Raw genomic sequence first — 56,570 nt, 5'->3', positions numbered from 1 at the left:
TGCACTCGGTGCTCGGCGATGCGGGCGACCGCACGGCCGTGCTTGAGCGCTTCGTCGGCGGAGTCTCCGCCGAGGACGCGGCCGTGCTGCGACAGCTGCTCGGCCGATCCGGCTGACCGTCCACCCCATGCCGAACGCCGAGCGATGCTGAGCGCCGAACCATGCTGAATGCCGTGCCATGCTGAGCGCCGTGTCCGCCGCCGCGCAGAACGGCGCTCTGGTGATCCCGCACGGGGTCGTCATCTTCGGCGCGGTCGCCTTGGGGCTGATCGCCATCGGCCTCGCCTGGCCGGCCCCCGTCGCACTGTCGCGCGCCTCATGGCCGATGCGCGCTCCCGTGATGGCCCTGCTGCTGTGGCAGGCCATCGGCCTCGCCGGCGGGCTGTCGATGATCGGTGCTCTCGCCCTGACCGGGTACGCCACCCTCCCCGGGCATCCGTGGCTCGCGCCCGTCCCCGCTGTGCTTTTCACGGTCTACCTGCTCACCCATCTGGGCGTCACGATCGTGCAGGTGACGAGGCAGCGCCACCGCCACCTCGCTCTGCTCGAGATGCTCACCTCACCGCATCCCACCCGCGCCCGCACCCGCGTCATCGACGACGCCGTGCCGATGGCCTACTGCCTGCCGAACGGACCGCGTTCGGTGACCGTGCTCTCGCAGGGGCTTCTCGATCGCCTCGACCCCGACGAGCTGGTCGCGGTGATCGCACATGAGCGGGCGCACGTCGAGCAGCGTCATGACCTGCTGCTGCTCGCCTTCCGCGCATGGCGCTCCGCCCTGCCGTGGTTCCCGATCGCAGCACGGGCCGAGGTCGAGGTCGCAGCCCTCGTCGAGATGCTCGCCGACGACCACGCCCGGCGCGAGGTGCGCGACGAGGTGCTGGCGAGGGCGATCCTGCAGGTCGGCGCGAGCGGGGTGCCCGGTGCCGATCAGCCTGTCTCCGGGTCGACGCGCGTGAGCGACCGGTTCCGCCGGCTCGCCGGTTGACTGCGCCACAGGCAGCGCGCCGACACAGGCCATCACGCGAGAACAGGACGTTCAGCCGGAATCCGTCCTGTTCTCGGATGTTCGCCTGTTCTCGGATGTTCGCCTGTTCTCGATGAGCCGCGCGGATCGGCTCATGCGGATGTGCGGTCGCCCGCAGCCGCGACAGCGGAGCTGCCGAGATGCACCAGCTCGTCGTCGCCCCGCCTGTCCGCCCGGCGATGCGAGACGAGCACGACGATCCGATCGGCGGTCGCCTCGCGGATGTCGGCCATCATGGCTGCGGCGGTCGGCTGGTCGAGGTGCGCGGTGGGCTCGTCGAGCAGGACGATCTCGGCCCGGGTGAGCAGCGCCCGAGCGACGGCGAGACGCTGACGCTCACCCCCGGACAGGGCGGATCCGCCAGGGCCGACCCGCGCGCCGAGGTCGTCGCCGAGCTCGTGCAGCAGGTCGGTTAGCCCCGCCTGCGCGAGCGCGGCGCGCAGTACGTCGTCGTCCGGGGCGTCGTCGCGAGCGCGCGCGAGCAGCAGATTGCCGCGCAGCGTCGAATCGAAGACGTAGGCGTCCTGTGGGCACCAGGCGACTCGATCACGCCAGGCGCGCTCGTCCAAGGTCGTGAGCGGCCGTCCGTCGGCGAGGATGGCCCCGGATGCCACGGGAAGAGCGCCCATCATCGCCGAGAGCAGCGTCGACTTGCCTGAGCCGGACGGGCCGTCGAGCACGAGCCACCCGCCCCTCCTGACCTCGGCGGTGACGTCTTCGACCGCCGGGCGCGGGGCCCCCGGATACCGGATCGTCACCCTGTCGAGCGTGAGTCGGATCAGGGCATCCGGACGCGCCTGGCCCCACTGCGGTGCCGGTGACGGACGCAGCACTGTGTCGAGGCGCTGCAGCAGCGCACGCAGCGCCGGCAGGCGGTGCACGGCGCCGACGAGTGCGGCGAGCGGCTCGAGCAGGGCCAGCGACAGCAGTGCGACGACCGACGCGGACTCGGCCGGCAGGCCGGGCGACAGCACGGGGACGAGCACCGCGAGCAGGGTCGTCGAGACGGTGATCACGGCTGCACCGAGGCCTGCCGACCACGCCGCGCGCCGCTCGGCGGCGGCCAGCCCCATGGCGTGCCGGTCGAGTGCTCCGAGAGCGTCACCGGCGACTCCGTTGCTCCGCAGGTCGTCGGCGGCGGAGGCGAGGGCCGCGGTCCCGCGCACGATGGCCGACCGGGCCTCGACACGGTCGGCTGAGGCGTCGCGCTCGCTGACGATGGCCAGGATGGTCGCGAGCGCGACCGCTGCGACGAGCGTCGCGGCGATGAGGACGACGATGTGCGGGGTGACGAATGCGGCAGTGATGATGGTGCCTGCGACGACCAGCACACCGGCGCCGATCGGCGGCACGACGCGCGGCAGCTGATCGCGAAGATCATCGGCGAGGGTGACGAGGTAGTCGAGCGGGGCACCGCCCTCGAGCAGACGTCGGGAGCCCGCTCCGCGGGCGGCGATGGCACGCCACAGGCGAAGGCGCAGCGCATCGACGACGAGGAACGTGGCCCGGTGCGTGACAAGGCGATCGGCGTACCGTCCGGCCGCCCGGCCGATGCCGAACGCGCGCACGCCGACGATCGCGACGAGCAGGTACATGATGTACTCCTCGACGCTGGCGCGCACGATCAGCCAGCCCGACACCGCGGTGAGCGCGACGGCGAGACCGGCAGCGAGCGCCGACAGAGCAGTGGAACCGGCCCAGAGCCAGGCGTGCGGGCGCAGCAGGCCTGCGAGGGTCAGCGTGCGTCGCGAGCGCGGCTCACCTCCGAAGGCCGGAGACGATCCTGCAGGATGCCCTGGTTCGGTCCGCCCTTCAAGATCGGCGTCACCCTCGATTCCCGGCCGATCTTCGCCAGCCGGAAGCCCGCCAGCAGGGACACCGGCGGCGCGCGCGTCACCGGCCGGCGTGTCGACCGAGATGACGCGGTCGGCGAGGGCGAGCGTCTCGGGTTCGTGAGTGGCGAGCACGATCGCGCAGCGATCGGCGCGGCGCAGCACCGCGTCGCGCACCAGTCGAGCAGCCACGCGGTCGAGGTGGGCCGTCGGCTCGTCGAGCACGAGCAGCCGGGCTCCCGCGTCCACGCGTGCGAGCGCCCGCGCGACCGCCAGACGTCGCAGCTCTCCTGGGCTCAGTTCGGCGGTCGCCGCGTCGGCCAGCCCCCCGAGACCCAGCTCGTCCAGCGCGTCCGTTCCGGTGCCGTACAGCGCGAGCTCCTCCCGGGGTGTCGCGGCGAACATGCGCGGCGCCTGGGGAGCCCAGGCCACGGCATCCGCATCCACTCCGCGAACCGCACCCGCGATCTCGGCGTCGGCCGGAAGCACGCCGGAGAGCGCGCCGAGCAGCGTCGACTTGCCGGCCCCGCTGCGTCCCGTGACGGCTGTGATGCCGGCGAGGTCGCCCGTCACGGCGCGCAGCGCGGGCATCCGGCGACCCGGATAGGCCACGCTCAGCGCGTCGATGCGCATCGGACCGCCCGTCTCGGCTCTGGCGTCACGACGTGCCGGTTCGTCGACGATTCTCTTCGCGCGCTCGAGGGCGGAGAGTCCGTCCTGCGAGGCGTGGAAGGCGGTGCCGACCTCGCGCAGGGCGGTGAAGCACTCGGGTGCCAGGATGAGCGCTATGAGAGCGGGCTCCAGCGTCATCGTGCCGTTCAGCAGCCGCAGACCGAGGAAGACGGCCACGACCGCGACCGAGATGGTCGCGATGAGCTCGAGGGCCAGTGCCGACAGGAACGCCCAGCGCAGCGTCTCCTCTGTGCGGGCCCGATAGCGGCGCTGGATGCCGTCGAGCGCGCGGGTCTGCTCGTCGACCCGTCCGAGACCGACGAGCACGGGCAGTCCGCGGGCGAGCTCGGTGAGGTGGTCGGCGAGGCGGGTGAGCGCGGTGAGCGCCGCGTCGGTGCGCTGCTGCGTGTGCTTGCCGATCAGGATCATGAACAGCGGCACGAGCGGCACGGTGATCACGATGATCAGGGCGCTGAGCCAGTCGGCGCCGAGGATCCGCACGCCGACGAGCAGCGGCACGACCGCCGCCGCGATGAGTGCAGGCAGCGACTGGATGAAGTAGTCGTCGAGGTCGTCGAGTCCGTCGGCTGCGAGCACCGCGGTGCCGCCGCCTGTCCGCCCGCCTTCGGCGATACGACGCCAGAGTCGTCGGCGCAGGTCGCTCTTGACCGACGTCGCGATGCGGCGCGACGCCACTGACGTGGCCCACTCCGCTCCAGCGCGCAGCAGTGCGCCTGCCACGCCCACGATGAGGATCGTGCGGGTCGCATCGGGAGTGAGTCCGGATGCTGCGAGGCCGGCGACGCCGCGCGCAACGGCCTCGGCGATGAGCACGAGCCCGAGCGCCCGCAGGGCTGCGAGCATGCCGAGCCCGTAGAGCGCCGGTCGTGGCACCGACGAGAGGTCGGGTCGGCGCGTCGGCGTCTTCGGACGCGACGCCTCCCGCACCCATGGGTCGTCCGGATCGTCAGCACTCACACCATAATTCTACCGCGCGTAGAAGTCGTGGCGCGCCGTGCCGGCAGCCCGCTCAGACGCCCGCGGGCTGCGCCTTCACCGGCTCAGGGAACATCGCGGTGAACAGCTGCCCGACCCATTCGATCAGGTCTGAGTCGACAGGCATCGGCACGACCAGCGCCTCACCCCCGCCGACCAGCTTCGCCTTCGGATACAGGCGCTGCAGGCGCACCTTCATCGAGTCCTCGAAGCGCGCCGGCGCGACACGCAGGTTCGAGCCCATCGCGACGACGTCCGAGAGCCCTGCCCGCGCCGCCCTGCGGCGCAGCCGCGCGACCTTCACCAGCGTGGTCACCTCGTCGGGGAACACGCCGTAGCGGTCGACGAGCTCTTCGACGACGAGATCGATGGCGTCATCCGCGGCGGATGCCGTGGCCGCCGACGAGAGCTTCTGGTACGCCTCCAGGCGCAGCCGCTCACTGTCGATGTAGTGCTCGGGGATGCGGGCATCCACCGGAAGCTCGAGGCGCAGCTCGATCTCGGAGCTGGTGTCTTCGCCGCGGAACGTGGCCACCGCCTCGCCGATCATGCGCAGGTAGAGGTCGAACCCGACCCCCGCGATGTGGCCGGCCTGCTCGGCACCGAGCAGGTTGCCCGCCCCGCGCAACTCGAGGTCCTTCAGCGCCACCTGCATGCCCGAGCCGAGGTCGTTGTTGACCGCGATGGTCTGCAGCCGGTCGGCGGCCGTCTCGCTGAGCGGCTTCATATCGTCGTAGAGGAAGTACGCGTACGCCCGCTCGCGCCCTCGACCCACGCGTCCGCGCAGCTGATGCAGCTGCGAGAGACCGTACTTGTCGGCCCGGTCGATGATGATCGTGTTCGCGTTCGAGATGTCGAGGCCGGTCTCGATGATGGTCGTCGAGACGAGCACGTCGTACTTGCGCTCCCAGAAGTCGTCGACGACCTGCTCGAGCTGGTGCTCGCCCATCTTGCCGTGCGCGACCGCGATCCGGGCCTCTGGCACCAGCTCCGCGAGCTCGGAGGCGACCCGCTGGATCGACTGCACGCGGTTGTGGACGAAGAAGACCTGTCCCTCGCGCAGGATCTCGCGGCGGATCGCCGCCGCGATCTGCTTGTCGCTTCGCGGGCCGACGAAGGAGAGGATCGGATGCCTGTCCTCCGGCGGTGTCTGCAGTGTCGACATCTCGCGGATGCCTGTGACCGCCATCTCGAGCGTGCGCGGGATGGGCGTGGCGCTCATCGCGAGGATGTCGACGTTCGTCTTCATCTTCTTCAGCGCATCCTTGTGCTCGACTCCGAAGCGCTGCTCCTCGTCGATGATCATCAGGCCGAGGTCTTTGAAGATCACCTGATCGGTGAGGATGCGGTGCGTGCCGATGACCATGTCGACCGATCCGTCGACGAGACCCTGCAGCGTGAGCCGCGCCTCTTTGTCGGTCTGGAATCGCGAGAGCGGACGCACCTTCACCGGGAAGCCGGCGAACCGCTCGGTGAAGGTCTCGAGGTGCTGCTTGACGAGCAGGGTGGTCGGAACCAGCATCGCGACCTGCTTGCCCTCCTGGATCGCCTTGAACGCGGCACGCACGGCGACCTCGGTCTTGCCGAAGCCGACATCTCCGGAGAGCAGGCGGTCCATCGGGATGGGCCGCTCCATGTCGGCTTTGATCTCTTCGATGGTCTGCAGCTGGTCGTGCGTCTCGGCGAACGGGAACGCCTCCTCCAGCTCGCGCTGCCACGGCGTGTCCGGGCCGAACGCGTGACCCTTGGAGTTCATCCGCGCCGAGTAGAGCTTCACGAGCTCGACGGCGATGTCGCGCACCGCCCGGCGCGCCTTGCCCTTGGCCGCAGCCCAGTCGCTGCCGCCCATCTTCGACAGCGTCGGCGCCTCGCCGCCGACGTACTTCGAGAGCATGTCGAGCTGGTCGGTGGGCACGAAGAGCTTGTCGCCGGGGTAGCCGCGCTTCGATGGCGCGTACTCGAGCACGAGGTACTCGCGCGTCGTCTTGACGGCGTTCCGCCCGCCCGACGACACCTCGCGCTTGGTCATCTCGACGAAACGGCCGATGCCGTGCGTCGAATGCACGACGAAGTCGCCCTGCTTCAGCTGCAGCGGGTCGACGACGTTGCGGCGACGCGACGCCAGCTTCTTGACCATGCGCTGGTCGCCGCCGATCGTGCGGCCGTAGAACTCGTTGTCGGTGAGGACGGCGATCCTGGCATCCGGAACCTGGAAACCCGACTCGACGGACCCGGCGACCAGCGTCGCCACCCCGCCCTCGGGCTCGTCGACGACGTGATCGACGATGCGCGCGGCCAGGCCGCGGTCGCTCAGCACGTCGCGGGCGCGCTCGACGAGGCCCTGCCCCGACGAGATGATGACGACCCGCCAGCCTTCGCCGAGGCGCGCCTCGACGAAGGCGATCGCGCCGTCGACGTTGCCGTGGAACGACGGGATGGCCGAGGAGTCGAGGTGCTCAGCGGCGTCGTCGTCGGTCGCGAACGGCGTGACCCTCCACCACACGCCGTCGCGCTCGTGCATGATCTCGCGCATGCGAGCGAGGCTGATGAAGTCGCCTGCGCCCAGGTCGATCGGCGCAGAGGCGCCCGACGTCGCCGCGCTCCACGCCGCGTCGAGGAACTCGCGGTTCGTCTCGCCCAGATTCTGCGCACGGGCGCTGGCGCGCTCGGGATCGACGACTGCTGCGGCGGAGCCCTCGGGAAGGTACTCGGCGAGCGTCACGAGGGGGCCGGCGACGACCGGAAGCAGCGACTCCATGCCCTCGACGGGGATGCCCTGCGACATCTTCTCGAGCATCGCGGACATCGCCGGGAACCGAGCGATCAGCTCGCCCGCGCGCTCGCGCACCTCGGCGGTGAGCAGCAGCTCGCGGCTCGCCGCGAGGGAGACCGATTCGACATCTCCCGGCAGCGAGCGCTGGTCGGCGACCGAGAAGGCGCGGATCTGATCGACCTCGTCGCCGAAGAACTCCACGCGCAGCGGGTGGTCGGCGGTGGGAGGGAAGACGTCGAGGATGCCGCCGCGCACCGCGAACTCGCCACGGCGCGAGACCATGTCGACACGCGAGTAGGCGCGCTCGACGAGCTGCTCGACGGCGTCTTCGAGTTCGACGCCTCGTCCGCCGACGCGCAGCTCGAGAGGTGCGGCGTCACCGAGGTTCGCGGCGATGGGCTGCAGGGCCGCTCGCACCGAGGCGACGACGACGAGCGGCTTCTCACCGGTCCACGTCACGATGCGCCGCAGCGTCTCGAGTCGCCTGCCTACCGTGTCGGGGCTGGGGCTGAGCCGCTCGTGCGGCAGCGTCTCCCAGGCCGGGAAGGTGAGGATCTCGGCATCGGCGAGGTAGGCGGCGAGCGCCGCCGCGACGGATTCGGCGCGACGACCGGTGGGGGCCACGACGAGAGCGGATGCCGGCCTGCCCCCCGACGCGCGCTTGCGCAGCAGCCCCGCGATGATCGGGGCGTCGAGCCCGTCGACGGCCGAGATCTCGGCATCGGTCTGCGCCCAGGTGAGGGCGTCGCGATAGAGGTTCGCCTCTTCCAAGGCGCGCAGGATCCCCGGAACAGTCACCGGAGAAGTCTACTCACCGGCCACCGACACTGAGCCGGAGCCGTCGAGGGTGGGCGCTGCCCGCACCGCGCGGACCCGTCGGAATCTGACTCAGCGCGATCGGCGTCCGGCGCGGAATCCCTCGAACGCCAGCAGGGCGAGCGCGACGGCGAGGATTCCGTAGACGAGCAGGTCGGCACCCTGCATCCGTTCGCCGAGCAGCACCGCGACGACGACCAGCAGGACGGGCTCGACGTAGCTGAGCAGCCCGAAGACGGGCATCGAGAGCAGGTCTGAGGCGGCGAGGTAGAGCACCATCGCGATGCCGCCGATCACGCCGACGGCGAGCAGGCCCGTCGTCTCGAGGGCGGACTGCGGCCCCGATCCGGCCGAGACCAGGAGCCAGAGGGCCACCGGCACCATGGCCGTCAGCTCGAGGCCGAACGACATCGGCTCGTCGAGACCGAAGCGCTGACGCAGCACGAAGTAGACCGCGTACGGGATGCAGATCGCCCATGTCACCCATGACAGCTGGGGCGTCGCGATGATCTTGATGGCCACGGCGACCACGGCGAGCGCGACCACCGCCCACTGAAGCGGAGTCACGTGGGCATGCATGAGGAAGCGGCCGCACAGCACCAGGCTGATGGGCAGCAGCAGGTACCCGAGCCCCGCGTCCAGGCCGTGGCCGTGGATCGGCGCCCACATGAACAGCCACAGCTGCACGCCGACGATCGAGGCGAGCAGCAGCGCCAGCAATGGCATCCACCAGCGCGTGCGCAGCCGCCGCCAGAGGATCACCACGCCGAGACGCGCCGCAGGGTGGCACAGCGCGAGCACGTACAGCGCGAGCGTCACCACGACCCGCCAGGCGTAGACGACCTCGGCCGAGGACTGCAGCTGGGCGGCGATGAAGAAGATCGCACCGAACATCGCCGATGCCACGAGCGAGGCCACGACGCCTCTCGGCGATGAGCGCTGCACGGTCACGGCTCGTCCTCCTCTGCTGCCACAGCGACGGGCCGCGGAATCCAGCCTACCGAGCGCCATTACGCTGGTGCGATGCAACCCGTCATCCTGCGGACCGAGAGGCTCGTGCTCAGCATCCCGGCCGAAGCCGACATCGACGCGATCACCGCCGCCTGCCAGGACCCGGAGGTGCCGAGGTGGACGACGGTGCCCAGCCCGTACACCCGTCAGAACGCGGTCGAGTTCGTGGAGCTGGTGGCGAAGTGGTGGGCTGATGGCGTCGAGACCGTGTGGGCCATCCGGAAGGACGGCGTGCTCGCCGGCATGATCGGCCTGCACCGGATAACCGAGCACGCGCACGGCGGCGATGCGGAGATCGGATACTGGGGTGTCGCCGAGTTCCGCGGACAGGGCGTGATGGGAGAGGCGGCTCGAGCCGTCGTCGACTTCGCGTTCGACGAGCTGACGCTCGCCCGGCTCGGCTGGCGCGCGGTCGTGGGCAACATCCCCTCCGCCCGCACGGCGCGATCGCTCGGGTTCCGGTACGAGGGGACGCTGCGGCAGGGCCTCACCGGCGCGCGAGGCCGAGACGACGGCTGGATCGCGGGTCTGCTCGCGACAGACGACCGGACTCCGGTCGAGTGGCCGGTGCTCTGATCGGGACTCACCGGCATCCGGCATCCGGCATCCGGCATCCGGCATCCGTCGGGGGTCTCGGACCGAATGCCCGCAGCGCGGCGCGCCGCCGACCGACACGCCGCAGGTGCACCGGATTGTCCGGGATGCCCGACATCCGGCATCCGGCACCCGGCATCCGTCGGGGGTCTCGGACCGAATGCCCGCAGCGCGGCGCGCCGCCGACCGACACGCCGCAGGTGCACCGGATCGTCCGTGAAGCCCGACATCCGGCCCCGACCTCGGCGACCCGTGACAGGATGACGGCATGCCCGAGATGCCTGAGGTACAGGGACTCGTCGATTTCCTCGCCGCGCGGACGGCGGGGCGGACGGTCACGCGCGTCAGCGTCGCGGCGATCGCGGCGCTGAAGACCTTCGACCCGCCGGTCACCGCGCTGCAGGATGCCCGGATCGCGGCAGCCTCGCGGCACGGCAAGTTCATCGACCTCTCCCTCGGCGACGACCTCCACCTCGTCTTCCACCTCGCGAAAGCAGGCTGGCTGCGCTGGTACGACGCGCTGCCGACGACGCTCATCAAGCCCGGCCGCAGCCCGATCGCCATGCGCGTGGCGCTGGACGACGGCAGCGGCTTCGACCTCACCGAGGCCGGCACGAAGAAGTCGCTCGCGGTGTACGTCGTTCGCGATCCGGCCGACGTGCCCGGCATCGCCCGCCTCGGACCGGACCCGCTCGACGACGATTTCACCCGGGATGCCTTCGCCGCCCTGCTGGCCGGGCGCCGCACCCAGATCAAGGGGCTGCTCCGCGACCAGGGCCTCATCGCGGGCATCGGCAATGCGTACAGCGACGAGATCCTGCACGCCGCGAAGATGTCGCCCTACGCGCCGGCCGCGAACCTCGACGACGCGGAGATCGACCGCCTCTACGACGCCATGCAGCGCACTCTCCGCGAGGCGGTCGACGAGGCCGCAGGCAAGCCGCCCGCGGATCTTAAGGACGCCAAGCGCCGCGGCATGCAGGTGCACGCTCGACGCGGCGAGGCATGCCCTGTGTGCGGCGACACGGTGCGCAGCGTGTTCTTCGCCGACAGATCGCTGGAGTACTGCCCGACGTGCCAGACCGGCGGCAAGGTGCTGGCAGACCGCCGCCTGTCGCGGCTGCTGAAATGAGCGGTTCGTATTACAGGGAATGAATCGCCGGAGCGCACGTTGAGTAGACTCTGAGCATCAACGTGCTCCGGGGTCGGTGAGAATCCGAACCGGCGGTGACAGTCCGCGAACGCCTGGCGACAGGCGCCGATCCGGTGGAACTCCGGGACCGACGGTGATGCGAGCATCCGCTCGCTAGTCCGGAGGAGAGGCAGCACGTGGCGTACGCGCGCGCTGCAGACCCCGGGAACCCAGAGAAGGATGACCGATGGCAGTGACCGAGGCCGAACGCGGAGCGATGACCCGCGCCCTCGCGCTCGCCGCGAACGGCCCGCGCGGCATCAACCCGCAGGTGGGCGCCGTCATCCTCTCCCCCGCCGGCGAGGTGCTGGCCGAGGGCTGGCATCGCGGTGCGGGCACTCCTCATGCCGAGGTCGACGCCCTCTCGAAGCTCGCACCGGGGCAGGCGGCCGGTGCGACCGCCGTCGTCACCCTCGAGCCCTGCAATCACACCGGACGCACCGGGCCGTGCGCACAGGCGCTGATCGATGCCGGCGTCAGCCGCGTGGTCTACGCGGTCGATGACCCGGGCGATGCGTCCAGCGGCGGTGGCGATCGTCTGCGCGCCGCCGGCGTCGAGGTCGTCGCAGGAGAGCAGGCGGATGCCTCGCGCCACCTCATCGCCGACTGGCTGACCGTTCAGCGACTGAACCGCCCGCACGTCACCGTGAAGTGGGCGCAGAGCCTGGACGGCCGCGCCGCGGCATCCGACGGATCCAGCCAGTGGATCACCGGTCCCGAGGCCCGCGCGGACGTGCACCGGCGGCGCGCGGAGGCGGATGCGATCGTCGTGGGCACGGGGACGGTGCTGGCCGACGACCCCGCTCTCACCGCTCGCGACGGGCAGGCGCTCTACGCACGCCAGCCGATCCCCGTCGTGATCGGCTCGCGCCCCACTCCGCCCGGCGCTGCGGTGCACCGGCATCCGCACGCTCCGCTGTTCTACGACACCCGTGACCTGACCGCCGTCCTCGCCGACCTGCGCGACCGCGGCGTGCAGCGGGTGTTCATCGAGGGCGGTCCGACGATCGCGAGCGCCTTCGTCGCCGCAGGGTGCGCCGACACCGTGCTCGCGTACATCGCACCGGTGCTGCTCGGCGGCGACCGCCTCGCGCTCACCGACATCGGCGTCTCGTCGATCGGCGACGCCGTGCGGCTGCAGGTCGACGAATGGCTGCCCGTGGGCGTCGACCTGCTCGCGATCGCTCGTCCCGCGACGGATCCCGCCGCGGGGAAGGAAGGAAGCTGATGTTCACCGGAATCATCGAGGAGATCGGCGAGATCGCCGGCATCTCGGCCTCAGGAGACGGGTGGCGGCTGACGGTGCACGCGCCGAAGGCCGCAGCGGATGCCGTGCACGGCGAGTCCATCGCCGTGAGCGGCGTGTGCCTCACCGTGGTCGGCTCGACCGCGACCACCTTCGACGCCGACGTCATGAAGCAGACGCTGGACGTCTCGGCGCTGGGCGCCGTCGAGGTCGGCTCGCGGGTCAACATCGAGAAGGCGATGCCCGTGGGCGCGCGTCTCGGCGGCCACATCGTGCAGGGTCACGTCGACGGCGTCGGCACCGTGCTCGAGGTGCGGCCTGGCGAGCAGTGGCGCGTGCTCAGGATCAGCCTCCCCGCCGATCTCGCGCCGCTCGTCGTCGACAAGGGCTCTGTCAGCGTCGCCGGCACCTCCCTCACCGTGAGCGCGGTGAGCCCGGCCGCCGGCGACGCCGATGACCACTGGTTCGAGGTCTCCCTGATCCCCGAGACGCTCGAGGCGACCATCCTCTGCTCCCTCGAGCCGGGCGACGTCGTCAACCTCGAGACCGACATCCTCGCCCGTCACGTGGAGCGACTTCTCGCGTTCCGCGCCCTCACAGAAGGAGGCTCGCGATGAGCCTGTCCCCGCTGTCCGACGCTCTCGACGCGCTGCGCGCCGGCAGGCCGATCATCGTCGCCGACGACGAGAACCGCGAGAACGAGGGCGACATCATCATCTCCGCCGAGCTCGCGACGGCCGAGACGATGGCCTGGATGGTGCGCTGGACGTCTGGCCTGATCTGCGCCCCGATGCCGGCCGACCTCGCCGACCAGCTCAACCTGCCGCCCATGGTCGAGACCAACGAGGACGCCCGCACCACCGCGTACACCGTGAGCGTCGACGCCGCCGAGGGCGTGACCACCGGCATCAGCGCCCACGACAGGGCACTCACCCTGAACGTGCTGGCGAACCCGGCATCCACACCATCGAGCCTCATCCGTCCCGGCCACATCCTGCCGCTGCGCGCCGTCGACGGCGGCGTGCGCGAGCGCGGCGGCCACACCGAGGCGGCCGTCGAGCTGATGCGCCTGGCCGGCCTGCAGCCCGTCGGCGCGATCGCCGAGGTCGTCGCCGACGACGGCAGCATGATGCGTCTGCCCGCACTCATGGAGCTCGGCGCCCGCGAGAGCGTGCCGGTGATCACGATCGAGCAGCTGATCGCGCACCTCAACGAGGTCGACCCGCGCGACGAGGCCGACTGCCTCGCCCAGCGCACCGGAAGAAGGGTCAGCCTGCGCGCCGATGCCAACGTGCCGACCGACCACGGCACCTTCCGCTTCCTCGCCTACAAGGACCGCATCAGCGGAACCGATCACATCGCCGTCGTCTCGGGCACGCCCGGCGAGACGGCGCTGGTGCGCGTGCACTCGGAGTGCCTCACCGGCGAGGCGTTCGGCTCGCAGAAATGCGAGTGCGGACCGCAGCTGCAGGCTGCCCTCGAGCGCATCGACGAAGAGGGCGGCGTCGTCATCTACATGCGCGGCCATGAGGGCCGTGGCATCGGTCTGATCAACAAGCTGCGCGCGTACGCGCTGCAGGAGGAGGGCCTCGACACCGTCGACGCCAACCTCGCCCTCGGACTGCCGGCCGACGCACGCGAGTACGCGGCCGCAGCAGGGATCCTCACCGACCTCGGCATCTCGAAGGTGCGCCTGCTCACCAACAACACCGACAAGGTGACGAAGCTGCGCGATCTCGGCCTCGACGTCGTCGAGCAGGTGCCGCTGATCGTCGGCGTCGGCCCCAACAACCACCAGTACCTCGAGACCAAGCGCGACCGCATGGGCCACATCATCGGCGCGGCCGAGCTGGCCGACGCGCTCAGGAAGGACGACGCATGAGCGGCGCAGGAGCCCCCACACCGACCACCCCGATCGACGGCAGCGGACTGCGCGTCGTCGTGATCGCGGGCACATGGCACGAGACGATCTCGAACGGTCTCATCGCCGGAGCGCAGCGCGTGCTCGACGAGGCGGGGGCCGCGCACACCCTCGTGCGCGTGCCCGGTTCGTTCGAGCTGGCGGTCGCGGCTCAGGCCGCTTTCGCCGGAGGGGCGGATGCCGTGGTCGCGCTCGGCGTGATCATCCGCGGCGGCACCCCGCACTTCGAGTACGTCTCCGCCGCCACCACCGACGGGCTGAGCAGGGTCGCGCTCGATGCCGGCAAGCCCGTCGGATTCGGCGTGCTGACCCTCGACGACGAGAAGCAGGGCATCGACCGGGCGGGACTGCCGGGGTCGAAGGAGGACAAGGGCGCCGAGGCCGCGGACGCGGCTCTGCGCACCGCACAGGTGGTCCGCGCGCTGCGGGGCTGACGCGCTAGCCTGGGGTCATGGAGACCCTGCGCCATCTCGTCCTGTTCGTGCACCTCATCGGCTTCGCCGTGCTGTTCGGAGCCTGGGCGGTGCAGGCTTTCGGCGGCAAGCGCGAGATCACGCGGCTGATGCAGATCGGCATCTCGATCGCCGCGGTCGCCGGACTCGCACTCGCTGCGCCATGGGGCCTGCCCGACGGAGTCGAGATGAACTACGCGAAGATCGGCACCAAGCTCGTCGTGCTGCTCATCATCGGCGCGTTCCTCGGCATCGGCCAGGCGCGTCAGCGCAAGACCGGTCAGGTGCCGCCCGCGCTCTTCTGGGGCGCCGGCCTGCTGACACTGCTGAACGCGGGCATCGCCGTCCTCTGGTGAGCCCGAACCGGGCCGCGATCGACGGGACATGGTCTGACGCCGGCTGGCGACTGCACCTGCCACCACGGAACCGATCGAGTTCTCCGGTCTGGCGCTCCTCCGCCCGGCATCCTCGCCGATAGACGTCAGTAGCGTGCGGTGACGGTCCGTGCTGCTCCGTCGAGCGTCATCTCGCCGCCGTAGGGCAGGATCCACTGCGGACGCGTGTGCCCGAACGGCACGCCCACGCAGACCACGGCATCCGGGTTGTACCGTCCGACGACCTCGATGACGACATCACGCTGCGCGGCGCGCAGCCGCGCCCGCTCGCCGGGGGTCGGCAGCACGTCGAACGTGCTCACCGGCGTGCGGGCCACGAGCACGCCGGCCACCGCGTTCAGCAGCCCGCGCTCCCCGAACGAGCGCAGGTGCTCGGCGACGTCGTGGGCGGGAGTCAGCCGCTCGCTGGTCTCGAGCAGCAGGATGCCGCCCGCGAGCTCCTCGTTCGCCGGCAGCCGGTCGGCGAGGGCGAGCTGCACGAGCACCTCGAGGCAGCCGCCCCAGGTGCGGCCGGTCACCCGCACGGCCGGTCCCGCCCACGTCCACGGCTCGGTGACGGAGCGCTCGCCGAACTCGCGCAGCGAGTCTGCGCTCGCCCAGCGGCGGCCGAAGTCCTCCGACTCACCCGGCTCGGTGATCTCGGGCTCGCCGCCGTCGAGCAGCGCCGCCCGGAGAGAGGCTGCGTGGATGTCGTCGACCGCGGGTCCCGCCCCGAGGTGCACCTGCGTGGAGCCGCCGTGGAAGCCGGCGACACCGTGCCGCCAGAGCCAGTTGAGGATGTTCGTGTTGTCGCTGTACCCGAGGAACGGCTTGGGGTCGGCTGCCGCGAGCGAGGGATCGAGGTGCCGGGTCACGAGCACCTGGTCGTCGCCGCCGATCGTGGCGAGGATCGCCCGGACGCCCGGGTCGGCGAACGCCGCATCCACGTCGGCCGCCCGCGCCTCGGGAGGCGCGTCGAGCATCCGGGTCGTCGGGTACTCGACCGGGATCAGACCGGTGAGCTCGGTGAGACGCCTCATCGCCTGATCATGCAGCTCAGGGCCCGCGGCCGGTGCGGCGAACGCCGGAGAGAGGATGGCGACACGATCACCGGGACGGGCCTTGGGCGGCAGCAGCATCCGTCCATCCTGCCGGATGCTCTGGCCCGGGCATCCGCGACCCGCTACCCCGCCGTGCTTTTCCCGTCAAGCGGGTGTCGAGCGCCTCATCGGCCGCGTAGACCGATACCGCACCCTCTGCCGGGGACAGTCCGCGGCGGACCGAAAAGGGGAGGTAGACCCATGGATTGGAACGGACTGGGAGGCCTGCTGGCCGGAATAGGACATTTCCTGCTGCAGCTGCTCGTCTTCTTCATCATCCTGCTGATCGGATGGCTGATCGCGAAGAGCATCGCCAAGGGACTCGAGTTCCTGTTCAAGAGACTCGGCTTCCAGCGCCTGCTCGAGAGGGCGGGCATATCCCGGCTTCTCGCACCGACAGGCATCGACCCGCTGACCCTGGTCGTCAAGCTCGTCTACTACTTCATCCTGCTCATCGCCCTTCTGCTGGCACTCGGCGCCTTCGGCCCGAGCAACCCTGTGGCAGGTATCGTGCAGGACATCATCGCGTGGCTGCCGCGCCTGTTCGTCGCGATCGTGATCGTGATCGTCGTCGCCGCCATCGCGAACTTCGTCGGGGATCTCATGCGGCCGGCCCTCTCGCGGTTCCGATTCGGTGCACTGCTCACCCGCATCGTCACCATCACGATCATCGCGATGGGCGCGATCGCCGCGCTCAACCAGATCGGCGTCGCGGTGACCGTCACCATGCCGATCCTCATCGCCGTGCTCGCAGCGCTCGCAGGCATCGCGATCGTGGGGATCGGCGGCGGCCTGATCGAGCCGATGCGCACACGCTGGGAGAAGTGGCTGGGCAGCATGGAGTCCGAACTCGCGGCGCCGTCCGGCGCATCGGCACCTCCGCGGGCGTCGGACGCGCCGCAGTCGGCATCCGTGCCGCCTGCTCCTCCGGCACCGCCCTCCGCACCTCCGGCACCGCCCTCCGCACCTCCGGCACCGCCCTCCGCACCTCCGGCACCGCCGACGGCGCCGCCGGCAGCTCCGGCACCCTGATGGATCGAGGATCCCCGCAGGCCACGGCCTGCGGGGATCCTCTCCGTGTGCGTCAATATAGGTTGACAACGGTCCCCGCGTCAACGAATATTGACGCATGAGCGTTCACGTCGCATCGAGCACCGCCCCCGAGGGCGAGCCCATCGCCGAGCTGCACAGGCTCACCGCCGCCCGGCGCGAGCTGTCGCGCGCAGAGGAGGCGCAGGTGCGTCGCGCCAGGCTCGCCGGATACTCATGGCAGGCGATCGCCGGCGCCCTCGGCATCTCCAAACAGGCCGCGCATAAGAAGTTCGGCAGACAATAGGAAGCGGATGCCAGGGCTTCCGCATGCCCTGGCGCCTGAGCCCCCTGAGATCGAGGTCCCATGTCTCGCACGGCGCCGTCACGCCGACGGGGACGCGGCGCGCAGCCCGACGGCCCGCGTGCCACGTTCCGCCAACTGCTCCCCTTCCTGTTCGAGCACAAGAAGGTGCTCGCCGTCGTCGCAGTGCTCAGCATCATCGGCGCGGCCGCCTCGCTGGTGCAGCCCCTCCTGGTCGGTCAGGTCATCGCGAGGGTTCAGGACGGCGACGGCCTCGGCGGACTCGTCTGGCTGCTGATCGCCTTCGTGATCGCGGCATCCGTGATCTCCGGCTATCAGCACTACCTGCTCCAGCGCACCGGGACGGCGGTGGTGTACTCCAGCCGCCGCAAGCTCATCGCGCGCATCCTGCATCTGCCGATCAGCGAGTTCGACGCGCGACGCACCGGCGATCTCGTCTCGCGCGTCGGCACCGACACCACGCTGCTGTACGCCGTGCTCACCCAGGGCCTCGCCGACGCCGTCGGAAGCGCGATCCTGTTCGTCGGCGCGCTCATCGCGATGCTGATCATCGATCCACTGCTTCTGCTGCTGATCGTGCTCGTGATCGGCGTGTCGGTCGTCGTGGTCGTTCTGCTCAGCGGGCGCATCCGCACCGCATCAGCCGCGCAGCAGCAGAAGGTCGGCGAACTGGCATCCGGGGTCGAACGCGGCATCTCCTCGATCCGCACCGTGCGCGCCTCCGGAGCCGCCGACCGCGAGACGGCGGCGGTCGAGGGCATCGCAGGCGAGGCATACGGCCTCGGCGTCCGGATCGCGAAGATCTCGTCGATGGTCGTCCCGGTGGCCGGCGTCGCGCTACAGCTGTCGCTGCTCGTGGTGCTCGGCGTTGGTGGCTTCCGGGTGGCATCCGGGGCCCTCACGATAGCCGCGCTGGTCACCTTCATCATGTTCCTGTTCATGCTGGTGATGCCCCTCGGGCAGGCTTTCGGTGCCATCACCTCGGTGAATCAGGCGCTCGGCGCTCTCGGACGGATCCAGGAGGTGCTCGACCTGCCTACAGAGACGCAGGACGACGAGCCGGATGCCGGAGTCACCGCAGCCGCGGTCGTCGGGGCGCCCGCGATCGAGTTCCGGGATGTGCGCTTCCGCTACCCCGACGCCGTGATCGCCGCCCGTGAGGCGGCAGCGAAGGAGGCTCAGACGCTGCTGGTCGACGCGCACCTCGAGCACGCGTCGGACGACATCGCGACCGAGATCGACCGGGACGTGCTCAAAGGCGTCTCGTTCGCGGTCCCGCGCGGCGCGCGAGTCGCCCTGGTCGGACCGAGCGGCGCAGGCAAGAGCACGATCCTGTCGCTCATCGAGCGCTTCTACGACCCGACCGGCGGGTCGATCCGGCTCGCCGGGCATGATGTGCGCACCTACCCGCGCGAACAGCTGCGCGCGCAGTTCGGCTACGTCGAGCAGGACGCCCCCACGCTCGCCGGAACGCTGGGCGAGAATCTGCGCCTCGCGGCTCCAGAAGCCACGGACGCCGACTGCGAGCGCGTGCTGCGCTCGGTGAACCTCGGCGACGTGCTCGAGCGCAGTCCGCTGGGCCTCGCGGCGCCCGTCGGCGAAGACGGCGTAATGCTCTCCGGCGGCGAGCGTCAGCGGCTGGCCATCGCACGCGCCTTGCTCACCGAGGCCCCGATCCTGCTGCTCGACGAATCGACCTCGTCGCTCGACGGGGTGAACGAGCAGCGCATGCGAGAGGCGATCGATGCCGCCGCCGCCGACCGCACGCTGCTCGTGATCGCCCACCGCCTCTCGACCGTGGTCGACAGCGACCTCATCGTCGTGCTGCAGGGCGGCGTCGTGGTGGGCCAGGGCACGCACGCCGAGCTCGTCGAATCGACCCCGCTGTACCGCGATCTGGCTCGGCATCAGCTGCTGGTGTGACGCCGTCCTGGCGGCTCCGACACCGCGCGGGCGTCGCGGATCTCAGACGCAGACGGCGTGTCACGGGTACGGATGCCCGTGACACGCCGTCTGCGTGAGAATGATCTGAGTTCTCCGACGGGGAGAGGCGCTCAGCGAGCGGCGTTGAGGCGGTAGCGAAGGGCCTCGAGCTCGCTCCGAAGCGCGGAGGGCAGCGCCTCGTCGAACATGGCGTAGAACTCCTCGGTGGAATCGGCTTCGGCGAGCCATGCGTCGACGTCCACGTCGAACAGCTCATCGAGGTCGGCATCCGTGATCTCGAGGCCGTCGAGGTTGAGGTCCTCGCGCTTCGGCAGACGGCCGATCGGGCTGTCGACAGCCCCGACCTCTCCGCTGATACGACGGATGATCCAGTCGATCACTCGGGAGTTGTCGCCGAACCCCGGCCACAGGAAGCGTCCGTCATCGCCACGACGGAACCAGTTGACCTGGAAGATGCGCGGAGCACGGTCGAAGCGGAGCTGACGGCCCACCTTGAGCCAGTGGGCGAAGTAGTCGCCCATGTTGTAGCCGCAGAACGGCAGCATGGCGAAGGGGTCGCGGCGCAGCTCGCCCAGCTTGCCCTCCGCGGCGGCGGTGCGCTCGGACGAGATCGTCGAGCCGATGAAGACGCCGTGGCTCCAGTCGGTCGCCTCGACGACGAGAGGCACGTTGCTCGCCCTGCGACCGCCGAACAGGATGACGTCGAGTGGAACGCCCTCCGGGTCCTCCCAGTCCTCGGCGATCTGGGGGCACTGCGCGGCCGAGACGGTGAAGCGCGAGTTCGGGTGCGCGGCCGGTCGGCCGGACTCCGGCGTCCACGGGTTGCCCTGCCAGTCGATCAGGTTCGCCGGCGGAGTGTCGGTGAGCCCTTCCCACCACACGTCCCCGTCGGGGCGCAGCGCGACGTTGGTGAAGATGGTGTTGCCCCAGAGGGTCTCGACCGCTGTGACGTTGGTCGACTCCCCCGTTCCCGGTGCGACCCCGAAGAAACCCGCCTCGGGGTTCATCGCGTGCATGCGGCCGTCCTCGCCCGGACGGATCCAGACGATGTCGTCGCCGAGCGTCTCGACCTTCCACCCGGGGATGGTCGGACGCAGCATGGCGAGATTGGTCTTGCCGCAGGCCGAGGGGAAGGCCGCTGCGACATGGTACGCGCGCCCCTTCGGGTCGGTGACCCGGATGAGCAGCATGTGCTCGGCGAGCCACCCCTCGTCGCGGGCGATCACCGACGCGATGCGCAGCGCGAAGCACTTCTTGGCGAGGATGGCGTTTCCGCCGTAGCCGGAACCGTACGAGTAGACCTCGAGCGTCTCAGGGAAGTGCACGATGTACTTCTCGTCGTTGCACGGCCACTCGACGTCTGGCTCACCGGGCTGGAGCGGCGCGCCGACGGTGTGGACCGTCTTGACCCACGGCGCGCCGTCGGCGATCTGACGCGTGACCGCGTCTCCGACGCGGGTCATGATGCCGATCGATGCCACGGCGTACGCGCTGTCGGTGATCTGCACGCCGATGTGCGAGAGGGCGCCGCCCACCGGTCCCATCGAGAACGGGATGACGTACATGGTGCGTCCCCGCATCGAGCCCTCGAACAGCCCGTCGAGGGTCTTTCGCATCTCGACCGGGTCGGTCCAGTTGTTCGTCGGGCCGGCGTCCTTCTCGCTCTCGGATGCGATGAAGGTGCGCCCCTCGGTGCGTGCGACATCGCTCGGGTGCGAGCGGGCGAGGTAGGAGCCCGGCCGCCACTCGGGGTTGAGCTTGATGAGCTTGCCCTCGTCGACGAGCTCGTGCAGGAGGGCGTCGTTCTCGGCGCGGGATCCGTCGATCCAATGCACTCGCTCGGGCTGAGTGAGCGCAGCGATGCCGTCGACCCATGCGCGCAGCTCTGCCATGGAAGGGGTGTCGTACGCGGGCACGTCCCCCAGGCCCCGCGCCTGGGCGCTGGAGTCGGTACGGGACGTGAACGTGTCGGCGAGTGCCATGTGAGCTCCTTCAAGCAAGTGCGGTGAACCCATCCTCCGCTAGGTTTCGCAGTGTTTGCGGGTCACCTAGGTTGAAAGAAGCTCCAATTTTTCGGATATGCTCAAGGAATGGCGACCAGCGGACTTGAACTCAGCACCCTCGGGCATCGCATCCGGCATCACCGCACGGCGCGGAACCTCACGCTCGACGACCTGGGCGCGAAGGTCGGCATCGCCGGCTCGCAGCTGAGCCTCATCGAGAACGGCAAGCGCGAGCCGAAGCTCTCGCTGCTGCAGGCGATCGCCGAGGCGTGCGGCACCGACGTCGCGGATCTGATCTCGGGTGAGCCGCCGAACCGCCGCGCCGCGCTCGAGATCGAGCTGGAGCGCGCCCAGTCGAGTCCGATCTTCCGTCAGCTCGGCATCGCGGGCGTGCGGGTGTCGAAGACGATGAGCGATGAGACCATCGAGGCGATCCTCGGGCTGCACCGCGAACTGCACCGCCGCGAGACGGAGGCGATCGCGACTCCGGAGGAGGCCCGTCGCGCCAACACCGAGATGCGCCTGACGATGCGCGCACAGGACAACTACCTGCCCGAGATCGAGGTCCTCGCCGAGAAGCACCTGAAGGCGGCCGGACACGTGTCCGGCGCGCTCACGCACCGCACGGTCACCCTGATGGCCGCGAAACTCGGGTTCGAGCTGATCTACGCCGATGACCTGCCGCACTCCACGCGCTCGATCACCGATCTCGAGCACGGCCGGATCTACCTGCCGCCCGCATCGATCCCCGGCGGGCACGGGCTGCGCTCGATGGCGCTGCAGGCGATGGCGCATCGCATCCTCGGGCACACGCCGCCCACCGACTACGCCGACTTCCTGCAGCAGCGTCTCGAGATCAACTACTTCGCCGCGTGCTGTCTGATCCCCGAGACCGCCGGCGTCGCCTTCCTGCAGCAGGCGAAGAAGGACCGCAACCTCGCCGTAGAGGACTTCCGCGACGCCTTCGGCGTCACGCACGAGGCAGCGGGCATGCGCATGACCAATCTGATGACCCACCACCTGGACATGCGCCTGCACTTCCTGCGTGTGGACGAGAACGGCGCGATCACCCGCGTGTACGAGAACGACGACCTCCCGCTGCCGATGGATGTGACCGGTGCGGTCGAGGGCCAGCCGGCCTGCCGGCGGTTCGGTGCGCGGGCCGCGTTCGCGCAGCGCAACCGCACGACCGAGCACTACCAGTACACCGACACCCCGTCCGGGACCTTCTGGTGCGCCACCCAGACCGGGTCGTCGACCGATGGCGGGTTCTCGGTGACGGTGGGTGTGCCGTTCGACGACGCGCGCTGGTGGCGCGGGCGCGAGACGCAGAACCGCGCCCAATCGACCTGCCCCGACGAGTCGTGCTGCCGCCGTGCCTCATCGTCGGTGACCCAGCGCTGGGAGGGGCGCGCGTGGCCCAGCGCCCGCGTGCACACGCACATGTTCCGTCCGCTGCCGCGCGGCGCCTTCCCCGGTGTCGACGACAGTGAGGTGTACGCGTTCCTCGACAGCCACGCCGGCGAGTGAGGCTCGGCCGAGCCCGATGCGCTCAGCGCGGGCGCACGGTCAGCGTCTGCGACACGGTGCCAAGGGGCCCGGTCTCGTCACTGAGCACCGACTCGGTGAGCCCGGTGCCGTCCGCGCCGAACGACACGGAGGTGTCGAGGCCGAACCACTCCCCCACGGGCTCCCGGAAGATGCTCGCCGTCAGATCGACGTTCGGGTAGAGCGCGGCCTCCGGCGCCACACGCGTGGCGATGCCGTTCGCGAAGTCGGTCATTCCCAGCATCCGCGACCGGGTCGAGACCCGCTCGCCCTCCAGGAGCGGGTGCTGCGGTCGGATCCAGCAGCGTGCGCGACCGGTGCCGACGTGCTCGCGACGGGCGTCGATCGAGCGGATGGCGCCACCGGGCCAGACATCGGCCGGCGACCAGCGCGGCAGGTCCCCGCGCGGGGCATCTGCGGCAGCGGATGCCCCGCGATCGCCGACGTGTCGGTCTGCTGCAGCATCCATGCCCGAAGCACGAGCGCCGCGCGACCCGACTGGCTCAGGGTCGCCTCGACCAGCTCGATGGTGCGGCCAGGCCGCACGACGCGCACCTCGACGTCGAAGCGCGCCATCGGTATGACGCCGAGGATGTCGTAGTTCGCCCTGGCGAGTGCCAGGGGCGCCTCTGGGCGACGCGCCACGTGCTCCGCCTCGACAAGGTGCGCGAGGAGCCCGAGGACCGGGGCGACGTGCTGCTCGTCGGGATTCCATGCCCCGCCGACGTGCGCGGTGGGCTCGAACGAGGTCTCCGACAGACGCAGGAAGTAGCTCGACACCCGTCCATCATGCCGCGCCACGCGTGCGTCGTCGGAGTTGACAGACGGTTCGAGCGCACGACGGCGTGTCTCAGCGTGGCACGCCGCAGGCACAGCGTTCGGTCTGAGTTCGCCGACGTCGCTGACGAAGGCGGGGCTCAGTCGCCGACGAAGCGCGCGAATCGCGCGAGGGCGGATGCCTCGGCCGCGGCGTCGGCATCCGGATCGAACAGCTCGGCGGGCGCCCCGCGACCGACGTCGGCGTGCGACCAGACGCCGACCACGCGGCCGTGCTCGATGATCGTCGCTCGAACCATCCCGTTCTTGCCCGGTCCCACGGCGTCGAGGCGGTCGGGGTCGCAGACGAGTGTGCGATCGGCGTACGAGATGTAGTACTCATCGAACGCCGGCAATGCGAACGCCGTCGAGTCATCGAGGCTGCGCCGCGGGGCGCGAAGCGCCGCGAACAGACCGTCGTCGACCTCGCGCACGCGATCCGCTGCACGCTCGGCGGCGTCACGCGCCGCACCGAGTGTCAGCCCCGACCACCATGCGAAGTCGCGCACGCCTGCGGGTCCATGGCCGTCGATGTAGCGGACGAAGAGCTCTGCGAGCGGGTCATCGGGCTGCGCCGGACCAGCGATCCAGTCATCGGCGGCGACGAACCGCTGCTCGCGCGAGATCGCTCCGGCCCTCTCGATCGGCCCCTGGCAGATGAGGCCCGCGATGGTGAGGGCGAACAGCAGATGGATGCCGCGCTGTCCGGACGGCTCGATCCCGGCCGCGCGCAGGAGGGCGAAGGACTCGGCTCTCGTGCATCCGCCGTCCCTCGCGGCCGGGCCGAGCGCGCGCCATGCCGCAGCCAGCACCTCGTCGTCGATGCCCAGTGCGCGATGACGCCCGGCGGCCTGCTGTCTCTGGCGCTCCGCCGTCACCGAGAGCACCCAGGCGAGGTCCTTCGCCGGGACGATGTGCAGCGTGCCGCGTTGCGTCCACGCGCGCACCAGCTCTCCCCTCGCGAACGCGGCGTCGACGGCGTCCAGCGTCGGAGAGCCCTTCGTGCGCACCCCCAGCGCCCACCGGCCCGCCAGCAGGTCCTGGCTCTGCACTGCGAGCATGTGCCGCGACGCGTCGGCGACCGTCGCCGCGGGCGCGGTCAGCCGGTGCGAGCGCAGGCGGGCGGAGAGAAGGCCGCGGGGATCCATGTCTCCATGATCCCGCGCGGCCTCCGACATCGCGAGCGCGATCAGGCGTGCAGCGTCACCTCGCGGCGGGTGGGCAGCACCACCGGGTGCGTCCCCGCCATCACCTCGAGCACGCGCACGACCTGGCACGAGTACCCGTACTCGTTGTCGTACCAGACGTAGAGCACGACGTCGCGGTCGTTGGCGATGGTCGCCAGACCGTCGACGATCCCCGCGCGGTGCGAGCCGACGAAGTCGGTCGAGACGACCTCGGGGCTCTCGACGTAGTCGATCTGCTGGCGCAGCTTCGAGTGCAGCGACGCGCGACGCAGGTAGTCGTTGAGCTCGTCCTTGGTGGCGGGATTCTCGAGTGTGAGGTGCAGCACGGCGAGAGAGACGTCGGGCGTGGGAACGCGGATGGCCGATCCGGTGAGCTTGCCGGCCAGCTGAGGCAGCGCACGGGCGACGGCCTTGGCTGCGCCGGTCTCGGTGATGACCATGTTCAGCACCGCCGAGCGTCCGCGGCGGTCACCCTTGTGGAAGTTGTCGATGAGGTTCTGGTCGTTCGTGAACGAGTGCACCGTCTCGACGTGACCGCGCACGATGCCGTACGCCTCGTCCATCGCCGCGAGCACCGGGGTGATCGCGTTGGTCGTGCACGACGCCGCCGAGAGGATGCGGTCGTCAGCCTCGATGGTCGAGTCGTTGATGCCGTGCACGATGTTCTTCAGCTCGCCCTTGCCCGGCGCGGTCAGCAGGACGCGAGCGGCGCCCTTCGCCTGCAGGTGCCGGCTCAGACCCTCCTGGTCGCGCCAGCGGCCGGTGTTGTCGACGATGATCGCGTTGTCGATGCCGTAGGCCGTGTAGTCGACCGCAGCGGGGTCGTCGGAGTAGATCACCTGGATGCGGTTGCCGTTGGCGATGATCTGCGAGTTGTCCTCGTCGACCGTGACCGTGCCCTCGAAACGGCCGTGCACCGAGTCGCGCAGCAGCAGCGACGCGCGCTTGACGATGTCGTTGTCGGAGCCGCGGCGCACGACGATCGCGCGCAGGCGCAGACCGCTGCCGCCGCCGGTGTGCGCGATGATGATGCGCGCCAGCAGGCGGCCGATCCGGCCGAAGCCGTAGAGCACCACGTCGACGGGCTCGGAGAGCTCGGCGCCGAGGGCGGGGGCGAGCGCTGCGCGCAGGTACGCGGCGAGATCGTCCTCGCTCTCGGCGTGGCCCTCGATCAGACGGGCGACATCGAGAGACGAGGCGCCGGGGGCGAGCTCGCGCAAGGCCTCGAGCACCGCGAGGGTGTCGGTGAGCGCGATCTGGCGGTGGCCCAGCTGCGCCACGCGCTCGTGCACCTCGAGGATGCCCGTGGTCGAGAGCCCCAGCAGTCGGTGACCGTGCAGCGATGTCACGACGTCGCGCTCCCGGTTGAGTCCGCCGATGAGCGGGATCATCCGCTCTGCCAGCTCTTCTTTCGCCTTCCAGTCGTCGCGGTGTGTCACGACATCGTCCATGTGCGTCCTTGCGTGATGCTCGAGCGCCCTCGGGTCAGGCGCTGCGGTGAATGTGGGGGGCGGGTCCGCCACGACCAGGCTAAGGGCCGGCCTCCCGCGCGAGAGGACGATTCCGACATGCAGAATCGACCAGACTGTCTGTGAGCCATGAAACCCGATTCTTAACACCCGGACCGAGGCGTGCTCATCGTCGGCATCCGCGCGCTCACGACGGGTGCGAGCTGCTGCGCGCGCTGATCTTCGTGATCGGCGCGGTCGCGGTCGTCGCCCCTCTCGCCTGAGGGGTTCAGCCCACGGCGCCCGCCGCAGCGGCAGCCGGACTCTCCGCTCCGGTCGTCCCCGCGGCGCTCACCGTGCGCAGGAAGACGATGATCCAGCTGAAGATCAGCACGCCGGCGATCAGCTCGACGGCGGTGAGGTTGTAATAGCCCGTGGCGAAGAACACCCCGAGCAGCGCGACCACGCCGACGTAGACGTAGCCCAGTGCGTAGAAGACCCGCGGCAGGCCGGGGAGCAGCTTGGGCAGCGCGACCACCAGCAGCGCGTACACGACGGCCATCCCGGTCGCGACCGTGTTGTGCACGAGGAAGAACCGGTCGACGGGAAAGACGCCGACCAGCGCGAGGAAGACGCCGACGATCACCAGTCCACCGCGGGTGAGGGTGCGCGAGCGGCGCTCGGCGGTGGTGTCGACGGGCAGACCTGCCGTGGCGTAGCGGGCGATGGTCGTGACGATCAGGCCCGAGAGGATGAGGGTGACGTTGAACGCCGGGGCCGCGCTGTTCGTCGTCTGCCCGAGCGCCGACAGGTTGTTCTGCCACCACTGCGGGTCGCTCGAGGTCAGCATCGCGGCGAACGCCCCGACGACGAGGAACACCGCCAGGTCGAGCGAGAGCGACATCGGCGTGAGCCGCAGCGCGCCGTGGAAGGCGACGTAGGCGGTGAGCGCGAAGGCCACGCCGACGAGGATCGCTCCGGGGAAGGCGAAGACCGGAGCACCGATGAAGCTGAGCTCGAGCAGCTGGGCGATGCCGAACCACCCCAGCAGGGCGATCGAGGCGTAGGCGCCGCCGATCGCGAACAGGTCGTACCAGCGCAGCCGGTCGGGTGGACCGACGAACCCGTCCCTCGGTTCGTCAGGTGCCGGCGCCTCGGGCCGCACCGCCAGCCTCCCGAGGGCGAAGGCCACGGCCGCGACGACCGCGCCGCCGACGGCCGCGTACGAGCCGATCGATCCGGGGCCTGTGATCGACAGGCGCGAGGTGCCGAAGATGAGCCACGAGATCGGGAAGCCGACGACGAACGCGGCAGCACCCGCGATGAGGGCAGCCGTCTCGATGGACTCGGCCGAGCGCGCGAGACGCCTGACGACCTTGAGCGCCGTCCTGGCGCGATCCCTGAGCTGTGTCATGCGCATCCGGCTGCCCGCAGCAGCCGCTCCGGGCTCACTCTAGGGCAGGTGCACCGTTCTCCCTCCGACGGCGGATAGCCTGGCGTCATGCCTCAGACGATCCACGCCCGCGCCGTCCTGCTCGACATGGACGGCACCCTCGTCGACTCGACCGCGGTGGTCGAGCGGCTGTGGCTGGAGTGGGCAGAGCCGCACGGACTCGACCCTGCCCACGTGCTGAGCGTGGTGCACGGGCGGCAGGGCCATCAGAGCATGGCGATCATGCTCCCCGACCGCGATCACGCGATCAACCTGCGCGAGAACGACCAGATGCTCGTCCGTGAGAGCGGTGACGTCGACGGCGTCGTCGAGATCGCGGGAGCCGGCGAGCTGCTCGCGGCGCTGCGCGAGCTGCCCCACGCGATCGTCACGTCGGCGAACGTGCCGCTGATGACGGCGCGGATGAAGGCGGCCGGTCTCACCGTCCCCGCTCTCGCGATCACGGCCGAGAGCGTGACGGACTCGAAGCCGCACCCGGAGGGGTTCCTGAAGGCGGCGGCGACCCTCGGCATCGAACCGGGCGACTGCGTGGTGTTCGAGGACTCGGAGGCGGGGGTGCAGGCAGGCCTCGCCGCCGGGATGCGGGTGATCGGCGTCGGCGCGCACGCGGCCTCGCACGGGGCGACGTACTCCGTCGCCGACCTGACCCGGGTGAGCGTGGAGACGGACGACGACGGCTTCCGGCTCACGTTCGCCTGACACTCACTCCCGGCTGAAGTCCTCGAAGATCAGCGTGGTGCGCGTCGATCGGATCGACGGGATCGCCTGGATGTCCTCGAGCACTATGCGGCGCAGGTCGCGTGCGTCGCTTGCCCGCACGAGCAGGATGACGTCGAAGTCGCCGCCGACCAGAGCCATGTGCTCGACTTCGGGGATGGCGCGAAGGCGCGTCTGGACGTCTTGCCAGGTGGCCTGCTCGATCGCCAGCATGACGTAGGCCGAGGCGTGATGCCCCAGCTGCACCGGGTCGGTGCGCACCGTGTATCCGGCGATGACGCCTGCCTCGGTCAGCCGCTTGATGCGCGCATGCGCGCCCGCGCGCGAGATGTGCACGCTCTCGGCGATGTGCGTCATCGAGGCCCGCGCGTCTCGGCGCAGCTCGGCGAGTATCGCGCGATCCGTGGCATCCAGGTCTGCCATTGCACCCTCACTTTCCGTCACTGAATCCTGACACTCTGCAGCTTCTCGACGCAATAGCTGACCAATCGTTCGGCAATTCAGCGCAGACGTTGGACGACTGACGATAAGGGGGCATGCTGAGGGCACCTCACGTTCGGCAAGGAAGGCGAACCGGATGACGCATGACGACCTGCTCCCCCGCGACACCCCCGTGTGCCTGATCGACCCGCGCGGTGAGAGCATCGAGGACTCCCGCTACCGCGCACCCGACGTCGAGAGGCTGCGCGAGGCGTATCGCGCTCTCGTCGAGGGACGCCGCATCAACGATCAGGCGAGCGCTCTCGTTCGTCAGGGACGCCTTGCCGTGTACCCGTCGTCGCACGGCCAGGAGGCATGTCAGGTGGCGGCCGCCCTGGCGCTGGAGGAGCGCGACTGGCTCTTCCCCACCTACCGCGATGCCGTGGCCGTGATCGGGCGAGGAGTATCGCCGGCCGACGCGATGGTGCTACTCAAGGGCGACTGGCACGGCGGCTACGACCCCGCCGAGCACCACGTCGCCCCGCAGGCGACGCCCCTGGCGACGCAGCTGCTGCACGCGGTCGGCTTTGCGCAGGCGGCCAGGCACCGCGGCGAGGACACCGTGGTCCTCGCGCTCTGCGGCGACGGCGCCACCAGCGAGGGCGACTTCCATGAGGCGATGAACTTCGCAGCGGTGTTCCACGTACCCGTGGTGTTCTTCGTGCAGAACAACGAGTTCGCCATCTCGGTGCCGCTCGCCAGGCAGAGCGCGGCTCCGTCGCTGGCGCACAAGGCGATCGGATACGGGATGCCAGGACAGCGCGTCGACGGCAATGACGTCGCCGCGGTGCTCGCCGTGCTCGACGAGGCCGTCGAGCGAGCCCGCAGCGGCGGCGGACCCTCGCTGGTCGAGGCGCACACCTACCGCATGCAGGCGCACACCAATGCCGACGACGACACGCGCTACCGCGAGCGCGAGGAGGTTCAGGCCTGGATCGAACGCGATCCGGTCACCCGGCTTCGGGCGAATCTGGTCGCACGCGGCGCCCTCTCCGACGACGATGAGCAGCGCTTCGCCGAGGGTGCGGAGGAGATCGCCGGCGCCCTGCGCGCGGCTCTGAACACCGATGCGGATCTCGACCCCGAGGACCTGTTCCGCTTCGTCACCGCCGAGCGATCGACGCAGCTGGACGAGCAGTGGCAGATGCTGAAGAGCGAGATCGACCGCGAAGCGCTCTCTGACGCAGGAGGACGAGCATGACCCTTCGAGAGACCCACGACGGCGCGATCGCACCCGAGAGCGATCGGTTCGACGCGGCACCGCACGTCGTCGGGACGATGACCATGGCCGCGGCGCTCAACCGCGCCCTCGCAGACGCGATCCAGGACGACCCCGCCGTCGTCGTGTACGGCGAGGACGTGGGCGCGCTCGGCGGCGTCTTCCGCATCACCGACGGACTGGCCGAGCGCTTCGGCGAGGACCGCTGCTTCGACACCCCGCTGGCCGAGGCAGGCATCGTCGGGACCGCGGTCGGCATGGCGATGAACGGGATGCGGCCGGTCGTCGAGATGCAGTTCGACGCCTTCGCCCTGCCCGCGTTCGAACAGGTCGTCAGCCAGGTAGCCAAGTTCGGCAACCGAACGCGCGGATCGATGCGGATGCCGCTGGTCATCCGCATCCCGTTCGGCGGTGGCATCGGCGGTGTGGAGCACCACTGCGACTCGTCCGAGGCCTACTACGCGCATACGCCGGGCCTCACGGTGGTCTCGCCGTCGACCCCGCAGGACGCCTACTCGATGCTGCGCGCCGCGATCGCCTCGGCCGACCCTGTGATCTTCCTCGAGCCCAAGAAGCTGTACTGGACGAAGGGCGAGGTCGACACCTCGATCACCGCCGACCTGGGGACGGCCCGGATCGCCCGCGACGGCACCGACGTGACCGTGCTCGCCTACGCCGCGATGGTGCCTGTGGCCCTGGAGGCCGCCGAGATCGCGGCCGAGGAGGGCCGCAGCGTGCAGGTGATCGATGTGCGCTCGCTCTCGCCGTTCGACGACGCGACGGTGACGGCAGCCGTGCGCGCCACCGGCCGCGCCGTGGTCGTCGCCGAGGCGCCGGGCTACGCGAGCGTCGCGAGCGAGATCCAGGCGCGGGTCTTCGAGCGCTGCTTCGAGCACCTCGAGGCCCCGGTGCGCCGGGTGACGGGGTTCGACACCCCGTTCGCGCCGCCGAAGCTCGAGCACTGGTATCTGCCCGATGCCGACCGGGTGCTGGATGCCATCGACTCGCTGTACCCCGACGATGAGGAGGCGGCACGATGACGACGGCGACAGCACAGGTGTTCCGCCTGCCCGATCTCGGCGAGGGTCTCACCGAGGCCGGTCTCGTGCAGTGGCTCGTGAAGGTCGGCGACACGATCACGACCGACCAGGCGATCGCCGAGGTCGAGACCGCCAAGAGCGTGGTCGAGCTGCCCTCGCCGTTCGCGGGGTCATCACGGCGCTGCACGGCGAGCCGGGAGATGTGATCGCGGTCGGCGCGCCGGTGCTCGAGGTCGCGGACTCCGCAACCTCGGATGCCCCTGTCGCCTCGAAGAGGGCCGAGACGACCGAGAAAGAGGCCTATCGCACAGAGGAGCGCGCCGGATCGGGCAACGTCCTGATCGGCTACGGCACCACGGAGCGCACCTCATCGGGCCGTCGGCGTGCCCGCGCATCCCGCCCCACCTCCGCTCCCGCAGCGCCTGCCGCCCCTGCCGCCCCGCCGGCCCCGCCGGCCCCGCAGCCCCTGCCGCCCCGTCAAGTGAACGGGACCTCGGCGAGCGCACGGCTTCGTCACGCGAACAGCCCGCGCCCTCGGCGACGTCGCGTGCTGTCGACGTCGCGCAGCAGCGCACCGTGGCGGTGCGCTCGCCCATCGTGCGCCGGCTGGCACGCGACCTGGGCGTGGACGTGCGTCAGATCCAGGCGACAGGATCCGACGGTGCGATCACCCGCGCCGATGTGCTTCGTGCCGCGAACGCCCTCGAAGGCGTCATGCCGCAGGCATCCGGAGTGCGGCCGCAGGCATCCCGCGCCTCCGGCGAGATCGTCGACGGCCTCGCCGTCGCCGCGCGCGAGCGCCTCTCGCCGATGCGCAAGGCGATCAGCGCCACCCTGAGCCGCAGCCGTGCCGAGATCCCCGAGGCGACGGTGTGGGTCGACGTCGATGCGACCGAGCTGTGGCAGGCGCGTTCGGGCATGGCCCCGAGGGCGGGCGCGCTCCGTCGCTCACCGCGCTCGTGGCACGGTTCACCCTGATCGCGCTGGCGGAGTTCCCCCTGCTGGCGTCGCGCCTCAGCGACGACGGCTCAGAGATCGTCACGTTCGACGGGGTGAATCTCGGAGTGGCCGCCGACACCCCTCGTGGCCTGATGGTGCCCGTGATCCCCCGTGCGCACGAGCTGACCGTCGACGCACTCGACGCGCAGCTGCGCGAGCTCGCCGAGACCGCCCGCGCCGGCCGGATGCCGGCGGAGCGCCTGCAGGGATCGACCTTCACGCTCAACAACTACGGCGGCTTCGGCGTCGATGGCTCGGCCGCGATCATCAACCACCCCGAGGTCGCGATACTCGGCATCGGCCGCATGATCGAGAGGCCGTGGGTCGTCGACGGGCAGATCGTGGCACGACGCATCGCGCAGCTGTCGCTCGTCTTCGATCACCGTGTGTGCGACGGTGGGTACGCAGCCGGCTTCCTGCGCCGCGTGGTCGAGCTGTTCGAGCACCCGCTGCGCGCGTTCGGGAGGATCTGATGACCGATGCGTTCCTCGTCGGCGGCGTGCGAACGCCCGTCGGACGCTACGGCGGCGCCCTTGCCGCTGTCAGGCCGGATGACCTCGCGGCTCTCGTCGTCGGCGAGGCGGTCTCGCGCGCGGGAGTCCCGGCGGATGCCCTCGACGAGGTCATCCTGGGAGCCGCGAACCAGGCGGGCGAAGACAACCGCAACGTGGCCCGCATGGCCGTGCTGCTCGCAGGACTGCCCGACAGCGTCCCCGGACTCACGGTCAACCGCCTGTGCGCATCCGGCATGTCGGCGATCGCACTGGCGTCGCAGGCCGTCAGGGCCGGCGACGCCGACCTGATGGTCGCCGGCGGCGTCGAGTCGATGACCCGCGCCCCCTGGGTGCAGGCCAAGCCCGCCCGAGCATGGGGCAAGCCCGGCGATGCCTACGACACCTCAATCGGCTGGCGGTTCCCGAACCCCCGCCTCCTCGCGCGGGAGAAGGCGACCTTCTCGATGCCCGAGACGGCGGAGGAGGTCGCGCGGATCGACGGCATCAGCCGGGCGGATGCCGACGCCTTCGCCCTGCGCAGCCACCAGCGCGCAGTCGCCGCGATCGACGCAGGCAGGCTCGCGCACGAGATCGTCGCAGTCGACACGGGCCGCGGCGTGGTCGACACCGACGAGGGGCCGCGACGCGAGACCTCGATCGAGGCGCTCAGCGCGCTGCGCCCCGTCGTGGCGGGCGGCGAGGTCGTCACGGCGGGCAACGCCAGCTCGCTCAACGACGGCGCCTCTGCGATCGTCGTCGCGGGCGCGGACGCCGTCGCCAGGCACGGGCTGCGCCCCCGGGCGCGCATCGTCGTCGCGGCGAGCGCGGCGCTTGCCCCCGAGATCATGGGGCTCGGCCCCGTCCCCGCCACCGAGAAGGCGCTGCGCAAGGCGGGGTTGAGCGTCACCGACATCGGCGCGGTCGAGCTCAACGAGGCGTTCGCGTCGCAGTCCCTCGCCTGCATGCGCCGCCTCGGGCTCGATCCCGAGATCGTGAACGCCGACGGCGGAGCGATCGCCCTCGGGCATCCGCTCGGATCCAGCGGCTCGCGGCTGCTGGTCACCCTGCTCGGTCGCATGGAGCGCGAGAACGTGCGGTACGGCCTCGCGACGATGTGCGTCGGCGTCGGTCAGGGCACCGCGATGATCGTGGAGCGCGTCGATGGCTGAGGCTCTTCGGATCGAGGCGCGCGACGACCGGACCCTCGTGACGCTCGACCGCCCGGCCGTGCGCAACGCGATCGACCAGGCGATGGTCGACGAGCTGCATGCCGTGTGCGCCGAGCTCGAGACCAGTCCGCGCGTGCTCATCATCACCGGCGCGGAGGGTGTCTTCGCCTCGGGCGCCGACATCCGTCAGCTGCGCGATCGCACCGCCGATGATGCCCGCCGAGGCATCAACTCGAGTGTGTTCCGCCGGATCCGCGAGCTGCCGATGCCGGTGATCGCGGCCGTCGACGGATACGCGCTGGGCGGCGGCGCAGAGCTCGCCTACGCCGCCGACATCCGGATCGGCACGCCCCGGGTGCGCATGGGCAACCCCGAGACGGGCCTCGGCATCATCGCCGCAGCCGGCGCGACCTGGCGACTGCCCGAGATCGTCGGTCACGCGCGCGCGAGCGAGCTGCTGCTGACCGGTCGCACCCTCGATGCCGAGGAGGCGCTCGCCTGGGGGCTGCTGTCGTCGCTGCACGAACCGGACGAGCTGATCGGCGCCGCGCATGCCCTCGCCGACCGCATCTGCACGAACGGCGCGCGAGCGACCGAGCTCACCAAGCGCGCCCTGCTCGCGCCGGCGGGCCAGCACCCGGCGATCGAGCTCGAGCTGCAGGCCGAGCTGTTCGAGAGCGATGAGAAGCACCGGCGCATGACCGCGTTCCTCGAGCGCCGAGCGCAGCGCGCCGACGCATCGAAGCAGACCGAGGCACCGAAGCAGCCCGAGCCATCGAAGAAGCCCGAAGGAGAGAGTCGATGAGCGTACCCGGAACCGTCGGCGTGCTGGGCGGCGGGCGCATGGGCGCCGGCATCGCGCACGCCTTCCTGCTGGCGGGGGCGCGGGTGCGCCTCGTCGAGCGCGACGAGTCCGCGGCCGATGCAGCGCGCGAGCGCGTGCTGACGAGCATCGAGAACTCGGTGAAGCGCGGTGACCTGACCGAGCCGGAGCATGTGATCGACGCGCTCCGCGTCAGCGCCGATCCGTCGGCCTTCGAGACGGCCGGTCTCGTCATCGAGGCGGTGCCGGAGGACCGTGCGATGAAGGCGGAGGCGCTGGCGCGCATCGAGCAGATCGTCGCCGCCGACGCGGTTCTCGCCACGAACACCTCGTCGATCTCGATCGACGAGCTCGCCGCCGCCCTCACCCGCCCGGAGCGATTCCTGGGGCTGCACTTCTTCAACCCTGTGCCCGCGTCGAAGCTGGTCGAGCTCGTCGTCGGCGAGCGCACAGAGCGCGCGGTCGTCGACGCCGGTCGCGAGTGGATCGCCACCCTGCGCAAGACGCCCGTGGTCGTCCGCGACTCCCCCGGCTTCGCGTCGAGCCGGCTCGGCGTGCTGCTGGGCCTCGAGGCGATCCGGATGCTCGAGGAGGGCGTCGGCGATGCCGCCGACATCGACGCCGCCATGGAGCTGGGGTACCGGCATCCGATGGGTCCGCTGCGCACGACCGACGTCGTCGGTCTCGACGTCCGCCTCGGCATCGCCGAGGAGCTCGCGCGCGAGCTCGGGCCGCGCTTCGAGCCGCCCGCCCTGCTGCGCCGGATGGTGGATGCCGGAAAGCTCGGCCGCAAGAGCGGCGAGGGCTTCTACATGTGGAACGAGGAGAGATGACCGATTTTCTTCCGAGCTATGTCCAGGGCTCGTGGTGGACGCCGTCTGCCGGTGCCGGCGGGACGGATGTCCGCGACGCGTCGACCGGTGAGATCGTCGCCCGGGTCTCGACCGATGGCCTCGACCTCGCCGGCGCACTCGAGTACGCGCGCACCAACGGTCACGCCGGTCTCGCCGCACTGACCTTCCACCAGCGCGCCCTGCTGCTCAAGCAGTTCGCGCTCGCACTCACCGAGCGCAAAGACGAGCTGTACGCGGTCTCGGCGCGCACCGGAGCCACGAAGACCGACTCGTGGGTCGACATCGACGGCGGAATCGGCGTGCTGTTCTCGTACTCGGGCAAGGGACGCCGCGAGCTGCCCAACAGCCGCGTGCACGTCGATGGTCCCGTCGAGCCGCTGTCGAAGGACGGCAGCTTCCTCGGTCGGCACGTGTACACGACGCTGCCCGGCGTCGCCGTGCAGATCAACGCCTTCAACTTCCCGGTGTGGGGCTCGCTCGAGAAGTTCGCGCCCGCGTTCCTGGCCGGCATGCCGACGCTCGTGAAGCCCGCCACCCCGACCGGATACCTCGCCGAGGCGATGGTGCGCATCCTCGTCGAGTCGGGGCTGCTGCCCGACGGTTCGCTGCAGCTGGTCAGCGGCAGCGTGCCCGACCTGTTCGACCATCTGCGCCTCGGCGACCTCGTCGGGTTCACGGGCAGCGCGTCGACCGCCGAAAGGCTGCGCCTGCATCCGGCCGCGCAGACCGGCGGCGTGCGCTTCACCGCCGAGACCGACTCGATCAACGCGTCTGTGCTCGGCACGGATGCTGTGCAGGGAACCCCCGAGTTCGACGCCTACGTGCGACAGCTCGTCGCCGAGATGACCACGAAGGCGGGCCAGAAGTGCACGGCGATCCGCCGGGCGATCGTGCCCGCAGGCGCAGCCGATGACGTGATCGCCGCCGTTCGGCAGCGCATCGCCGAGAAGACCGTGCTCGGCGACCCGCGCACCGAGGGCGTGACCATGGGTCCGCTGGCCTCGACGGCGCAGCGCGACGAGGTGCTGCGCCAGGTGCAGCGACTGCAGGATGCCGGCGGCAGGGTCGTCGTCGGCTCGACCGATGCTCCCGACGTCCGCCTCGCCGACGGATCTACCGGCTCGGCCCCCGATGGCGCTTTCGTCTCACCGCTGCTGCTGCGTTTCGACGACGCGAGCGCCGAGGCCGTGCATGATGTGGAGGCGTTCGGCCCGGTGTCGTCGCTGCTGACGTACTCGACGACCGCAGAGGCTGCGGCGCTGGTCGCCCGCGGCGGCGGCTCGCTCGTGACGAGCATCGCCACTCATGACCCCGCGCAGGCCGTCGAGCTCGCGACGCGCATCGCCCCGTTCAACGGACGGATGCTGCTGCTCGACCGCGACGACGCCCGCTCGTCCACCGGGCACGGCTCTCCCCTTCCGGGTCTCGTGCACGGCGGCCCGGGCCGAGCGGGCGGTGGTGAGGAGCTCGGCGGCATCCGAGCGGTGCTGCACCACATGCAGCGCACCGCCGTGCAGGGCTCCCCCGAGATGCTCACCGCTCTGACCGGCGTGTGGCATGCAGGGGCATCGGCGAACGCCGATGGCAGGCATCCGTTCCGCAAGTCGCTCGCCGAGCTGCGCATCGGCGACCAGGTGGCCTCGGCCACCCGCGAGGTGACGCTCGACGACATCGAGACGTTCGCGCACTTCACCGGCGACACGTTCTACGCGCACATGGACGAGGAGTCGGCGGCGGCGAACCCCTTCTTCCCCGGTCGCGTGGCTCACGGCTACCTGCTGGTCTCGTGGGCGGCGGGACTGTTCGTCGATCCGGAGCCGGGCCCTGTCCTCGCGAACTACGGGCTCGAGAACCTGCGCTTCATCACTCCCGTCTCGCCGGGTGACAGCATCCGGGTGCAGCTGACGGCCAAGCAGATCACCCCGCGCGAGACCGACGAGTACGGCGAGGTGCGCTGGGACGCCGTGATCCGCAATCAGGACGACGAGATCGTCGCGACCTACGACGTGCTGACGCTGGTTCTGAAGGAGCAGGCAGCCGCGTGAGGGAGATGATGCGCCGCGACACGGCCTCGGCGATGCTCGGCATGGCCGTCGAGGTCGACGAGCCGGGTCGCGCCGTCGTCTCGATGCTGGTGCGCGACGACATGCTGAACGGCTTCGCGATCACGCACGGCGGGCTGGTCTTCTCGCTTGCCGACACCGCCTTCGCCATCGCCTGCAACGAGGACGAGCGCGTCACTGTCGCCGCCGGCGCCGACATCACGTTCCTGAAGTCGACGACCTCGGGTCAGACGCTGCGGGCGACCGCCGTGCGGCGAGTGGTCAGCGGCCGCACCGGGCTCTACGACGTGACGGTGACAGACGATGGCGGCGACGTGGTCGCGGAGTTCCGGGGTCGGTCGGTGACGACGAACCGGATGCTCTCCTGAGCGCGCCGCAGGGGCGATTCCTCGGCCAGCAGAACCCTTGAGGGTCGCACGGATGCCGGTCGCGTGCACGGATGTCGGCGCATACGCCCGGATTCGACCGACATCCGTGCATCACGCCGACATCTGTCGGCGCCAGGTACGCGCATCTCCGGGGTGACTGATAGGACGCGTCGCTCAGCCCCGCAGCGCCAGCACGAACGGCAGCACCTCGGTCGCGCCGGCCCTGCGCAGTTCGCGAGCAGCCACGGTCAGCGTCCAGCGGCTGTCGGCCTGGTCATCGACGAGCAGCACCGGACCATCCGGTACCGCGAGATCGGAAGCCGTGAAGCGATCCCAGAGCCCGGCGAGGCGGAACACGCTGTTGCCGCCCGGCTCACCGCTCGGCCCGCCGTTGGCGAAGGCGAGAGCCCCGATGTACGGCAGGCGCCCGACGCCGGCGATGCCGCGGGCGAGCGAGTCGACCAGCTGCGGCCTCGACCGCGAGGGCATCCCGACGACGGCGACCGGTCGCCTCGCCCAGCCCCACCCGGCGAGCACGCGCACGCACGCATCCAGCACCTGCGGTGAGACCTCGGCATCCGGTGCACCTGCGGCGAAGAGCTGCCGCAGCTTCCCTCCCCAGCCCAGATCGGTCAGGCGCGCCAGCGCACGCCCCTCCCCCGCCTGCTCGTCAGCCGCGATCCTTCCCTTCACGGGCACGCCGACGCGATCACCGCCGGTCGGCCACTGCCTGCGCGCCTCGATCGGCACGCCGACCCGGTCGAGGGCGCCGGATGCCGCAGCTCCCGCATCCGAGCCGATCTCGGTCGGGAACCAGGCTCCGGCGCAGTTGTCGCACCGCCCGCACGGGGCAGCCGTCGCATCGTCGAGCGAGCGCTGCAGGAACTCCATGCGGCAGCGATCAGTCTGCTGGTAGTCGAGCATGTGCTGCTGCTCGGCGCGGCGCTCGGCCGCGATGCGGTCGTAGCGTTCGGCGTCGTAGACCCATGGCTGCCCTGTTGCGACCCAGCCGCCCTGCACGCGACGCACAGCCCCGTCGACGTCGAGCACCTTGAGCAGCAGTTCGAGCGGCGTGCGACGGATGTCCACGATCGCCTCGAGCGCGGGCGTCGACAGCGGCTGGTCTCCGAGGGCGGCGATCACGCGCTCGGCCCGATCGCGATCGGGCATCGACGCGGTGGCGAAGTAGTGCCAGATGTCGCGGTCCTCGGGCCCTGGCAGCAGCAGCACGTCGGCACTGTCGGTGGCGCGACCGGCACGACCCACCTGCTGGTAGTAGGCGACCGGTGACGACGGGGCGCCCAGGTGCACGACGAAGCCCAGGTCTGGTTTGTCGAAGCCCATGCCCAGCGCGCTTGTCGCGACGAGCGCTTTCACCTCGTTACGCTTGAGCATCCCCTCCGACTCCTCGCGCTCCTCGGCGTCGGTCTGACCGGTGTACGCGCGCACCTCGTGACCGTGCTCGCGCAGCAGCCGCGCCGTGTCGACGGCGGCCGACACGGTGAGCGCGTAGATGATCCCCGACCCCGGCAGATCGTTCAGATGGCTGAGCAGCCAGGCCAGCCGCTGCGCCGAGCCTGGCAGCTGCAACACGCCGAGCCGGAGGGATGCCCGGGCCAGGGGCCCGCGGATGGTGAGCACCGCCCCTTCGCCTGTGCCGAGCTGCTCGGCGACATCTGCGACGACCCGACTGTTCGCGGTCGCGGTCGTGGCCAGCACGGGGACACCCGTGGGCATCTCGGCGATGAGGTCGCGCAGTCGCCGGTAGTCGGGGCGGAAGTCGTGGCCCCAGTCGCTGATGCAGTGCGCCTCGTCGACCACGAGCATCCCGATCCGCCGCACGAGCGCCGGCAGCTGGTTCTCGCGGAAGGCCGGGTTGTTGAGCCGCTCGGGCGAGACGAGCAGCACATCGACCTCATCGCAATCGAGCTTCGCGATGACGTCCGCCCACTCGTGCGCGTTGGTCGAGTTGATGGCGACGGCCCGCACGCCCGCGCGCTCGGCGGCCGCGATCTGGTCGCGCATCAGCGCGAGCAGCGGCGAGACGAGCACGGTCGGCCCTGCTCCCTGCCGGCGCAGCAGCAGGGTCGCGACGAAGTACACCGCGGACTTGCCCCATCCGGTGCGCTGCACGACGAGTGCCCGGCGACGCTCGGCGACCAGTGCCTCGACTGCCTCGTACTGCCCGTCGTGGAACTCGGCATCCGGTCGCCCCACGAGCTCGCGCAGGGCGACGAGCGCGGCATCGTGGATGTGGATCGTGTCGGAGGTCATGCATCCACTCTGCCTCACTCCTCCGACACCGCCTCGATGGCCACTTGAACCGTCGCCACCTCCCGTGCAAGAATTACCTAACGAACGGTCAGTAAAACGATGGAGTCGATGATGCCCAGCCCCGCAGACTTCTCCCTGGTTCGGGAAGAGCTCTCCGAAGACGAACGCCGCTTCGACGAGCTCGTCGCGAACGAGCAACGCATCGAGCCGCGCGACTGGATGCCCGACGCATACCGCAAGACGCTGATCCGTCAGATCTCTCAGCATGCGCATTCCGAGATCATCGGCATGCAGCCCGAGGGCAACTGGATCACGCGTGCACCGAGCCTCAAGCGCAAAGCGATCCTGATGGCGAAGGTGCAGGACGAGGCCGGCCACGGGCTCTACCTCTACTCCGCCGCGCAGACGCTCGGAATCACCCGCGAGACCATGATGCGCCAGCTCATCGACGGCAAGGCGAAGTACTCGTCCATCTTCAACTACCCGACCCCCACCTGGGCCGACATGGGAGCGATCGGCTGGCTGGTCGACGGCGCCGCGATCTGCAACCAGGTGCCGCTGTGCCGCGCCTCTTACGGTCCGTACGGTCGCGCGATGGTGCGCGTCTGCAAGGAGGAGTCGTTCCATCAGCGGCAGGGCTTCGAGATCCTGCTGACCCTGATGCAGGGCACCGCCGAGCAGCGCGAGATGGCGCAGGACGCGGTGAACCGCTGGTACTGGCCGAGCCTGGCGATGTTCGGCCCTCCGGATGACCAGTCGCCCAACTCGGCCCAGTCGATGAAGTGGAAGATCAAGCGCTTCTCGAACGACGAGCTGCGTCAGCGCTTCGTCGGAATGCTGGTTCCGCAGGCAGAGATCCTCGGCATCACCCTGCCCGACCCCGATCTGAAGTGGAACGACGAGACTCAGCAGTACGACATGGGCGAGATCGACTGGGACGAGTTCTTCGAGGTGCTGCGGGGCAACGGCCCCTGCAACGCCGAGCGGCTCGAGCGCCGTGGTACCGCCCACGAGGAGGGCGCCTGGGTGCGCGAGGCCGCAGCCGAGTACGCCCGCAAGCAGGCGCTGAAGGCGGAGGTGGCATGATGTCGGCCGCGATCGACTCCGCAGCCGAGACGGAATGGCCGCTCTGGGAGGTGTTCGTGCGCGCGAACCGAGGTCTCAGCCATGTGCACGTCGGCTCGCTCGTGGCTCCGGATGCCGAGATGGCCGTCCGCAACGCGCGCGACCTCTATACGCGTCGCGGCGAGGGCGTCTCGATCTGGGTCGTGCCCGCTGAGGCCATCACCACCAGCGACCCGGATGCGAAGGATGCCTTCTTCGAGACCTCAGCGGGCAAGAACTACAGGCACGCCGTCTACTACACGGCGTCCGAGGGGGTGCCGCACCTGTGACCCTTCGTCAAGCTCAGGACGGCGCCGAGGACGTCCACGTCTCCGTCGAGGAGCTGAAGCTGGCATCCGAGCTCTCCGGCGGCGAGAGCCGCGCGACGTCGGCCGATGTCGCCGAGTACGCGCTGTGGCTCGGAGACGACGCCCTGATCCTCTCGCAGCAGCTGGGCGCCTGGATCTCGCGCGCTCCCGAGCTCGAGGAGGATGTCGCACTCGGCAACATCGCCCTCGACCTGCTCGGGCACGCGCGGTCGCTGCTGCGCTACGCCGGCACGTGGGACGAGCGCACCGAGGACGACCTCGCCTACTTCCGCGACGAGCCCGACTTCCGCTGCGCGTGGATCGTGCAGCAGCCCAACGGGGACTTCGCGCAGACCATCGCACGCCAGCTGATCGCCGCGACGTACATGTACGAGCTGTACTCGGCGCTTCGCTCGTCGGGCGATGAGACGTTCGCAGCGATCGCGTCGAAGTCGCTCAAAGAGGTCGACTACCACCGCGATCACGCCGTGCAGTGGGTGCTTCGGCTCGCCGGAGGCACGGAGCTGTCGCGCGAGAAGATGATCCGCGCGCTCGGCGATGTGTGGCCATACGTCGACGAGCTGTTCCGCGATGAGCCGCTGATCGACCGCCTCGAGGGCGTGGCCGCGCGCCCCTCGGCACTGCGGCCCGGCTTCGACGCGGTCATCGGCACGGTGTTCGCCGAAGCCCGGCTCGACGTGCCCGCCGTCGCCCCCTCCCGCGCCGGCGGGCGTCACGGCTCCCACGCGACCCCGCTCGGCCACCTGCTCGCAGAGATGCAGGTGCTCGCCCGCCGGCACCCCGGCGCGACATGGTGACCGCCATGGCCGGATCAGGGCAGGTCCAGCGGCTCACGGCCGCGTACGCGCGGGAGATCGCCGCCCGCGTCACCGACCCCGAGATCCCCGTCCTGACCATCGACGACCTCGGCGTGCTGCGCGACGTCAGGCTCGACGGCGAGCGCGTCACCGTCGACATCACCCCCACATACTCGGGATGCCCGGCGATGGACGCGATCAGGGACGACATCGTGCTCGCGCTCACAGCCGAGGGCTTCCCCGACGTCGAGGTGCGTCTCGTGCTCTCCCCCGCCTGGACGACCGACTGGATGAGCGAGGAGGGCAGGCGCAAGCTCGTCGAGTACGGCATCGCTCCCCCCTCGGGCCGCGCGGCGCACCGCGATGGGCCCATCCGGCTGACGCTCGCGACCAAGTGCCCCCGCTGCGGGTCGCTCGACACCCGTGAGGTCTCCCGCTTCGGCTCGACATCATGCAAGGCGCTGTTCGAGTGCCGCGCCTGCCTCGAGCCCTTCGACCATTTCAAGGTGATCTGATGCCGCTGTTCCGGATGCCCGGCGCCTCCGCCCATGACGACCGCACCGCCTCCGCGCCGCAGGGCGATCGGCACCGCGCCCGGTTCCACTCGCTGACCGTCTCCGACGTCCGCCGGCTCACCGCCGATGCGATCGAGGTGACCTTCCGGGTGCCGGCCGAGCTCGCCGACGACTACGCGTACCTCCCCGGGCAGTACGTCGCGCTCCGCGCGCACCTGGACGGTGACGAGCTGCGCCGCTCGTACTCGCTGTGTCGCCCGCTGGCCCCGGTGCGCGACGGCTTCACGGGCGTCAGCGTCGCCGTGAAGCGCGATCAGGGCGGCCGGTTCTCCACCTGGGCGCTCGACAACCTCGTGCCTGGTGTCGAGATGGAGGTGATGAGCCCGCAGGGCACGTTCACGTCCGGGCTCGACGAGCTCGAGGGCACCCACGTCGTCGGCATCGCCGCGGGCTCGGGCATCACGCCGATGATGTCGCTCGCACGCACTCTGCTCGCCGCGTCGGAGACGACCCGGTTCACGCTGCTGTACACGAACAAGTCGACCAGCGACGTGATGTTCCTCGAAGAACTCGCCGACCTCAAGGACAGATACCCGACGCGGCTGGTGCTGCACCACGTGCTCTCGCGCGAGCAGCGCACCGCACCGGTGCTGTCCGGCCGCATCGACGAGCAGCGGCTGCGCACCATCCTCGACACGCTCATCCTGCCCTCGACCGTCGACGAGTGGTTCCTGTGCGGACCCTTCGCACTGGTCGACCTCTGCCGCGAGGTGCTCGCGGATCTGGGGGTGCCGCGCGAGCATGTGCGCTTCGAGCTGTTCACCACCGGGGAGGCGCCGACCGAGCGCGGCCCTCGGCGGGTGGAGGTGCACGCGGGCGAGAAGGCGTATCGCATCGAGATCAACCTCGACGGCGTCTCATCGACCGTCGAGAGTCCGGTGGACGCACACGAGTCGGTGCTGAACGCGGCACTCCGCGTGCGACCTGACGCGCCGTTCGCGTGCTCGGGCGGCGTCTGCGGCACGTGCCGCGCACGCGTGCTCGAGGGCAGCGTGACGATGACCGAGAACTACGCGCTCGAGCCGGACGAGATCGAACGCGGCTACGTGCTCACCTGCCAGTCCCACCCCACCAGCGACCGCCTCGTCGTCGACTACGACGTCTGACCCAGGAGCCGCAATGATCGACATCCAGATCGCCGACGATGTCGCGCGCATCACCCTGAACGCTCCCGAGCGTCTCAACGCCCTCGACGAGCAGGCCCTGCACGGGCTGCACTCGGCCTACGACGAGGCCGAGCGCGCGGGTGTGCGCGCCCTGCTGCTGCGAGGCGAGGGACGTGCGTTCTGCGCCGGCCGCGACATCTCGGGCGTCGACCCGCGCGACGACGACGTGATCGGCTACCTCGGCGGCATCGTCACCCCGCTTCTGAGGCGCATGGCCGAGTTCCCCGCGCCGACGTTCGCGGTCGCGCACGGAGCCTGTCTGGGAGTCGGCCTCGGCCTGCTCATCGCGACCGACGTCGTGTACGTCGCCGAATCCGCGAAGATCGGCTCGCCGTTCGCGGCGCTCGGCGCGACCCTCGACTCGGGTGGGCATGCCCTGTTCGCCGAGCGGCTCGGAGCGCACAAGACCCTCGACCTCATCTACACGGGCAGGCTGATGTCGGGCGCCGAGGCGGTGGCCTCTGGACTGTTCTCCCGCGTCTTCGGCGACGACGAGGTGCTCGCGGCGACGGAGGATGCCGCTCGCGCCGCGGCAGGCGGCGCCACCGCCGCCTTCCTCGCGAGCAAGCGGCTCATCGCGCGCATCCGCGATGAGCGGCTCGCGCTGTGGGAGTCCATCGACATCGAGAACGCCGCGCAGGCGGCCCTCTGCGACACCGATGACTATCGCGAGGGCTTCGCCGCGTTCCAGCAGAAGCGCCGTCCGCAGTTCCGCGGGCGCTGACCGCCCCCAGCATCCCCCACCAGCGTTTCCCATCCGACACACCCACAGAAGACGAGAAACGCCGGCTGCCAGCATCCGCCACCAGCGTTTCCCATCCGACTGCCCCGCAGAAGACGAGAAACGCCGGCTGCCAGCATCCGCCACCAGCGTTTCCCATCCGAGCGGCGACGAGGTGCGCAACCCCCTCGGGTGATGTCGGCGGCGGGTGAGAGGATGCCGGCATGATGCTCTCCGAGCTGGTCGCGACCACCGACGACGTCGCAGCGACATCCTCCCGGCTGGCGAAGATCGATGCTCTTGCGCGGCTGCTGGCTGCCGCGTCGACCGACGAGATCCGACCGCTGGTCGGCATGCTGATCGCCGCTCCGCGTCAGGGCAGGCTCGGCGTCGGGTGGCGGACGCTGACCTCGGTCGAGGTCGCACATGCGGATGCCCCGTCCCTCACGATCACTGACGTCGATCACACGCTGGATGCCCTGGCCCTGGCATCCGGAAGCGGCTCTGCCGCCGCGCGGCAGAGCCTCCTGCAAGGACTCGCCACTCGGTCGACCGCTGCGGAGTGGGACCTGCTGGCGCGCGCGATGATGGGCGAGCTTCGCACCGGAGCGCTCGGCGGCGTCCTCCTCGACGCGATCGCGCGGGCCGCTGATCGGCCGGTGGCCTCCGTGCGACGGGCCGCGATGCTCTCCGGAGATCTCGGCGAGACGGCGGTCATCGCGCTGACCGGCGCCGAGGACGACCTCGACGCGGTCGGCCTGGCCGTCGGGAGGCCTGTGATGCCGATGCTCGCCTCCACCGCCGCCACCCCGACCGCAGCGCTCGAGGTCACGGGCCGCGCGTCTGTGGAGTACAAGCTCGACGGCGCCCGCATCCAGGTGCACCGTCGCGGCGACGACGTCGGCGTCTACACCCGCAGCCTCGCCGACGTGACGCACCGCGTACCCGAGCTCGTCGACATCGTGCGATCGCTGCCCGCACACGACCTGATCCTCGACGGCGAGACGCTGTCGCTCGACGAGGATGGCGCTCCGCGCCCCTTCCAGGAGACCATGTCCCGCTTCGGCGCCGACGTCGCGAGGCAGGTCGCCCTCAGGCCGTGGTTCTTCGACATCCTGCACGTCGACGGCCGTGATCTCATCGACGAGCCGCTCAGCGTGCGACTCGCCGAGCTCGAGCGGGTCGCCGGCGAATGGCGGATGCCCGGGACGGTCACCGACGATGCCGACGAGGCCGAGCGCCTGTCGCGCGAGTCCCTGGCCGCGGGTCACGAGGGCGTGCTGGTGAAGGCGCTGGAGTCGACCTACACCGCCGGTCGCCGGGGGAAATCGTGGGTGAAGGTCAAGCCCGTGCTCACGTACGATCTCGTGGTGCTCGGCGCCGAGTGGGGATCCGGCCGGCGCACGGGCATGCTCTCGAACCTGCACCTCGGCGCGCGCGATCCGGACGGGGACTTCGGCGAGCCCGGCGGGTTCGTCATGGTCGGCAAGACCTTCAAGGGCCTCACCGACGAGCTGCTGCGCTGGCAGACCTCGACGTTCCCCGCGCTGGAGAGCAGGCGCACGGCGAGCACGGTGTTCCTGCGTCCCGAGATCGTTGTCGAGATCGCGATAGACGGCGTGCAGCGCTCGCCACGGTACCCGGGCGGCATCGCACTGCGCTTCGCCCGAGTGAAGGGCTACCGTTCCGACAAGTCCGCGGATCAGGCCGACACGATCAAGACGCTCCGTGCCCTGATGCGCGGCTGAGCAGGCCCCGATCCTCCTCGGCTACCCTGCGCTCGAGCATCCGTCACGCGCTGGGCGGCAGGCCCTGATCCTCCTCGACGACCGTGCCCTTGAACGACCACGGGAAGTTGATCCAGCGATCGGTGTCCTTCCAGGCGTAGTCGGGCTGGATGATGGTCGACGGCTTGGTGTAGATGGTGACCGAGCGCACATCCGCGCCCTTCTCCTTCAGCAGCTGCACGGCGAGAGCGAGCGTTCGCCCGGAATCGGCGACATCGTCGACGAGCAGTACTCGGCGGCCGTCGAGATAGTCCATGTCGAGCTCGGGCGGCAGCACCTCGGGAGCCTCCAGCACCGTGCCGATGCCGGTGTAGAACTCCATGTTGATGGCGCCGCAGTTCTTCACGCCGAGACCGTAGGCGATGGCGCCGGCGGGCAGCAGACCGCCTCGGGCGATCGCGACGACGACCTCGGGCACGAAGCCGCTGCCGATGATGTCGCGTGCGAGATCACGTGTCGCGTCGCCGAACCCGTCCCAGGTGAGCGTCTCGCGCTCGATCGCTGTTTCCGTCATTGCTCTATTCTCGTGCATCCGATCCCCCGGCGTGCACCGGGTCTAGGGGGATCCGTTCGTGCCGGCGTCGGCCATTGCCGAGGCGTACGCGGCATCGCTGCCGCCGCTGTTCCTCGCCCTCGTGCCTCTCGCGATCGCCGCTCTCGTAATGATCCTCGCGCTCGAGCGCCGACCCCTCGTCGAGTCCCACTCCTGAGCGAATCGCCCCATCTGCGCCCCGGATGAGGTACAAACGAAGAGGCATGTTCGCGACCCGGCGTCCACGCCCCATCGCCCATCTGTTGTTCCGAGGTCCCTGCATGTGCCGGCTGTTCGCCTTCGTATCCCCGCTTCCCACCACGAGCAGAAGCGAGCTCGGGGTCGACGGCGCCGAGAGCCTGCTCTCGCTCGCGCGATTGCACGGCGACGGGTGGGGACGGGCGAGTGTGCGCACCCCCGGAGAGACGCCTCACGTGCTCCGATCGCCGCTGTCGGCGGCGAACGATCCCGACTTCGACGCCGCGCTCTCGACTCCCTCGCGCGCCGCGATCGTGCACCTGCGCTGGGCGACGGCAGGGCTTCCGGTCAACGAGTGCAACGCGCACCCCTTCGAGGCGGACGGCATGGCCTTCTGCCACAACGGAACCATCAAGCCGCTCGACAGACTGCACTCCCTGCTCACCGCCGAGAGCGCCACCACCCTTGCAGGCACCACTGACAGCGAGATGTTCTTCGCCCTCATCCGCGAGCAGGTCGCCGCCGGCGTCGGTCTGCACGAGGCGACCGCGCGCGTCGCCGGCACGCTGAGAGACCTGTTCCCGCTCGCCAGCCTCAACGCACTGCTGCTCGACGGCGAGCAGCTCATCGTCGTGCATGCCAGCGCGACGAGCATCCTCACCGAGCACGATCTGTCGCGGCTCGCCCCGCTGGCCGACGTGCTGCCGGACGAGCACAACGAGGACTACTTCGCACTGCGCTGGCGCGAGGGAGCAGACGGCACGATCACCGTCGGATCGACCGGCGTCGCCGGTGAGGGCTGGACGCCCCTGCCGGCCGAGTCCGTCACGTCCATCCGGCTCGCCGACCGATCGGCATCCACTCTCGAGCTCGCCGCGGCGCACGCCCACCACGGCTAGAATCGAAGGGTCCGGCCGCCCGCGGCCGATGCTCGAAAAAGGGGCACGAAGCACTCCGCGACGAGGCGCGAGACGCGAGACATATACGGATCCCTCCGTTTCCTGTCTTGAAAGGCGCTTCATCATGCCCACCGTGTCCGCACACGTCGCCCTCACCCTCGCCGAGCACATCGATCACGTCTTCGGCGTGATGGGCAACGGCAACGCCTACTTCCTCGACGCGATCGAGAAGCAGACCGACGCCGTGTTTACCGCCGTCCGGCACGAGCAGGGCGCCGTCGTCGCCGCCGATGCGCATTTCCGCGCCTCGGGCCGGATCGCCGCAGCGACCTCGACCTACGGCGCGGGGTTCACCAACACCTTGACCGCTCTGGCCGAGGCCGTGCAGGCGCACGTGCCGCTCGTGCTCGTCGTGGGAGACGAGCCGACCTCAGGCCCACGTCCGTGGGACGTCGACCAGATCGCGATGGCGTCAGCCGTCGGCGCGCGCACCTATACGACCGGTCACGCGGACGCCGCCGCGACGACCGTGATCGCGATCGAGCACGCCCTCACCTACCGGGTGCCCGTCGTGCTGGCCATCCCCTACGACGTCGCCTCGCTCGAGGCCGGCCCCGTGGCCGAGACTCCGGCGCCGCGCCTCCCGGCGCCCCTGGCACCGCGCGGCGAGTTCGCCGACGGGATGCTCGATGAGATCGCCCGGGCCCTGGGCTCGGCTGCGCGGCCGTTCCTGCTCGCCGGCCGCGGCGCCTGGCTAGCCGGCGCGGGCGAGGCCCTCGGCGCTCTGGCCGAGCGGACGGGCGCCCTCACCGCATCGACCGCGCTGGGCCGCGGCGTGTTCCCCGACACCCGCTACGACCTGGGCGTCGCCGGCGGCTTCGGCGCGGACGGCGCGATGCAGCTCGTCCGCGAGGCCGACGTCGCCGTCGTCTTCGGCGCCTCCCTCAACCAGTTCACGATGCGCTTCGGCGAACTGTTCGCACCGGGCACACGGGTCTTCCAGGTCGATGTCGCTCCAGCGGCCACGCACGCGCACGTCGGCGGCTTCGTGCGCGCTGACGCCCGCATCGCGGCCGAGGCGCTCGTCGAGCGGCTCGCGGCGCAGGCATCCGGCGGCGCACGGCCCGCACGGGAAAGCGCACCTGCCGATCACGGATCGGCCGATCCGGACCGCGCCGAGCGCACCTCATCGCACGCAGCGCACGCACCGTGGCGCGAGTCGGTCGATGTCGGGGCCGCGCGGGCCTACGCGGAGGGCGATGAGCTCGCAGCCGACGGCCGTCTCGACCCTCGCTCCGCCGCTCGCCGCATCGCCGAGCTGCTGCCCGAGGATCGCGTCGTGGTCTCGGACGGCGGGCACTTCATCGGGTGGGCGAACATGTACTGGCCGGTCGCCGCGCCCGACCGCATGATGATGGTCGGCACGGCCTTCCAGTCGATCGGGCAGGGCTGGCCCAGCGTCGTCGGCGCCACGCGCGCGCGGCCCGAGCAGACGATCGTGCTGACCTCGGGCGACGGCGGCGGCCTGATGGCGATCGCCGATCTCGAGTCCGCCGTGCGCGCCGCCGCCGGCCGGGGTGTCGCGGTGGTGTGGAACGACGCGGCCTACGGCGCCGAGATCAACCTCTACGGCCTGAAGGGCCTCGCCGAGGGGCCGATGCTCATCCCCGAGGTCGACTTCGCGGCCTTCGCCGGCGCCGTAGGGGCCGAGGGAGTCGTGGTGCGCACCCTGCAGGATCTCGAGCGGCTGCGCTCCTGGGCATCCGAGGACCCGGCCGAGCGCCGCTTCCTCGTGCTCGATCTGCGCATCTCGGGCCGGGTCATCGCTCCGTACCAGGAGGAGATCATCCGCGTGAACTCCTGACCGGGATGCCGGACGGGATCCGTCTCAGATCCAGCCCTTGTCCTGAGCGACGCGCACAGCCTGCTGGCGGTTGGCCGCACCGGTCTTCCCCATCGCCGAGGAGAGATGGTTGCGCACGGTGCCGGGCGACAGGAAGACCTCGGATGCGATGGCAGCGGCCGATCGACCGTCACCGGCGAGCCGAAGGATCTGACGCTCTCGCTCACTGAGCGGGTTCGCTCCGTCGAACAGGCTCTGCTCGGCGAGTGCGGGATCCAGCACGCGCAGGCCCGCGTGCACTCGGCGCACCGCCTCGGCCAGATCCTCGGCGTGCGCGTCCTTCGCGATGAAGCCGCTGGCACCGGCGTCGAGCGCCGAACGCAGGTAGCCGGGGCGAGCGAATGTCGTCACGATCAGGACCCGCGTGCCGGCAGACGCCGCACGCACCTGCCTGGTCGCGGCGATGCCGTCGAGTCCGGGCATCTGGATGTCCATCAGGCAGACATCGGGAACCGCGCTCGTCACGACCGCCAGCGCCTCGGCGCCATCGGCTGCGACGCCGACCACCTCGATGTCGGCTTCGAGCGCGAGCAGCGCGGCGAGTGCTCCGCGAACCAGCGCCTGATCGTCGGCGATCACGATCCGGATGCTCACCAGGCCACCTCCACGCGGGTGCCGCGCTCTGCTGCCGGCGCGATCGTGAAGCGCGCCCCCGCCGCCGCCGCTCGTTCGCGCATGCCGCGCACGCCGTTGCCCTCGCCCTCCCCCGGCCCGAGCCCGTCGTCGTGCACCGACAGGCTGCCCGGTCCGATCAGCACCGTGACCGTGGACGCCTCGGAGTGCCGCAGTATGTTGGTGGTCGCCTCGCGGAGAATCCAGCTCGCCGTCAGCCCCTGGGCGGGCGAGAGCGCCGTCGCGTCCCCCTCGACGAGTGTCCGGATGCCCGCCGAGCGCAGCACCTCGCCGCTGGCGGCGAGCTGCTCGTCGAAGGATGAGGCGCGCGTTCCTGCCACGGTGCTGCGCACCCCCGCGATCGCCTCGGCAGCGAGCGACTCGATCTCTGCGAGCTCGCGTCTCGCCTGCTCGGGGTCGGTGTCGATGAGCCGACGGGCGAGCTGCGCCTTCAGGCTCACCACCGTCAGCGAATGACCGATCAGGTCGTGCACGTCTCGGGCCACATGCTCACGACCCTCGCTCATGGCGAGCTCGAGGCCGAGCTGCTCGGCCTCGCCCGAGCGCACGATCAACCAGGTCGACACGGTGTTCACGATGCCGACCAGGACCACGATGGCGAGGATCGTGACGTAGCCCGGTCCGTTCTCGGCGAGCACGGCGTACAGGCCGACGATGATCACCGCGCCCGCGAACGTCGCCCAGTGCGCGATGCGGGTGAGCGCGTACGACGCGAACGACATGATGAACGGCAGAAAGCTCAGCGCCTGGCCGCCTTCGGCCGGCACCGACACCACGGCGCAGACGACGAGTGCGGCGAAGATCGTCCACTGCCCGCGCACCGGTGGCCGCCCGAGCCCGCCCTCGCCGCGCAGACCGCGGACGAAGCCCACGACATACAGCACGGCGAACAGAGCCAGCGCTCCCCACCCGGCGACGATCCAGCCGACCGGTGCGCTCGATTCGAGCAGGGCCAGCAGCGGATAGATGAGGAAGCACATCCACACGACCGCCATGAGCCAGCCGTATCTGTCCCAGTGGCTCGCCTGCACCCTGCGGGGCGACGCAGCGGCGGTGGTCGAGGTCATCTTCCCAACCTACTGATCCTCTCAGCGGCGACTGCGAGCACGACGGACTCCGGCGACGACGAGCACCGTGAACAGCGCCAGCCAGACGGCCACGCTCAGCAGCGGCATCCACAGCGGATCGGCCTGGCCCGTCGTGAGCACGCCATCGGTGATCGGCCAGCGGCTGAGTGCGACGAACCCGTACAGCGGGGTGAACCGGGCGATGTCGAGCATCACGCCGTCGAGCGGCATGAACACGTTTCCGAAGAAGGCGAAGAACGTCATCGAGATGGAGGCGAGCGCGGCGGCGGAGTCGGGGTTGAAGAAGAGCCCGACTCCCAGTCCGTAGAGCCCGTACATGAGTCCCCCGACCAGGATGATCGCGGCCACGGCGACCCACCGCCACGCGTCGTCGGCCGCGGCGCCGGTGGCGATGCCGGCCGCGAACACGGCGGCCAGTGCCAGCGCGGCGAACGTGACGGCCGTGAGCAGCTTGGTCACGGCGTAGCCCGCGGTGCCGAGCGGGGTCATGGCGAGCTGACGTCCCCAGCCCTGCTTCGCCTCGGATGCTGCCAGTGAGGTCAGCGAGCTCATGGCGACGGCGGTTCCGTATGCGGCCATAGACGCCATGACGTAGAACGATGCGTTCCCGTGCCCTACCGACAGGTCGGCGTAGCCGGGGCCTGCGCCGAACAGCAGGTACATCACGACCGGCATCGCCAGGGTGAAGGCGAGCGTGTACGGGTTGCGCAGCTGACGCAGCGCCTCGATCTGCAGCATCGTCATCGAGATGCGTGGACTGCACACAGGAGTGCGGCGCATGGCGGGGGCGGTCGACGTGGTCACGATCGGTTCTCCGTGAGAGCGGTGAATGCGGTTTCGAGGGTGGGCGCGAGGATCTCCAGGTCATAGGCACCTGCCTCGAGAAGCGACGCGGCGACGGCATCGGAGTCCCGGGCGCGCAGGGTGAGTCTTCGCGCATCGACGCGCAGCTCGCTGACGTCGGCGCGTTCGCGCAGCGCGGCCGCGATGCGGTCGCCCGTCTGCTCCGGAAGGGTCGCCGCGACGATCCGTGCGCCGAGCCCTGCTCGCAGCTGCGCCGTCGGCGCATCGGCGACGATCCTGCCGTGGTTCATGACGACTGTGCGTCGCGCGAACTGCTCGGCCTCTTCGAGATAGTGAGTCGCGAAGAGAATGGTGCGTCCGGCATCGGCATCCGCTCTCATCACCTCCCAGAAGTGCCTGCGGGCGGTCACGTCCATCCCGGCGGTGGGTTCGTCGAGCACGAGGATATCGGGGTCGGCGGTCAGCGCGAGCGCGAACTTCACGCGCTGCTGCTCGCCTCCCGAGCACTTCGACACCTTGCGGCGGGCGAGCCCGGTCAGCTCGGTGCGCTGCAGCACCTCCGGCACCCGGCGCAGCGCCTCGCTTCCGTGGAGGGAGGCGATCAGGCGCACCGTCTCGTCGACCGTGAGGTCGCCGAGCAGTCCTCCCGTCTGCAGCACGGCTGCGATGAGCCCGTCGGCGGTCGCTCGCGCGGGCGGCCGGCCGAGCACCCGCACAGCGCCCTCATCAGGCTCGGTCAGACCCATCAGCATGTCGAGCGTGGTGGTCTTGCCCGCGCCGTTGGGCCCGAGGAGCGCCACGATCTCGCCACGGCGCACGGTGAGATCCACGCCGTCGACGGCGTGAACCCGCCGTGCCCCGAGCCGTAGCCACGGCGCACTCCGCTCAGCTCGACGGCGAACGGCGTCTCGGGGCTCGCGTCGTGTCCGGTGCCGCCGTCTCGGGGAGCCGTCGTGGCCGGGGCCGGTGCTGTGCTCTGCATTCCTCCAGCGTGGCGGGCTCGGCCTCGTCGACGCCGGAGGCGGATGTCACGATGTCGGCATGACACATGTCATGCCGACATCGCAGGACTCAGGATGCCGGCAGCAGCGCTCCGTCGAAGAAGGCGCCGAGCTCGTCGACGGCACCGAGCGGCAGGATCGCGGCGACGTACTGGTCTGGCCGCACGACCACGACGACACCGTCGCGCGACAGCTCGCGCGCCTCGTAGATGTCCGTCTCGTTCCATTTGCTGGGTGCCGCCGCGTAGACCTTCTCCCAGTCGGTGAGGCCGAGCGGGCCGGTCTTCGGCGCGAACAGCTGCGGCACCGTGGTGACCTCGACGTCCTCGTAGGAGCCCTGGTGGATCGCCTTCACATCGAAGACGGAGTCGACGTCGGCATCGGCCGGCGTGAATCGGGCGAGGACCGGCGCGGCCTCGTCGGCCCAGGCGCTCAGACGCTCGCCGGAGGCGTCGCCGAAGGCGTACACGCGCCACCTGCCGTCGGCCCTGGCGTGATGGCCGAGGTGGATCACGTTGCCGTCGCAGACGCGGGTGACCTGGGCCGACTTGAACCGCTTGCCCAGCGGGAATCCGGCGGCGAGCCCCTGGTGCGCGTCTGAGCCGATGATCATCGACGAGGTGTACTGCGTCATGAACCCCGAGGGGAACTCGGCGGTGCCGAGGTAGAAGGTCGCGAGCTCCTGCGGGTCGGAGATCTCCTCAGGCTTGCGCGCCATCAGGCTCGACCACTCGCGGTCGAAGTCGATCAGCTGCTGCGCGACGGGATGCCGCTCGGCGCCGTACGTGGCCAGCAGCGTCTCGGGGCTGCGACCGGTGAGCACCGAGCCGAGCTTCCAGCCGAGATTGAAGCCGTCCTGCATCGAGACGTTCATGCCCTGGCCCGCCTTCGCGCTGTGCGTGTGGCAGGCGTCTCCCGTGAGGAAGACGCGGGGGGTCCGTCCGCTGCCGTCGATGACGTCGTCGAAGCCGTCGGTCACGCGGTGACCGACCTCGTAGACGCTGTGCCAGGCGACGTCCTTGACGTCGATCGAGTAGGGATGCAGGATCTCGTTGGCCTTCGCGATCACGGCGTCGAGCGGGGTGTGCTTGATCTGCCTGTTGTCGTCGGCGGCGACCTCTCCCAGATCGATGTACATGCGGCTCAGGTACCCGCCCTCGCGCGGGATGTGCAGGATGTTGCCGGCCTCCGCGTTGATCGCGCACTTGGTGCGCCAGTCGGGGAAGTCGGTGTTGACGAGGACGTCCATGACGCCCCAGGCGTGCGCGGCCATCGCACCCACATGCTTGCGGCCGATGGCCTCGCGCACGCCGCTGCGCGCGCCGTCGCAGCCGGCGACGTACTTGGCGCGGATGGTGCGCTCCGTGCCGTTGTCGTCGACTCGCACCTCGACCGGGTACTCGCCCTCGTCGTGGACGGTGAGCCCGAGGAAGGCGACACCGTAGTCGGGCACGATGCGGCCGGGGCCGTTCGCGGCCGCCTCGGCGAAGTAGTCGAGCACGCGCGCCTGGTTGACGATGAGGTGCGGGAACTCGCAGATGTCGTAGGCGTAGTCGGCCGTGCGGGCGGTGCGGACGATGTTCTGCCGGTTCTCGGGGTCGGGGCCCCAGAAGTTCATCCAGCCGATGTTGTAGGCCTCGGCCACGATGCGCTCGGCGAAGCCGAACGCCTGGAAGGTCTCGACGCTGCGCGGCTGGATGCCGTCGGCCTGGCCGAGCACGAGTCGGCCGTCCCGCTTCTCGATGATGCGCGTGCTCACGTTCGGGTACTGCGACATCTGCGCGGCGAGCAGCATGCCGGCGGGGCCGGATCCGACGATGAGCACGTCCATCCGATCGGGCAGCGCGTCCGGCCTGTCGACGCCGATGCCCTCGGCGGGCAGGACCCTCGGGTCGTGGGAGACATAGCCGTGGTGGTGGAACTGCATCGTCGTCGATTCCTTCCGGCGTGTTCTATATTCGAACACAACGTTCTACTATTGAACAGATGATATCCGAGGCGACGACGCCACGACAAGGGAAAGGAGGAGACCGCATGGCCGCCCCCGCATCGCAGACGCTGAGCCGTGGCATCCGGATCCTTGAGACGCTCGCCGACGGCCCGCTGTCGATCGACGAGGTCGCCACCAGGCTCGAGGTGCATCGCTCGATCGCCTACCGCCTGCTGCGAACCCTCGAGGACCATCGCCTCGTCGTCCGGGACGCGTCAGGCCGCGCGGCCCTCGGACCGCGCATGGCGGCTCTCGCCGCAGGCGTCGCCCACGATCTGCAGGCCGAGGCGCTCCCCGAGCTGACGGCCGTGGCGAACGAGCTCGGCCTCACAGCGTTCCTCGCCGTCCTCGACGGCGACGAGGTGATCACCCTCACCAGCGTCGAACCGCGCCATGCGGGCGCGAACGTCGCGCAGCGTCCTGGCACCAGGCATCCGGTCACGGTCGGCGCGCCCGGCAAGGCGATCCTCGCCCAGCTGCGGGATGCCGAGTGGCCGGCGCTCGGCGAGGCGCTGCATGCCGAGGTCACCGCCGTGCACGAACGCGGCTATGCCGTCAGTCACGACGAGGTGATCCCGAACCTCACGTCGGTCGCCGTCCCCCTGCCGCTACGCGGCAAGCGCCCGGCCGCTCTCGCCGTCGTGCACATGGCGTCCCCGATCGAGGACGCGGAGATCGCCGCGCTCCTGCAGCGCTCAGCCGGGGTCATCCGGGCATCCCTCGAGGGCTGACAGCTCAGGTGGATGCAGGTCTGAAGGACGATCCTGATCGATCGTCCTTCAGA

53 protein-coding genes and 1 riboswitch (1 of these 54 running past the window's edge) are annotated in these 56,570 nt (G+C 70.4%); of the genes, 35 read left to right on the top strand and 18 right to left on the bottom strand.

Annotated elements, in window-relative coordinates:
• A protein-coding gene (locus tag FVO59_RS10400) for a BlaI/MecI/CopY family transcriptional regulator (protein WP_182252572.1) crosses the window boundary here: on the top strand, window positions 1–116 show its 3' portion. It extends 241 nt beyond the left edge of the window; only the last 116 of its 357 coding nucleotides appear in the window; its start codon lies beyond the left edge, outside the window; the stop codon is at window positions 114–116.
• Between the two features lie 62 nt (window positions 117–178).
• Entirely contained in the window at window positions 179–988 is an 810-nt protein-coding gene (locus FVO59_RS10395; RefSeq protein WP_182252571.1) for a M56 family metallopeptidase, read from the top strand.
• Between the two features lie 131 nt (window positions 989–1,119).
• On the opposite strand, the gene cydC is transcribed toward FVO59_RS10395, so the two are convergent.
• The 3 genes from cydC to FVO59_RS10380 all read right to left on the bottom strand — a co-directional run bounded on the left by cydC (window position 1,120) and on the right by FVO59_RS10380 (window position 9,067).
• Window positions 1,120–4,509, bottom strand: coding sequence for a thiol reductant ABC exporter subunit CydC (gene cydC / locus FVO59_RS10390; RefSeq protein WP_259363157.1), 3,390 nt, complete (start codon window positions 4,507–4,509; stop codon window positions 1,120–1,122).
• A gap of 52 nt (window positions 4,510–4,561) precedes the next feature.
• Window positions 4,562–8,098, bottom strand: coding sequence for a transcription-repair coupling factor (mfd, locus tag FVO59_RS10385; RefSeq protein ID WP_182252570.1), 3,537 nt, complete (start codon window positions 8,096–8,098; stop codon window positions 4,562–4,564).
• 90 nt (window positions 8,099–8,188) lie between these two features.
• On the bottom strand, window positions 8,189–9,067 hold the full coding sequence (locus tag FVO59_RS10380; protein ID WP_182252569.1) for an EamA family transporter: 879 nt from the start codon (window positions 9,065–9,067) through the stop codon (window positions 8,189–8,191).
• Between the two features lie 72 nt (window positions 9,068–9,139).
• Between FVO59_RS10380 and FVO59_RS10375 the strand changes: the two genes are divergently transcribed.
• From FVO59_RS10375 to FVO59_RS10345, 7 genes are all read left to right on the top strand, one after another.
• Window positions 9,140–9,703 (top strand): GNAT family N-acetyltransferase, encoded by a 564-nt coding sequence (locus FVO59_RS10375; RefSeq protein ID WP_182252568.1) that lies wholly within the window; start codon window positions 9,140–9,142, stop codon window positions 9,701–9,703.
• A gap of 286 nt (window positions 9,704–9,989) precedes the next feature.
• Window positions 9,990–10,853 carry an Fpg/Nei family DNA glycosylase gene (locus tag FVO59_RS10370; protein WP_182252567.1) on the top strand — a complete coding sequence of 288 codons (864 nt, stop codon included), beginning with the start codon at window positions 9,990–9,992 and terminating at the stop codon, window positions 10,851–10,853.
• A gap of 58 nt (window positions 10,854–10,911) precedes the next feature.
• A riboswitch (FMN riboswitch) is annotated at window positions 10,912–11,054 on the top strand.
• Window positions 11,055–11,100: 46 nt separating this feature from the next.
• A complete protein-coding gene (ribD, locus tag FVO59_RS10365) occupies window positions 11,101–12,141 on the top strand; it encodes a bifunctional diaminohydroxyphosphoribosylaminopyrimidine deaminase/5-amino-6-(5-phosphoribosylamino)uracil reductase RibD (RefSeq protein WP_182252566.1) in 1,041 nt (346 codons plus the stop codon).
• The gene (locus FVO59_RS10360) at window positions 12,141–12,776 is read left to right on the top strand and encodes a riboflavin synthase (protein WP_182252565.1); all 636 of its coding nucleotides are present in this window, start codon (window positions 12,141–12,143) and stop codon (window positions 12,774–12,776) included. Before ribD ends, FVO59_RS10360 begins: the two co-directional genes overlap by 1 nt.
• On the top strand, window positions 12,773–14,041 hold the full coding sequence (gene ribA / locus FVO59_RS10355) for a GTP cyclohydrolase II (protein WP_182252564.1): 1,269 nt from the start codon (window positions 12,773–12,775) through the stop codon (window positions 14,039–14,041). Before FVO59_RS10360 ends, ribA begins: the two co-directional genes overlap by 4 nt.
• Window positions 14,038–14,514, top strand: a complete 477-nt coding sequence (gene ribH / locus FVO59_RS10350; protein ID WP_182252563.1) for a 6,7-dimethyl-8-ribityllumazine synthase — start codon at window positions 14,038–14,040, stop codon at window positions 14,512–14,514. Before ribA ends, ribH begins: the two co-directional genes overlap by 4 nt.
• A gap of 17 nt (window positions 14,515–14,531) precedes the next feature.
• Entirely contained in the window at window positions 14,532–14,888 is a 357-nt protein-coding gene (locus FVO59_RS10345) for a Fe-S protein (protein ID WP_182252562.1), read from the top strand.
• A 125-nt stretch (window positions 14,889–15,013) separates the two neighbouring features.
• Here the strand turns inward: FVO59_RS10345 and FVO59_RS10340 are convergent, their stop codons facing one another.
• Complete coding sequence (locus tag FVO59_RS10340) at window positions 15,014–16,045, bottom strand: LD-carboxypeptidase (protein ID WP_182252561.1); 1,032 nt, start codon at window positions 16,043–16,045, stop codon at window positions 15,014–15,016.
• Between the two features lie 162 nt (window positions 16,046–16,207).
• Between FVO59_RS10340 and FVO59_RS10335 the strand changes: the two genes are divergently transcribed.
• The 3 genes from FVO59_RS10335 to FVO59_RS10325 all read left to right on the top strand — a co-directional run bounded on the left by FVO59_RS10335 (window position 16,208) and on the right by FVO59_RS10325 (window position 19,283).
• Window positions 16,208–17,038: a mechanosensitive ion channel family protein gene (locus tag FVO59_RS10335; protein ID WP_182252560.1), complete on the top strand. Its 831-nt coding sequence runs from the start codon at window positions 16,208–16,210 to the stop codon at window positions 17,036–17,038.
• Between the two features lie 97 nt (window positions 17,039–17,135).
• Entirely contained in the window at window positions 17,136–17,342 is a 207-nt protein-coding gene (locus FVO59_RS10330; RefSeq protein WP_182252559.1) for an AsnC family protein, read from the top strand.
• Window positions 17,343–17,402: 60 nt separating this feature from the next.
• Complete coding sequence (locus FVO59_RS10325; RefSeq protein ID WP_182252558.1) at window positions 17,403–19,283, top strand: ABC transporter ATP-binding protein; 1,881 nt, start codon at window positions 17,403–17,405, stop codon at window positions 19,281–19,283.
• Between the two features lie 131 nt (window positions 19,284–19,414).
• On the opposite strand, the gene FVO59_RS10320 is transcribed toward FVO59_RS10325, so the two are convergent.
• Window positions 19,415–21,286, bottom strand: coding sequence for a phosphoenolpyruvate carboxykinase (GTP) (locus FVO59_RS10320; RefSeq protein ID WP_182252557.1), 1,872 nt, complete (start codon window positions 21,284–21,286; stop codon window positions 19,415–19,417).
• Window positions 21,287–21,394: 108 nt separating this feature from the next.
• Here FVO59_RS10320 and FVO59_RS10315 point away from each other — a divergent pair, with 108 nt between their 5' ends.
• Entirely contained in the window at window positions 21,395–22,837 is a 1,443-nt protein-coding gene (locus FVO59_RS10315; protein ID WP_182252556.1) for a helix-turn-helix domain-containing protein, read from the top strand.
• A 22-nt stretch (window positions 22,838–22,859) separates the two neighbouring features.
• On the opposite strand, the gene FVO59_RS16695 is transcribed toward FVO59_RS10315, so the two are convergent.
• The 5 genes from FVO59_RS16695 to FVO59_RS10295 form a co-directional block, all read right to left on the bottom strand.
• Window positions 22,860–23,153, bottom strand: a complete 294-nt coding sequence (locus FVO59_RS16695) for a thioesterase family protein (RefSeq protein ID WP_346265693.1) — start codon at window positions 23,151–23,153, stop codon at window positions 22,860–22,862.
• A complete protein-coding gene (locus FVO59_RS10310; protein ID WP_346265664.1) occupies window positions 23,087–23,635 on the bottom strand; it encodes an acyl-CoA thioesterase domain-containing protein in 549 nt (182 codons plus the stop codon). Before FVO59_RS10310 ends, FVO59_RS16695 begins: the two co-directional genes overlap by 67 nt.
• Before the next feature lie 137 nt (window positions 23,636–23,772).
• Window positions 23,773–24,819, bottom strand: a complete 1,047-nt coding sequence (locus tag FVO59_RS10305; protein ID WP_182252555.1) for a winged helix DNA-binding domain-containing protein — start codon at window positions 24,817–24,819, stop codon at window positions 23,773–23,775.
• A 41-nt stretch (window positions 24,820–24,860) separates the two neighbouring features.
• Window positions 24,861–26,309 (bottom strand): glyceraldehyde-3-phosphate dehydrogenase, encoded by a 1,449-nt coding sequence (locus FVO59_RS10300; protein WP_182252554.1) that lies wholly within the window; start codon window positions 26,307–26,309, stop codon window positions 24,861–24,863.
• A gap of 286 nt (window positions 26,310–26,595) precedes the next feature.
• Window positions 26,596–27,720, bottom strand: a complete 1,125-nt coding sequence (locus FVO59_RS10295) for a DUF998 domain-containing protein (RefSeq protein WP_182252553.1) — start codon at window positions 27,718–27,720, stop codon at window positions 26,596–26,598.
• An 87-nt stretch (window positions 27,721–27,807) separates the two neighbouring features.
• On the opposite strand from FVO59_RS10295, the gene FVO59_RS10290 reads away from it, so the two are divergent.
• Complete coding sequence (locus FVO59_RS10290) at window positions 27,808–28,458, top strand: HAD-IA family hydrolase (protein ID WP_182252552.1); 651 nt, start codon at window positions 27,808–27,810, stop codon at window positions 28,456–28,458.
• A gap of 3 nt (window positions 28,459–28,461) precedes the next feature.
• Here FVO59_RS10290 and FVO59_RS10285 read toward each other — a convergent pair whose 3' ends face one another.
• Window positions 28,462–28,899: an Lrp/AsnC family transcriptional regulator gene (locus FVO59_RS10285; RefSeq protein WP_182252551.1), complete on the bottom strand. Its 438-nt coding sequence runs from the start codon at window positions 28,897–28,899 to the stop codon at window positions 28,462–28,464.
• 154 nt (window positions 28,900–29,053) lie between these two features.
• Between FVO59_RS10285 and pdhA the strand changes: the two genes are divergently transcribed.
• From pdhA to paaI, 10 genes are all read left to right on the top strand, one after another.
• Window positions 29,054–30,157 (top strand): pyruvate dehydrogenase (acetyl-transferring) E1 component subunit alpha, encoded by a 1,104-nt coding sequence (gene pdhA / locus FVO59_RS10280; RefSeq protein WP_182252550.1) that lies wholly within the window; start codon window positions 29,054–29,056, stop codon window positions 30,155–30,157.
• Between the two features lie 77 nt (window positions 30,158–30,234).
• The gene (locus tag FVO59_RS10275) at window positions 30,235–31,215 is read left to right on the top strand and encodes an alpha-ketoacid dehydrogenase subunit beta (RefSeq protein WP_259363542.1); all 981 of its coding nucleotides are present in this window, start codon (window positions 30,235–30,237) and stop codon (window positions 31,213–31,215) included.
• On the top strand, window positions 31,212–31,421 hold the full coding sequence (locus tag FVO59_RS16690) for a biotin/lipoyl-containing protein (RefSeq protein ID WP_346265663.1): 210 nt from the start codon (window positions 31,212–31,214) through the stop codon (window positions 31,419–31,421). Before FVO59_RS10275 ends, FVO59_RS16690 begins: the two co-directional genes overlap by 4 nt.
• 370 nt (window positions 31,422–31,791) lie before the next feature.
• Window positions 31,792–32,193 (top strand): E3 binding domain-containing protein, encoded by a 402-nt coding sequence (locus FVO59_RS16685; RefSeq protein ID WP_346265662.1) that lies wholly within the window; start codon window positions 31,792–31,794, stop codon window positions 32,191–32,193.
• On the top strand, window positions 32,175–32,687 hold the full coding sequence (locus FVO59_RS16680) for a 2-oxo acid dehydrogenase subunit E2 (protein WP_346265661.1): 513 nt from the start codon (window positions 32,175–32,177) through the stop codon (window positions 32,685–32,687). The genes FVO59_RS16685 and FVO59_RS16680 overlap by 19 nt, the downstream gene beginning before the upstream one ends.
• Window positions 32,687–33,877: a thiolase family protein gene (locus FVO59_RS10260; RefSeq protein ID WP_182252547.1), complete on the top strand. Its 1,191-nt coding sequence runs from the start codon at window positions 32,687–32,689 to the stop codon at window positions 33,875–33,877. The genes FVO59_RS16680 and FVO59_RS10260 overlap by 1 nt, the downstream gene beginning before the upstream one ends.
• On the top strand, window positions 33,870–34,682 hold the full coding sequence (locus FVO59_RS10255) for an enoyl-CoA hydratase/isomerase family protein (protein ID WP_182252546.1): 813 nt from the start codon (window positions 33,870–33,872) through the stop codon (window positions 34,680–34,682). The genes FVO59_RS10260 and FVO59_RS10255 overlap by 8 nt, the downstream gene beginning before the upstream one ends.
• A complete protein-coding gene (locus FVO59_RS10250) occupies window positions 34,679–35,533 on the top strand; it encodes a 3-hydroxyacyl-CoA dehydrogenase family protein (RefSeq protein WP_182252545.1) in 855 nt (284 codons plus the stop codon). Before FVO59_RS10255 ends, FVO59_RS10250 begins: the two co-directional genes overlap by 4 nt.
• On the top strand, window positions 35,530–37,599 hold the full coding sequence (paaZ, locus tag FVO59_RS10245; protein WP_182252544.1) for a phenylacetic acid degradation bifunctional protein PaaZ: 2,070 nt from the start codon (window positions 35,530–35,532) through the stop codon (window positions 37,597–37,599). Before FVO59_RS10250 ends, paaZ begins: the two co-directional genes overlap by 4 nt.
• 5 nt (window positions 37,600–37,604) lie before the next feature.
• Window positions 37,605–37,985, top strand: coding sequence for a hydroxyphenylacetyl-CoA thioesterase PaaI (gene paaI / locus FVO59_RS10240; RefSeq protein ID WP_182256703.1), 381 nt, complete (start codon window positions 37,605–37,607; stop codon window positions 37,983–37,985).
• Window positions 37,986–38,159: 174 nt separating this feature from the next.
• Here paaI and FVO59_RS10235 read toward each other — a convergent pair whose 3' ends face one another.
• Entirely contained in the window at window positions 38,160–40,259 is a 2,100-nt protein-coding gene (locus FVO59_RS10235) for a RecQ family ATP-dependent DNA helicase (protein WP_182252543.1), read from the bottom strand.
• A 108-nt stretch (window positions 40,260–40,367) separates the two neighbouring features.
• Between FVO59_RS10235 and paaA the strand changes: the two genes are divergently transcribed.
• From paaA to FVO59_RS10200, 7 genes are all read left to right on the top strand, one after another.
• A complete protein-coding gene (gene paaA, locus FVO59_RS10230) occupies window positions 40,368–41,345 on the top strand; it encodes a 1,2-phenylacetyl-CoA epoxidase subunit PaaA (RefSeq protein WP_182252542.1) in 978 nt (325 codons plus the stop codon).
• Window positions 41,342–41,653, top strand: a complete 312-nt coding sequence (gene paaB / locus FVO59_RS10225; RefSeq protein WP_430736290.1) for a 1,2-phenylacetyl-CoA epoxidase subunit PaaB — start codon at window positions 41,342–41,344, stop codon at window positions 41,651–41,653. Before paaA ends, paaB begins: the two co-directional genes overlap by 4 nt.
• A complete protein-coding gene (paaC, locus tag FVO59_RS10220) occupies window positions 41,650–42,489 on the top strand; it encodes a 1,2-phenylacetyl-CoA epoxidase subunit PaaC (protein ID WP_182252541.1) in 840 nt (279 codons plus the stop codon). The genes paaB and paaC overlap by 4 nt, the downstream gene beginning before the upstream one ends.
• A gap of 5 nt (window positions 42,490–42,494) precedes the next feature.
• Complete coding sequence (gene paaD / locus FVO59_RS10215) at window positions 42,495–43,004, top strand: 1,2-phenylacetyl-CoA epoxidase subunit PaaD (protein ID WP_182252540.1); 510 nt, start codon at window positions 42,495–42,497, stop codon at window positions 43,002–43,004.
• Entirely contained in the window at window positions 43,004–44,170 is a 1,167-nt protein-coding gene (gene paaE, locus FVO59_RS10210) for a 1,2-phenylacetyl-CoA epoxidase subunit PaaE (protein WP_430736289.1), read from the top strand. The genes paaD and paaE overlap by 1 nt, the downstream gene beginning before the upstream one ends.
• 13 nt (window positions 44,171–44,183) lie before the next feature.
• A complete protein-coding gene (locus tag FVO59_RS10205; RefSeq protein WP_182252539.1) occupies window positions 44,184–44,954 on the top strand; it encodes an enoyl-CoA hydratase/isomerase family protein in 771 nt (256 codons plus the stop codon).
• 221 nt (window positions 44,955–45,175) lie between these two features.
• Entirely contained in the window at window positions 45,176–46,699 is a 1,524-nt protein-coding gene (locus FVO59_RS10200) for an ATP-dependent DNA ligase (protein ID WP_182252538.1), read from the top strand.
• Between the two features lie 43 nt (window positions 46,700–46,742).
• Here FVO59_RS10200 and FVO59_RS10195 read toward each other — a convergent pair whose 3' ends face one another.
• Entirely contained in the window at window positions 46,743–47,252 is a 510-nt protein-coding gene (locus FVO59_RS10195; protein ID WP_182252537.1) for a phosphoribosyltransferase, read from the bottom strand.
• A gap of 58 nt (window positions 47,253–47,310) precedes the next feature.
• Here FVO59_RS10195 and FVO59_RS10190 point away from each other — a divergent pair, with 58 nt between their 5' ends.
• From FVO59_RS10190 to FVO59_RS10180, 3 genes are all read left to right on the top strand, one after another.
• Window positions 47,311–47,448 carry a hypothetical protein gene (locus FVO59_RS10190; protein WP_182252536.1) on the top strand — a complete coding sequence of 46 codons (138 nt, stop codon included), beginning with the start codon at window positions 47,311–47,313 and terminating at the stop codon, window positions 47,446–47,448.
• Between the two features lie 103 nt (window positions 47,449–47,551).
• A complete protein-coding gene (locus FVO59_RS10185) occupies window positions 47,552–48,367 on the top strand; it encodes a class II glutamine amidotransferase (RefSeq protein ID WP_182252535.1) in 816 nt (271 codons plus the stop codon).
• Window positions 48,368–48,491: 124 nt separating this feature from the next.
• Window positions 48,492–50,231 (top strand): thiamine pyrophosphate-binding protein, encoded by a 1,740-nt coding sequence (locus tag FVO59_RS10180; protein WP_182252534.1) that lies wholly within the window; start codon window positions 48,492–48,494, stop codon window positions 50,229–50,231.
• Between the two features lie 24 nt (window positions 50,232–50,255).
• Here the strand turns inward: FVO59_RS10180 and FVO59_RS10175 are convergent, their stop codons facing one another.
• The 5 genes from FVO59_RS10175 to FVO59_RS10155 form a co-directional block, all read right to left on the bottom strand.
• Window positions 50,256–50,867 (bottom strand): response regulator transcription factor, encoded by a 612-nt coding sequence (locus tag FVO59_RS10175; RefSeq protein ID WP_182256697.1) that lies wholly within the window; start codon window positions 50,865–50,867, stop codon window positions 50,256–50,258.
• Window positions 50,861–51,970, bottom strand: a complete 1,110-nt coding sequence (locus tag FVO59_RS10170; RefSeq protein ID WP_182252533.1) for a sensor histidine kinase — start codon at window positions 51,968–51,970, stop codon at window positions 50,861–50,863. Before FVO59_RS10170 ends, FVO59_RS10175 begins: the two co-directional genes overlap by 7 nt.
• Before the next feature lie 21 nt (window positions 51,971–51,991).
• On the bottom strand, window positions 51,992–52,795 hold the full coding sequence (locus FVO59_RS10165) for an ABC transporter permease (RefSeq protein WP_259363156.1): 804 nt from the start codon (window positions 52,793–52,795) through the stop codon (window positions 51,992–51,994).
• Window positions 52,792–53,625 carry an ABC transporter ATP-binding protein gene (locus FVO59_RS10160; RefSeq protein WP_182252532.1) on the bottom strand — a complete coding sequence of 278 codons (834 nt, stop codon included), beginning with the start codon at window positions 53,623–53,625 and terminating at the stop codon, window positions 52,792–52,794. The genes FVO59_RS10165 and FVO59_RS10160 overlap by 4 nt, the downstream gene beginning before the upstream one ends.
• 241 nt (window positions 53,626–53,866) lie before the next feature.
• Window positions 53,867–55,723, bottom strand: a complete 1,857-nt coding sequence (locus FVO59_RS10155; protein WP_182252531.1) for an FAD-dependent monooxygenase — start codon at window positions 55,721–55,723, stop codon at window positions 53,867–53,869.
• A gap of 107 nt (window positions 55,724–55,830) precedes the next feature.
• On the opposite strand from FVO59_RS10155, the gene FVO59_RS10150 reads away from it, so the two are divergent.
• A complete protein-coding gene (locus FVO59_RS10150; RefSeq protein WP_182252530.1) occupies window positions 55,831–56,517 on the top strand; it encodes an IclR family transcriptional regulator in 687 nt (228 codons plus the stop codon).
• The last annotated feature ends 53 nt before the right edge of the window (window positions 56,518–56,570 follow it).

The sequence above is a fragment of the Microbacterium esteraromaticum genome, from assembly GCF_014084045.1.
GTDB classification, from domain to species: Bacteria; Actinomycetota; Actinomycetes; order Actinomycetales; family Microbacteriaceae; genus Microbacterium; species Microbacterium esteraromaticum_D.
The sequence above is the reverse complement of the archived record's forward strand: the minus strand, read 5'-3'. Positions and strand labels throughout refer to the sequence as shown.

Excerpts from the sequence above, each read along its gene's own strand:
- FVO59_RS10395 (WP_182252571.1), top strand. The coding sequence starts at position 179 with ATGCTGAGCGCCGTGTCCGCCGCCGCGCAGAACGGCGCTCTGGTGATC.
- FVO59_RS10375 (WP_182252568.1), top strand. The coding sequence starts at position 9,140 with ATGCAACCCGTCATCCTGCGGACCGAGAGGCTCGTGCTCAGCATCCCG.
- FVO59_RS10370 (WP_182252567.1), top strand. The coding sequence starts at position 9,990 with ATGCCCGAGATGCCTGAGGTACAGGGACTCGTCGATTTCCTCGCCGCG.
- ribD (WP_182252566.1), top strand. The coding sequence starts at position 11,101 with ATGGCAGTGACCGAGGCCGAACGCGGAGCGATGACCCGCGCCCTCGCG.
- FVO59_RS10360 (WP_182252565.1), top strand. The coding sequence starts at position 12,141 with ATGTTCACCGGAATCATCGAGGAGATCGGCGAGATCGCCGGCATCTCG.
- ribA (WP_182252564.1), top strand. The coding sequence starts at position 12,773 with ATGAGCCTGTCCCCGCTGTCCGACGCTCTCGACGCGCTGCGCGCCGGC.
- ribH (WP_182252563.1), top strand. The coding sequence starts at position 14,038 with ATGAGCGGCGCAGGAGCCCCCACACCGACCACCCCGATCGACGGCAGC.
- FVO59_RS10345 (WP_182252562.1), top strand. The coding sequence starts at position 14,532 with ATGGAGACCCTGCGCCATCTCGTCCTGTTCGTGCACCTCATCGGCTTC.
- FVO59_RS10340 (WP_182252561.1), bottom strand. The coding sequence starts at position 16,045 with ATGCTGCTGCCGCCCAAGGCCCGTCCCGGTGATCGTGTCGCCATCCTC.
- FVO59_RS10335 (WP_182252560.1), top strand. The coding sequence starts at position 16,208 with ATGGATTGGAACGGACTGGGAGGCCTGCTGGCCGGAATAGGACATTTC.
- FVO59_RS10330 (WP_182252559.1), top strand. The coding sequence starts at position 17,136 with ATGAGCGTTCACGTCGCATCGAGCACCGCCCCCGAGGGCGAGCCCATC.
- FVO59_RS10325 (WP_182252558.1), top strand. The coding sequence starts at position 17,403 with ATGTCTCGCACGGCGCCGTCACGCCGACGGGGACGCGGCGCGCAGCCC.
- FVO59_RS10320 (WP_182252557.1), bottom strand. The coding sequence starts at position 21,286 with ATGGCACTCGCCGACACGTTCACGTCCCGTACCGACTCCAGCGCCCAG.
- FVO59_RS10315 (WP_182252556.1), top strand. The coding sequence starts at position 21,395 with ATGGCGACCAGCGGACTTGAACTCAGCACCCTCGGGCATCGCATCCGG.
- FVO59_RS10305 (WP_182252555.1), bottom strand. The coding sequence starts at position 24,819 with ATGGATCCCCGCGGCCTTCTCTCCGCCCGCCTGCGCTCGCACCGGCTG.
- FVO59_RS10300 (WP_182252554.1), bottom strand. The coding sequence starts at position 26,309 with ATGGACGATGTCGTGACACACCGCGACGACTGGAAGGCGAAAGAAGAG.
- FVO59_RS10295 (WP_182252553.1), bottom strand. The coding sequence starts at position 27,720 with ATGACACAGCTCAGGGATCGCGCCAGGACGGCGCTCAAGGTCGTCAGG.
- FVO59_RS10290 (WP_182252552.1), top strand. The coding sequence starts at position 27,808 with ATGCCTCAGACGATCCACGCCCGCGCCGTCCTGCTCGACATGGACGGC.
- FVO59_RS10285 (WP_182252551.1), bottom strand. The coding sequence starts at position 28,899 with ATGGCAGACCTGGATGCCACGGATCGCGCGATACTCGCCGAGCTGCGC.
- pdhA (WP_182252550.1), top strand. The coding sequence starts at position 29,054 with ATGACGCATGACGACCTGCTCCCCCGCGACACCCCCGTGTGCCTGATC.
- FVO59_RS10275 (WP_259363542.1), top strand. The coding sequence starts at position 30,235 with ATGACCATGGCCGCGGCGCTCAACCGCGCCCTCGCAGACGCGATCCAG.
- FVO59_RS16690 (WP_346265663.1), top strand. The coding sequence starts at position 31,212 with ATGACGACGGCGACAGCACAGGTGTTCCGCCTGCCCGATCTCGGCGAG.
- FVO59_RS10260 (WP_182252547.1), top strand. The coding sequence starts at position 32,687 with ATGACCGATGCGTTCCTCGTCGGCGGCGTGCGAACGCCCGTCGGACGC.
- FVO59_RS10255 (WP_182252546.1), top strand. The coding sequence starts at position 33,870 with ATGGCTGAGGCTCTTCGGATCGAGGCGCGCGACGACCGGACCCTCGTG.
- FVO59_RS10250 (WP_182252545.1), top strand. The coding sequence starts at position 34,679 with ATGAGCGTACCCGGAACCGTCGGCGTGCTGGGCGGCGGGCGCATGGGC.
- paaZ (WP_182252544.1), top strand. The coding sequence starts at position 35,530 with ATGACCGATTTTCTTCCGAGCTATGTCCAGGGCTCGTGGTGGACGCCG.
- paaI (WP_182256703.1), top strand. The coding sequence starts at position 37,605 with ATGATGCGCCGCGACACGGCCTCGGCGATGCTCGGCATGGCCGTCGAG.
- FVO59_RS10235 (WP_182252543.1), bottom strand. The coding sequence starts at position 40,259 with ATGACCTCCGACACGATCCACATCCACGATGCCGCGCTCGTCGCCCTG.
- paaA (WP_182252542.1), top strand. The coding sequence starts at position 40,368 with ATGATGCCCAGCCCCGCAGACTTCTCCCTGGTTCGGGAAGAGCTCTCC.
- paaB (WP_430736290.1), top strand. The coding sequence starts at position 41,342 with ATGATGTCGGCCGCGATCGACTCCGCAGCCGAGACGGAATGGCCGCTC.
- paaD (WP_182252540.1), top strand. The coding sequence starts at position 42,495 with ATGGCCGGATCAGGGCAGGTCCAGCGGCTCACGGCCGCGTACGCGCGG.
- paaE (WP_430736289.1), top strand. The coding sequence starts at position 43,004 with ATGCCGCTGTTCCGGATGCCCGGCGCCTCCGCCCATGACGACCGCACC.
- FVO59_RS10205 (WP_182252539.1), top strand. The coding sequence starts at position 44,184 with ATGATCGACATCCAGATCGCCGACGATGTCGCGCGCATCACCCTGAAC.
- FVO59_RS10200 (WP_182252538.1), top strand. The coding sequence starts at position 45,176 with ATGATGCTCTCCGAGCTGGTCGCGACCACCGACGACGTCGCAGCGACA.
- FVO59_RS10195 (WP_182252537.1), bottom strand. The coding sequence starts at position 47,252 with ATGACGGAAACAGCGATCGAGCGCGAGACGCTCACCTGGGACGGGTTC.
- FVO59_RS10185 (WP_182252535.1), top strand. The coding sequence starts at position 47,552 with ATGTGCCGGCTGTTCGCCTTCGTATCCCCGCTTCCCACCACGAGCAGA.
- FVO59_RS10180 (WP_182252534.1), top strand. The coding sequence starts at position 48,492 with ATGCCCACCGTGTCCGCACACGTCGCCCTCACCCTCGCCGAGCACATC.
- FVO59_RS10170 (WP_182252533.1), bottom strand. The coding sequence starts at position 51,970 with ATGACCTCGACCACCGCCGCTGCGTCGCCCCGCAGGGTGCAGGCGAGC.
- FVO59_RS10155 (WP_182252531.1), bottom strand. The coding sequence starts at position 55,723 with ATGCAGTTCCACCACCACGGCTATGTCTCCCACGACCCGAGGGTCCTG.
- FVO59_RS10150 (WP_182252530.1), top strand. The coding sequence starts at position 55,831 with ATGGCCGCCCCCGCATCGCAGACGCTGAGCCGTGGCATCCGGATCCTT.